General features: G+C 49.5%; 43 protein-coding genes and 14 pseudogenes (2 of these 57 cut by a window edge). 39 read left to right on the top strand and 18 right to left on the bottom strand.

Annotation, left to right across the window (positions count from 1 at the left end):
* From ACQ86O_RS05125 to ACQ86O_RS05105, 5 genes and pseudogenes are all read right to left on the bottom strand, one after another.
* A pseudogene (locus ACQ86O_RS05125) lies at positions 1–930 on the bottom strand (6-phospho-beta-glucosidase); it reaches 506 nt to the left of the window's first position.
* A gap of 27 nt (positions 931–957) precedes the next feature.
* Positions 958–2,466 (bottom strand): PTS transporter subunit EIIC, encoded by a 1,509-nt coding sequence (locus ACQ86O_RS05120; protein WP_431224379.1) that lies wholly within the window; start codon positions 2,464–2,466, stop codon positions 958–960.
* Positions 2,467–2,642: 176 nt separating this feature from the next.
* A complete protein-coding gene (locus ACQ86O_RS05115) occupies positions 2,643–3,374 on the bottom strand; it encodes a MurR/RpiR family transcriptional regulator (protein ID WP_431224378.1) in 732 nt (243 codons plus the stop codon).
* Between the two features lie 68 nt (positions 3,375–3,442).
* Positions 3,443–3,925: an N-acetyltransferase gene (locus ACQ86O_RS05110; RefSeq protein ID WP_431224377.1), complete on the bottom strand. Its 483-nt coding sequence runs from the start codon at positions 3,923–3,925 to the stop codon at positions 3,443–3,445.
* Positions 3,901–4,464: a DNA-3-methyladenine glycosylase I gene (locus tag ACQ86O_RS05105; protein WP_431224376.1), complete on the bottom strand. Its 564-nt coding sequence runs from the start codon at positions 4,462–4,464 to the stop codon at positions 3,901–3,903. Before ACQ86O_RS05105 ends, ACQ86O_RS05110 begins: the two co-directional genes overlap by 25 nt.
* Before the next feature lie 233 nt (positions 4,465–4,697).
* On the opposite strand from ACQ86O_RS05105, the gene ACQ86O_RS05100 reads away from it, so the two are divergent.
* On the top strand, positions 4,698–6,650 hold the full coding sequence (locus ACQ86O_RS05100) for an autotransporter outer membrane beta-barrel domain-containing protein (protein WP_431225653.1): 1,953 nt from the start codon (positions 4,698–4,700) through the stop codon (positions 6,648–6,650).
* A gap of 361 nt (positions 6,651–7,011) precedes the next feature.
* Here ACQ86O_RS05100 and ACQ86O_RS05095 read toward each other — a convergent pair whose 3' ends face one another.
* Entirely contained in the window at positions 7,012–7,191 is a 180-nt protein-coding gene (locus ACQ86O_RS05095) for a hypothetical protein (protein WP_431224375.1), read from the bottom strand.
* Between the two features lie 221 nt (positions 7,192–7,412).
* On the opposite strand from ACQ86O_RS05095, the gene ACQ86O_RS05090 reads away from it, so the two are divergent.
* The 4 genes from ACQ86O_RS05090 (at position 7,413) to ACQ86O_RS05075 (ending at position 12,340) form a co-directional block, all read left to right on the top strand.
* Complete coding sequence (locus ACQ86O_RS05090; protein WP_431224374.1) at positions 7,413–8,156, top strand: helix-turn-helix transcriptional regulator; 744 nt, start codon at positions 7,413–7,415, stop codon at positions 8,154–8,156.
* Between the two features lie 144 nt (positions 8,157–8,300).
* On the top strand, positions 8,301–9,242 hold the full coding sequence (glyQ, locus tag ACQ86O_RS05085) for a glycine--tRNA ligase subunit alpha (protein WP_431224373.1): 942 nt from the start codon (positions 8,301–8,303) through the stop codon (positions 9,240–9,242).
* Positions 9,235–11,304, top strand: a complete 2,070-nt coding sequence (gene glyS, locus ACQ86O_RS05080; RefSeq protein ID WP_431224372.1) for a glycine--tRNA ligase subunit beta — start codon at positions 9,235–9,237, stop codon at positions 11,302–11,304. The genes glyQ and glyS overlap by 8 nt, the downstream gene beginning before the upstream one ends.
* 316 nt (positions 11,305–11,620) lie before the next feature.
* Positions 11,621–12,340, top strand: a complete 720-nt coding sequence (locus tag ACQ86O_RS05075) for a DUF3053 domain-containing protein (RefSeq protein WP_431224371.1) — start codon at positions 11,621–11,623, stop codon at positions 12,338–12,340.
* Between the two features lie 58 nt (positions 12,341–12,398).
* On the opposite strand, the pseudogene ACQ86O_RS05070 reads toward ACQ86O_RS05075, so the two are convergent.
* Positions 12,399–12,878 (bottom strand): annotated as a pseudogene (locus ACQ86O_RS05070) (Tn3 family transposase); the annotation flags it as partial.
* 306 nt (positions 12,879–13,184) lie between these two features.
* Between ACQ86O_RS05070 and ACQ86O_RS05065 the strand changes: the two are divergent.
* A pseudogene (locus ACQ86O_RS05065) lies at positions 13,185–13,621 on the top strand (recombinase family protein); the annotation flags it as partial.
* Positions 13,622–13,770: 149 nt separating this feature from the next.
* Here the strand turns inward: ACQ86O_RS05065 and ACQ86O_RS05060 are convergent.
* The 4 genes from ACQ86O_RS05060 to ACQ86O_RS05045 form a co-directional block, all read right to left on the bottom strand.
* Positions 13,771–15,225, bottom strand: coding sequence for a family 1 glycosylhydrolase (locus ACQ86O_RS05060; RefSeq protein WP_431224370.1), 1,455 nt, complete (start codon positions 15,223–15,225; stop codon positions 13,771–13,773).
* A 116-nt stretch (positions 15,226–15,341) separates the two neighbouring features.
* A complete protein-coding gene (rpe, locus tag ACQ86O_RS05055) occupies positions 15,342–16,040 on the bottom strand; it encodes a ribulose-phosphate 3-epimerase (RefSeq protein ID WP_431224369.1) in 699 nt (232 codons plus the stop codon).
* Positions 16,037–16,483 (bottom strand): ribose 5-phosphate isomerase B, encoded by a 447-nt coding sequence (rpiB, locus tag ACQ86O_RS05050; protein WP_431224368.1) that lies wholly within the window; start codon positions 16,481–16,483, stop codon positions 16,037–16,039. The genes rpe and rpiB overlap by 4 nt, the downstream gene beginning before the upstream one ends.
* 53 nt (positions 16,484–16,536) lie before the next feature.
* On the bottom strand, positions 16,537–18,147 hold the full coding sequence (locus ACQ86O_RS05045) for a PTS transporter subunit EIIC (protein WP_431224367.1): 1,611 nt from the start codon (positions 18,145–18,147) through the stop codon (positions 16,537–16,539).
* A gap of 377 nt (positions 18,148–18,524) precedes the next feature.
* Between ACQ86O_RS05045 and ACQ86O_RS05040 the strand changes: the two genes are divergently transcribed.
* The 13 genes and pseudogenes from ACQ86O_RS05040 to ACQ86O_RS04980 all read left to right on the top strand — a co-directional run bounded on the left by ACQ86O_RS05040 (position 18,525) and on the right by ACQ86O_RS04980 (position 30,902).
* A complete protein-coding gene (locus tag ACQ86O_RS05040) occupies positions 18,525–19,424 on the top strand; it encodes an SIS domain-containing protein (protein WP_431224366.1) in 900 nt (299 codons plus the stop codon).
* Between the two features lie 425 nt (positions 19,425–19,849).
* A complete protein-coding gene (locus tag ACQ86O_RS05035) occupies positions 19,850–20,758 on the top strand; it encodes an alpha/beta hydrolase (protein ID WP_431224365.1) in 909 nt (302 codons plus the stop codon).
* 42 nt (positions 20,759–20,800) lie between these two features.
* On the top strand, positions 20,801–21,841 hold the full coding sequence (locus ACQ86O_RS05030; RefSeq protein ID WP_431224364.1) for a helix-turn-helix domain-containing protein: 1,041 nt from the start codon (positions 20,801–20,803) through the stop codon (positions 21,839–21,841).
* Positions 21,842–22,018: 177 nt separating this feature from the next.
* Positions 22,019–22,426, top strand: a pseudogene (locus ACQ86O_RS05025) (ExeA family protein); the annotation flags it as partial.
* A 513-nt stretch (positions 22,427–22,939) separates the two neighbouring features.
* Positions 22,940–23,371: a hypothetical protein gene (locus tag ACQ86O_RS05020; RefSeq protein WP_431224363.1), complete on the top strand. Its 432-nt coding sequence runs from the start codon at positions 22,940–22,942 to the stop codon at positions 23,369–23,371.
* Positions 23,347–23,532 (top strand): LuxR C-terminal-related transcriptional regulator, encoded by a 186-nt coding sequence (locus tag ACQ86O_RS05015; protein ID WP_431224362.1) that lies wholly within the window; start codon positions 23,347–23,349, stop codon positions 23,530–23,532. Before ACQ86O_RS05020 ends, ACQ86O_RS05015 begins: the two co-directional genes overlap by 25 nt.
* A 161-nt stretch (positions 23,533–23,693) precedes the next feature.
* Entirely contained in the window at positions 23,694–24,452 is a 759-nt protein-coding gene (locus ACQ86O_RS05010) for a winged helix-turn-helix domain-containing protein (RefSeq protein ID WP_431224361.1), read from the top strand.
* Positions 24,453–24,570: 118 nt separating this feature from the next.
* Positions 24,571–25,221, top strand: a complete 651-nt coding sequence (locus tag ACQ86O_RS05005; protein ID WP_431225652.1) for an EAL domain-containing protein — start codon at positions 24,571–24,573, stop codon at positions 25,219–25,221.
* Between the two features lie 707 nt (positions 25,222–25,928).
* Positions 25,929–26,150, top strand: a pseudogene (locus ACQ86O_RS05000) (IS3 family transposase); the annotation flags it as partial.
* An 819-nt stretch (positions 26,151–26,969) separates the two neighbouring features.
* Positions 26,970–27,482, top strand: coding sequence for a fimbrial protein (locus ACQ86O_RS04995; protein WP_431224360.1), 513 nt, complete (start codon positions 26,970–26,972; stop codon positions 27,480–27,482).
* A 100-nt stretch (positions 27,483–27,582) separates the two neighbouring features.
* The gene (locus tag ACQ86O_RS04990) at positions 27,583–28,254 is read left to right on the top strand and encodes a fimbrial biogenesis chaperone (protein WP_431224359.1); all 672 of its coding nucleotides are present in this window, start codon (positions 27,583–27,585) and stop codon (positions 28,252–28,254) included.
* 155 nt (positions 28,255–28,409) lie between these two features.
* Positions 28,410–30,560 (top strand): annotated as a pseudogene (locus tag ACQ86O_RS04985) (fimbria/pilus outer membrane usher protein); the annotation flags it as partial.
* Between the two features lie 12 nt (positions 30,561–30,572).
* Entirely contained in the window at positions 30,573–30,902 is a 330-nt protein-coding gene (locus tag ACQ86O_RS04980) for a FimD/PapC C-terminal domain-containing protein (RefSeq protein ID WP_431225651.1), read from the top strand.
* A gap of 93 nt (positions 30,903–30,995) precedes the next feature.
* Here the strand turns inward: ACQ86O_RS04980 and ACQ86O_RS04975 are convergent.
* A pseudogene (locus ACQ86O_RS04975) lies at positions 30,996–31,142 on the bottom strand (IS1 family transposase); the annotation flags it as partial.
* Positions 31,143–31,207: 65 nt separating this feature from the next.
* A pseudogene (locus ACQ86O_RS04970) lies at positions 31,208–31,372 on the bottom strand (IS1 family transposase); the annotation flags it as partial.
* A gap of 96 nt (positions 31,373–31,468) precedes the next feature.
* Between ACQ86O_RS04970 and ACQ86O_RS04965 the strand changes: the two are divergent.
* The 12 genes and pseudogenes from ACQ86O_RS04965 to ACQ86O_RS04910 all read left to right on the top strand — a co-directional run bounded on the left by ACQ86O_RS04965 (position 31,469) and on the right by ACQ86O_RS04910 (position 43,230).
* Positions 31,469–32,458 (top strand): fimbrial protein, encoded by a 990-nt coding sequence (locus ACQ86O_RS04965; protein WP_431224358.1) that lies wholly within the window; start codon positions 31,469–31,471, stop codon positions 32,456–32,458.
* Positions 32,459–32,618: 160 nt separating this feature from the next.
* Positions 32,619–32,750, top strand: a pseudogene (locus ACQ86O_RS04960) (IS3 family transposase); the annotation flags it as partial.
* Positions 32,751–32,754: 4 nt separating this feature from the next.
* Positions 32,755–32,969, top strand: a pseudogene (locus ACQ86O_RS04955) (Tn3 family transposase); the annotation flags it as partial.
* 400 nt (positions 32,970–33,369) lie between these two features.
* The gene (locus ACQ86O_RS04950; protein ID WP_431224357.1) at positions 33,370–33,597 is read left to right on the top strand and encodes a hypothetical protein; all 228 of its coding nucleotides are present in this window, start codon (positions 33,370–33,372) and stop codon (positions 33,595–33,597) included.
* Between the two features lie 315 nt (positions 33,598–33,912).
* Positions 33,913–35,627 (top strand): annotated as a pseudogene (locus tag ACQ86O_RS04945) (lysophospholipid acyltransferase family protein).
* 16 nt (positions 35,628–35,643) lie between these two features.
* Positions 35,644–35,922: a hypothetical protein gene (locus ACQ86O_RS04940; protein WP_431224356.1), complete on the top strand. Its 279-nt coding sequence runs from the start codon at positions 35,644–35,646 to the stop codon at positions 35,920–35,922.
* 32 nt (positions 35,923–35,954) lie between these two features.
* Positions 35,955–36,608 (top strand): HlyD family secretion protein, encoded by a 654-nt coding sequence (locus tag ACQ86O_RS04935; protein ID WP_431224355.1) that lies wholly within the window; start codon positions 35,955–35,957, stop codon positions 36,606–36,608.
* Positions 36,601–37,524, top strand: coding sequence for an ABC transporter ATP-binding protein (locus tag ACQ86O_RS04930; protein WP_431224354.1), 924 nt, complete (start codon positions 36,601–36,603; stop codon positions 37,522–37,524). Before ACQ86O_RS04935 ends, ACQ86O_RS04930 begins: the two co-directional genes overlap by 8 nt.
* Positions 37,505–38,641, top strand: a complete 1,137-nt coding sequence (locus ACQ86O_RS04925; protein WP_431224353.1) for an ABC transporter permease — start codon at positions 37,505–37,507, stop codon at positions 38,639–38,641. Before ACQ86O_RS04930 ends, ACQ86O_RS04925 begins: the two co-directional genes overlap by 20 nt.
* Before the next feature lie 776 nt (positions 38,642–39,417).
* A pseudogene (locus ACQ86O_RS04920) lies at positions 39,418–41,333 on the top strand (PTS mannitol transporter subunit IICBA).
* A 61-nt stretch (positions 41,334–41,394) separates the two neighbouring features.
* Positions 41,395–42,543: a mannitol-1-phosphate 5-dehydrogenase gene (locus ACQ86O_RS04915; protein ID WP_431224352.1), complete on the top strand. Its 1,149-nt coding sequence runs from the start codon at positions 41,395–41,397 to the stop codon at positions 42,541–42,543.
* A gap of 129 nt (positions 42,544–42,672) precedes the next feature.
* Entirely contained in the window at positions 42,673–43,230 is a 558-nt protein-coding gene (locus ACQ86O_RS04910; RefSeq protein WP_431224351.1) for an MltR family transcriptional regulator, read from the top strand.
* Here the strand turns inward: ACQ86O_RS04910 and ACQ86O_RS04905 are convergent.
* Positions 43,227–43,835 carry a LysE family translocator gene (locus tag ACQ86O_RS04905; protein WP_431224350.1) on the bottom strand — a complete coding sequence of 203 codons (609 nt, stop codon included), beginning with the start codon at positions 43,833–43,835 and terminating at the stop codon, positions 43,227–43,229. The two genes, ACQ86O_RS04910 and ACQ86O_RS04905, sit on opposite strands and share 4 nt — an antisense overlap.
* Before the next feature lie 371 nt (positions 43,836–44,206).
* Here ACQ86O_RS04905 and ACQ86O_RS04900 point away from each other — a divergent pair.
* A pseudogene (locus ACQ86O_RS04900) lies at positions 44,207–45,672 on the top strand (PLP-dependent aminotransferase family protein).
* Positions 45,673–45,738: 66 nt separating this feature from the next.
* A complete protein-coding gene (locus ACQ86O_RS04895; protein ID WP_431224349.1) occupies positions 45,739–46,101 on the top strand; it encodes a YibL family ribosome-associated protein in 363 nt (120 codons plus the stop codon).
* A 99-nt stretch (positions 46,102–46,200) separates the two neighbouring features.
* Here ACQ86O_RS04895 and yiiM read toward each other — a convergent pair whose 3' ends face one another.
* From yiiM to fdhD, 4 genes are all read right to left on the bottom strand, one after another.
* Complete coding sequence (gene yiiM, locus ACQ86O_RS04890) at positions 46,201–46,872, bottom strand: 6-hydroxyaminopurine reductase (RefSeq protein WP_431224348.1); 672 nt, start codon at positions 46,870–46,872, stop codon at positions 46,201–46,203.
* 129 nt (positions 46,873–47,001) lie between these two features.
* A complete protein-coding gene (locus ACQ86O_RS04885) occupies positions 47,002–48,927 on the bottom strand; it encodes a methyl-accepting chemotaxis protein (protein WP_431224347.1) in 1,926 nt (641 codons plus the stop codon).
* 121 nt (positions 48,928–49,048) lie between these two features.
* Positions 49,049–49,672 (bottom strand): superoxide dismutase [Mn], encoded by a 624-nt coding sequence (gene sodA / locus ACQ86O_RS04880; RefSeq protein WP_431224346.1) that lies wholly within the window; start codon positions 49,670–49,672, stop codon positions 49,049–49,051.
* A gap of 128 nt (positions 49,673–49,800) precedes the next feature.
* Complete coding sequence (gene fdhD, locus ACQ86O_RS04875; RefSeq protein WP_431224345.1) at positions 49,801–50,628, bottom strand: formate dehydrogenase accessory sulfurtransferase FdhD; 828 nt, start codon at positions 50,626–50,628, stop codon at positions 49,801–49,803.
* Positions 50,629–50,797: 169 nt separating this feature from the next.
* Between fdhD and fdnG the strand changes: the two are divergent.
* From fdnG to ACQ86O_RS04845, 6 genes and pseudogenes are all read left to right on the top strand, one after another.
* A pseudogene (fdnG, locus tag ACQ86O_RS04870) lies at positions 50,798–53,844 on the top strand (formate dehydrogenase-N subunit alpha).
* 12 nt (positions 53,845–53,856) lie between these two features.
* Positions 53,857–54,756, top strand: a complete 900-nt coding sequence (gene fdxH / locus ACQ86O_RS04865; RefSeq protein WP_431224344.1) for a formate dehydrogenase subunit beta — start codon at positions 53,857–53,859, stop codon at positions 54,754–54,756.
* Complete coding sequence (gene fdoI, locus ACQ86O_RS04860; protein WP_431224343.1) at positions 54,753–55,388, top strand: formate dehydrogenase cytochrome b556 subunit; 636 nt, start codon at positions 54,753–54,755, stop codon at positions 55,386–55,388. The genes fdxH and fdoI overlap by 4 nt, the downstream gene beginning before the upstream one ends.
* Positions 55,388–56,317 carry a formate dehydrogenase accessory protein FdhE gene (gene fdhE / locus ACQ86O_RS04855; RefSeq protein WP_431224342.1) on the top strand — a complete coding sequence of 310 codons (930 nt, stop codon included), beginning with the start codon at positions 55,388–55,390 and terminating at the stop codon, positions 56,315–56,317. Before fdoI ends, fdhE begins: the two co-directional genes overlap by 1 nt.
* Positions 56,318–56,465: 148 nt before the next feature.
* Positions 56,466–57,131 carry a DcrB-related protein gene (locus tag ACQ86O_RS04850; RefSeq protein WP_431225650.1) on the top strand — a complete coding sequence of 222 codons (666 nt, stop codon included), beginning with the start codon at positions 56,466–56,468 and terminating at the stop codon, positions 57,129–57,131.
* A gap of 97 nt (positions 57,132–57,228) precedes the next feature.
* Positions 57,229–57,671 carry the 5' portion of a glutathione S-transferase gene (locus ACQ86O_RS04845; protein WP_431224341.1) on the top strand. The gene runs 163 nt beyond the window's last position, so 443 of the gene's 606 nt are visible here — the first part of the coding sequence; the start codon lies at positions 57,229–57,231; its stop codon lies off the right edge, out of view.

The following is a 57,671-nucleotide window of genomic DNA, read 5'->3' as shown; positions in this document are numbered from 1 at the left end:
GGCCGATATAGTCGGCACAGCCTTCGCGCAGCACCTGCTCATCTTCCGGCTCCATCTGGATGTGATACCCCTTGCGTTGCCACTCGTTAACAATGTACGAAGGGTAATAGCCCCGCATATGCACATCGCCAAACAGGAAGCGTTCACGCATGGCTTCCTGCGCGCGCATCACATCGTCCGGGTTACAAGAGAACGGATACAGCGGCACCATGGCAATCATGCAACCGATCTGCAGTGCCGGGTTGATGGCATGCCCCAACTTCACCACCTGAGCGCTGGCGACAAACTGGTGATGCAGCACCTGATACATACACTCTTCCGGATTGGGCTCTTGTGTGAAGATCACTCCTGAGCAGCAATAGCCGAACAGCGGGGTTTTCCAGTTACGCTGGTTGTTAATTTCGTTGAAGGTCATCCAGTACTTCACTTTGTGCTGGTAGCGTTTGAGCACTACCTCGCTGAAGCGCACAAAGCAATCCACCACTTTTCGGTTCTTCCAGCCGCCGTACTCTTTCACCAAATGCCACGGCATCTCGAAGTGTGAAAGCGTGATCACCGGCTCGATGCCGTATTTCAGCAACTCGTCAAACAGGCTATCGTAGAACGCCAGCCCAGCCTCGTTTGGCTCAAGCTCATCCCCCGCGGGAAAATGCGCGACCAGGCAATCGAGGTACGAAAACATTTGAAACCCATTTCGGCAAACAGCGCGATATCGCCTTTATAGCGATGATAGAAATCCACCGCGTCGTGGTTGGCATAGAGATAACCCGGCTCAATACCGTCGGTGATGGTCCGATCTACACCGTGAGCACCGCTGGCAAGTACGTCAACAATGCTTGGGCCTTTGCCGCCCTGATCCCAGCCGCCTTCAACCTGATGCGCCGCCACTGCGCCGCCCCACAGGAAATCTTCCGGTAACTGTTTCTTCATAACTCTGCTTCTCTTGTGTCGATGAATTTATGCCATTTCAGGCTTGGTGAGCGGTGTCGCTTTGGCCGGTAAGTCTTCTTTGAAACCAGCCAAATAGGTAAACACGGCCCCCAGAACAAAGGCCACGCTGATCGACAGCAACAGCCCAAGGAACTGTGGCATGTGCCCCTCTTTAAAGAATACCGGTAGCACGGCAATGCCCGGCAGGCAGTAACTCCAGGACACTGCATTGAAAGCCCCGGCAATCGAACCGCCTATTGCCCCGGCCAGGCAGCCGCAAATCATGGGCCGTTTGAGGCGCAGGGCCACGCCGTAAATCGCGGGCTCGGTGATGCCAAACAGACCGGTCATGCCCGCAGACAGCGCCACGCGCTTCATTTCCGGGTCTTTGGATTTCAGATAAACGCCGAGCACGGCACCGGCCATGGCAAATACCGGTGAGGCTTGCAGGCCGGTAAAGGTGTCATAACCCAGGGTGGCATAGTTGCCCACGGTGACCGGGGTGATCCCCCAATGAACGCCTAGCGTCACCAACGGCATCCACATTGCACCAACCACAAAACCGGCAATGGATGGGCTCAGGTGATACAGAGTGTTGTAGACGCCCCCGATCGCGCCGCCAATCATGTTGCCGATCGGGCCAAAGGCCAGCAGCGTCAGCGGCACCATAATTGCGATACAGAACATCGGTGTGAACAGGTTACGGATCACCAGCGGCAGAATACGTTCAAAAAAACGCTGCACGTAGGACATGATCCAGACCATCAGGATGATGGGGATCACCGAAGCGGTATAGCTGAGATATTGTATCGGCATGCCCAGGAAGGTGAGCGGATCGGCGTTAATCGGAATACCCGCGACTTCTGCCAGCACCCGGGCAATCTGCGGGTTATTAACGGCCTCCTGCATCAGCGCCTGCATGGCCGGATCGGCCGAGTTCACCAACAGGATTTTATTGGCGGTGAGCATGTTCATATAGTCTGGTGAGACCAACGCACAGGCGGCAATGACCGCGGTGAAAGGGTTGACGTTGAATTTTTTTGCCGCTGTAAAAGCCACCATTACCGGCAGGAAGGTGAAACCGGTCCAAGAAACAAAGTTCAGGATACGATAAGTACCACTGGCCGGATCCATCCAACCCAGGGCGGCAAACAGCGAGATTAACCCCTGCAATACCCCGCAGGCGGCCAAGGGATAGAGGAAAGGGGCAAAGATGCTGGAGATGATATCCATCAAGCGGCTGACGATACCGACATTCGGTGCGCGGGTGTCCGTATTTTCATCCACGTTGATAAGCTTGAGCACTTCCTGATAGGCATCACCGACGTGGTTACCGATCACTACCTGCAATTGGCCACCGGATTCGATGACGGTAATAACGCCTTTAACGCGTTTAAGAGTGTCTTTATCTGCCTGGCTATTATCTTTTAATACAAACCGCAATCGAGTAGCGCAATGTGTGATATTAATCACATTATTATCACCGCCAATCAGGCGCACGATCTCTTTTGCTGAATCAGCATAATTAATTGCCATCAACGTAACTCCATCTGTGGGGGGACAGAAAAAAGGCTTTTTATAAGACATCCGGTGAGTTCAATTCAGGATAGTAGCAAAGTGGAAAGGATTGTCACTATATAACAAAATAGCACCAAAGTGATTTGTCACAATTAAAAAACAGCATGTTATTTTGGTGTTTTTTAAATATACAATTAGTGCCCGAGATTTTTGGCCAGCTTTTTTCCAATAGCTTCCAGCATGTAAATTACCGGTACCTGAGTGGTAATATCATACTCGCTGGCAATCCGGATCTGCGGCATATGATAAGAGAGATTGAAATCCGCCATGCGTGCCAGTGAAGAGGTTTCGCTATTGGTGAGGCTGACTATTTTACAGTTATGCAGGCTGAACTGGCTGGCCAGTTTGAGGATCTCCGGCGTTTCTCCGGAGACGGATAAAATAATCGCCACTGCGTTCTTATACATATCGGTGCTTATCGGGTAATAGGGATCATCAATATAATTGCTGAATTTGCCCACGTTAGAGAAGAAACGTGCACCATACTTACCCAAAGTACCAGACGTGCCCGCCCCGACAAAAATTATACGGTCTGCTGCGGTGATATGTTCAGCGGCACGAGTAATTAACTGCTCAAACTCTTCGTTATTAATACTTTTGAAAAAGCTGACAATTTCGCTGACGCCGGAGGTTGGCAACAATTTATCCTCTTGCTCCAGATATAATTTAAAGCGAATACGGAATTCTGAATAACCGCTGCAGTTCATTTTTTTACAAAAACGCAATACCGTGGTGGTGGATACCTTGGCGCCATCCGCCAGTTCACGGATGGTCATATACATTACCTGGTCTTTATTTTTGATGACGTAGTTATACACCATCAATTCGAGTCCGTTGAGCGTGGATAAGGCGATATGGGTAAACATGCGGGATCCCGTTGACAAGGTAAGCCGCCAAAGTACCAGAAGCGGGCAGGGATGACAAAGCCTGCCCGTTACGGCTCGGGGGGTTGCAGTTCGGCACTGGCCCAGTTCATGATCAGCGTATAGGCCTGGGTCTCCTGGTTGAACTGGCGCTGCATTACACGAAAGCCGTGCTTGTGATAGAAACCGCAGGCCCGCAGATTCTGCTCGTACACTTCCAGACTCAACCAGGCGTGGGATTGCTGCACGTACGCCATCAGCGCTGCTCCCACTCCCTTGCCGTGGAATAGGTGCTCTACAAACAGTGCGCCAACAAAACGCTCATCCAGCACGCTGATAAAACCGACAATCTGCCCGTTATGCAGGTAAACCCAGGTTCTGGCGCGTGGCAGATAGCTTTCACGCACCACCTGGGCACTTTGTTGCCAGTAATCTGCTGCCACATACGGATGGGCGCGGGTGGTGCTTGCCAACCACAATGCCATCAGCGGCTCAAGGTCTGCCGGGCAGGCAATGCGGATCTCGTCTTTCACTGTTTTGGATAGCACAGGCAATTGGTAACGTGATCGTTCACCAACCCACTGGCCTGCATAAAGGCATAGCAGATGGTCGAGCCGATAAATTTGAAACCGCGCTTTTTCAGCGCTTTGGACATGGCATCGGAAAGTTCCGTTTTGGCAGGCACTTCGCTCAGCGCCTGCCATTTATTCAGCAGCGGTTTGCCTTCGACAAATTGCCAGATAAAGGTAACAAAGTTATCGCCCGCCGCTTCCATGGCCAGATAGGCTCTGGCGTTGGTGATGATGGCTTCAATCTTGCCGCGATGGCGGATGATCCCGCTATCTTGCAGCAGGGTTTCGACGTCCTGTTCGGTCATCGCCGCGACGCGCTGTGGGTCGAAGTTATGGAAGGCGCGGCGGTAGTTTTCACGCTTTTTCAACACAGTGATCCAGGAAAGGCCAGCCTGCTGGCCTTCCAGGCACAGCATTTCGAATAGTTCGCGCGAGTCGGTGGTTGGTGTACCCCATTCCTTGTCGTGATACTCAAGATACAACGGATCGGTGGTCACCCAACCGCAACGTTCACTGTTCATATTGCTGTTCCTTATGCTGTGTTTATTTACAGCTAATATCACCTGAAGCTGCCAGCTTGGCAAGTCTATGGAGGGTTTTCTCATCAGTTGGCTTGACGTTGTGTGAAAGCCCGCAATATTTACTAGATGGCTGCGGTGATAACGGCCAACGATAAGAAAGGTGCTTCTTTTATTTTCTGGCTCTCAGGAGTCTATTAATGCCTCTGATAAAACGATGCGTGCCTCGCCCGGCGATGCTTACCGTAGTGTTAGCTTTTTGCCTCAGTGCTCCGGCGCAGGCTTACGATCAACTTTACGTGTTTGGTGACAGCTTGAGTGATACCGGCAACAATGGCCGATTCACTTATGACAGCAATCAACATCTGTTGTATGACGAAATCCTGGGCCAGCGGATTGGTGCCGCGCTGATTGCGTCGGACAACGAAGGCTATAACTATGCTGCTGGCGGCGGTGTGGCCGTACCGGGGCTTAACCCGGCGGACAATACCCAGGATCAGGTGCAAAATTATCTTGCGCGGGTCAATGGCCAGGCCGGGGCGGAAGGGCTGTATATTCATTGGATTGGCGGCAACGATCTGGCTGCTGCTGCCATGAACCCGGACACCGCACCGGAAATGGCTTATACCAGCGCTGCTGCGGCGGCTAGCCAGGTTCGTTCTTTACTGAATGCCGGTGCCGGGACGGTGATAGTCCCCACGGTGCCAAATATCGGCTCGACTCCCCAACTGATGGAACTGATTATCCAGCAGGCGCTTGGCCCGGTGCAGGGGGCGGCGATCCAGGCGGCTTACGCCAGGCTCAATGCCCTGGCGACGCCGGATACTGCTTCGCGCCAGGAAGCGATTCACCAGGCGCTGAGTGCCGCTGCGCAATTCGGCAGCATCAATCCGCTGGAACAACAGGCGATTGCTGCGCAACTGATCGCCGCTTTTGACACTTTCAGCGCTCAGGCAGGCCAGCTTACCGATTTCTATAACCAGAACGAGGATCGCCTGCTGGCAAAGGGCGGCGGCAATATCGTGCGGGTAGATATCAATAAACTGTTCAGTGAGGTGATCGCCAACCCTGGGCAGTTTGGTTTTACCAATACCGCCGGTATGGCCTGCCCGGCCGGTGTTTCTTCGGCGGTGTGCAGCTCAGCGATGCCTGGTTTTAACACCGAACAGTCTTATCTGTTCGCCGATCATTTCCACCCCAGCCCGCAGGCCCACCAGTTGATTGCCGACTATATGCAGGCGGTTCTTGATGGCCCGGCACAGGCGGTGGCGCTTAATCAGGCGACAGCGGCCTTCGCACGTGACAGCCGCGCCACTCTCGACAGCCGTTTTCAGCAGTTGCGATCCGGCGGTAACCCGCCAGGGTCTCTGGGAGTATTCGGCGGTTATGCCGGGCAACATTATGACTACTCTGCCAATAAGGTGGCAGGGGATGGTAATGCCACCACGCATAATCTAACGGTAGGCGTGGACTATCAACTGAGCGATGAATGGTTGATTGGCGCGTTGGTGTCCGGCTCCAATGACGATCAGCAACCTTCCAGTCGTTACGAATACCAGGCGCGCGGCCTGATGTTCTCCGCGTTCAGCGCCCTGACGTTGTTTGAGCAAGGATGGGTAAATGCCGATTTGCACTATGCCAGCGTGAACTACGATGATATTCGCCGCAGTATGCAGCTTGGCTCACTGACGCGAACGGAAACCGGTGACACAAATGGTAAACAGTGGGGCGCGCGCGTTACTGCTGGCTATGATTTCCCGCTCACGTCATACCTGACGACCGGACCGATGGCCCAGTTCGCCTGGGATTACAGCAATGTCTCAGGATATAGCGAAAATGGTGATGACAGCACCGCGATGCGTTTTAACGATCAAACTTACCATTCGCAGATTATGGCCTTGGGATGGCGGCTGGATACCCAGCTTGGCAGAGTTAACCCGTATGCCGAGGTGAGCTATCAGCACCAGTTTGGTGATGATGTCTACCGGGCCGGTGGTGGTTTGAAGTCGACACAAACGTCATTTACCCGCGATAGCGCAGGCCAGGATAACAATTGGGTGGATGTGACTTTAGGGGCGAATATGCCACTGACCGAGCAGGTGGCGGCCTTTGCAACCGTTTCGCAGACCGGCGGTTTGAGCAGCGGTGAACAGTTTATGTATAACGTTGGGGTCAGTGCCCGGTTCTGATGCTCTTTTCCAGCGGGTCTGAAGCACCAGGCCTGGTGGATAGGGTTTTGTTAAGCCTGTTTAATCCTTTGTCTACGTGACGGGAATCACAAAACAGCCAAAAAAATACGGCGCTGCAGCAGACGGAGCAAGCCCAGGCGCGACCAAAAAATAAACCATTTCATTTCAATTGAGTAAGGTAATTTTCAGGTGTATATCTGTACTGGACATTTCGCCTGTTTTTGGCTGAAATTGCAGATTTTTCTTAGGAATCAAAGGTTATAAGCAAAAGCTTACTCTTATGGTTATTTACATGCCCTAGGAAAAAGTATAGTGTTCGACTGTACTTTAGTAGGGGGATTTACGGGGGCTAAACCAGATGTTAAAGAAAAATAAAGCCGCCGCGTGATTTATTTGCCAACACCAGGGAATCCAGTTTAATCAATACGATAGGCTTACCATAACCCCCGCCCCCCGCTCTTTCCAACAAAAACGTTTGCCGTGAAGCGCTCGCTTTTTCTTGGTAAGCCTGTACTTTCCAGCCAAGTAAAATCGTATTCATCTTTCTTTCTCGGGTCCAATGAATCAACTTATCTGTTACCTGAATGGGTTGCTCAATGTGACTATATTATTTCCTGCTTTATAGCAATTATATGGATGGTTATATCGAGTTATTGCCAATGTAATTAAAATCCCTCCCTCAGGGCAGGTTGACAATTAGTCGCCGTTACATTCGGCAAGCAGGCTATGTTATACTTCTCCTTTCTTTCAAGGAGATGTATCGTGTCCAGCCCATTTTTCGATAATGAATATATCAATGAAATTGTAAAGGAAAAATTAAGGAGCAGACTCGTTAAGTTTAACGGTGTAAAATACGCTTATGCGATAATGAATAAAAGAAATCCGGCCAACTTTTCAATTATCTCCGATGGAATTAGCTGGTTCGAAATCTACAAAAAGAATAACTTCCAGTTTATCGACCCAGTACTGATCACCGCAGCGAATCGAGTCACTCCCTTTCCTTGGGACGAAAATATCAAGGTCAAGTCGGGGGTTAAATTTTCGAAACTCTTTGAGGCTGCCAAAGAGCATGATGTGGTTAATGGCTATACGTTCATTCTTCATGATGCTCATAATAACCTGGTGGTATTGTCTTTCCTGTTGGATAACCCAAGTGCCGACAAGATAGAAGAAATAGAAAAAAACAAAGACAAGCTGCAAATGTTATTGATGACGACGCATGAAGAATTAACCACCCTTTATCAGGAACTGAACAGCCCCGCCTATTTTGACAAAATAAACGACAAGGAAATTTTCTCCGCTCGTGAGAACGAAGTGCTCTACTTGGCAAGTATGGGGAAATCCTATCAGGAAATTGCGCAGATATTAGGCGTGAAGCTGACGACAATAAAATACCATATGGGTAATGCAGTGCAAAAACTGGGTGTCACCAACGCCAAACATGCCATCAGGCTAGGGGTAGAGTTGCAGCTTATCCGCCCTACCCTCAGTGAGGCATCACAATGAGGCTGTTTGCTGCAAACCACCGGCGCCAACTGGCCATTTCTGCCGAAGATTACACTTGTTGCGGGATTCTGGCTGTATATCTTACGGTCAACGGGTATACTGGCCCATTCTATTAAATCCACTTGTATCGCGTGCGAATTCAACATGCAAAAGTTTGATACCAAGACCTTTCAGGGTCTGATCCTGACACTGCAGGACTATTGGGCGCGCCAAGGCTGCACCATCGTTCAACCCTTGGACATGGAAGTTGGCGCGGGGACCTCTCATCCTATGACGTGCCTGCGTGCACTGGGCCCAGAGCCAATGGCTACTGCCTACGTGCAACCTTCACGTCGCCCGACCGACGGTCGTTACGGGGAAAACCCGAACCGGCTGCAACATTATTATCAATTCCAGGTGGTGATTAAGCCATCGCCAGAGAATATTCAGGAACTGTACCTGGGTTCGTTGAAAGAGCTGGGCCTGGATCCGACCATTCACGATATCCGCTTCGTAGAAGACAACTGGGAAAACCCGACGCTCGGCGCATGGGGTCTGGGTTGGGAAGTGTGGCTGAACGGGATGGAAGTCACCCAGTTCACCTATTTCCAACAGGTTGGTGGAATGGAGTGCAAACCGGTCACCGGTGAAATCACCTACGGCCTGGAACGTCTGGCGATGTACATCCAGGGCGTGGACAGTGTCTACGATCTGGTATGGAGCAACGGCCCATTAGGGGTGACCACTTACGGCGATGTGTTCCATCAGAATGAAGTAGAGCAGTCTACCTATAATTTCGAATACGCCGATGTCGACTTCCTGTTCACCTGCTTCGAGCAGTATGAGAAGGAAGCGCAAACCCTGCTGGCCTTGGAGAAACCACTGCCGTTGCCTGCTTACGAACGTATCCTCAAGGCTGCCCATACCTTCAACCTGCTGGATGCGCGCAAGGCGATCTCGGTTACCGAGCGTCAGCGTTATATCCTGCGTATTCGCACATTGACCAAAGCCGTTGCCGAGGCCTACTACGCTTCTCGCGAAGCGCTGGGCTTCCCGATGTGTAATAAGCCAGTTTTAGAAACAAAGAGCAGAGGTAGCCATGACTGAACAGACTTTTCTGGTGGAAATCGGCACCGAAGAGCTGCCACCGAAGGCTCTTCGCTCACTGGCTGAAGCCTTTGCCGCGAATTTTACCGCTGAACTGGATAACGCTGGCCTGCAACATGGCGAAGTGAACTGGTTTGCCGCTCCACGCCGTTTGGCGCTGAAGGTGGCTCATCTGAGCGCTGCGCAGGCTGATCGCGAAGTCGAAAAACGCGGCCCGGCGATTGCCCAGGCGTTCGATGCTGAAGGCAAACCGAGCAAAGCGGCCGAGGGGTGGGCACGTGGTTGCGGTATCACGGTCGATCAGGCCGAGCGTCTGGTGACCGATAAAGGCGAATGGTTACTGTACCGCGCCCATGTGAAAGGCTTATCTGCACAGCAACTGCTGGCCGGTATGGTCGGCACGGCACTGTCCAGGCTACCGATCCCGAAACTGATGCGCTGGGGCGATAAAGAAACCCAGCTCGTCCGTCCGGTGCATACCGTGACAATGCTGCTGGGCGAAGAACTGATCCCAGGCACCGTTCTGGGTATTGATTCAGCCCGTACCCTCCGTGGCCACCGTTTTATGGGCGAGCCAGAATTCACTATTGATAGCGCCGATCAGTATCCGCAACTCCTGCTGGAGCGTGGCAAAGTGGTCGCCGATTACCAGGCGCGCAAGGCCTTGATCAAGCGTGATGCCGAATTGGCCGCACAGCAGATGGGCGGTAAAGCCGATCTGAGCGAGAGCCTGCTGGAAGAAGTGGCTTCATTGGTTGAATGGCCCGTGGTGCTGACCGCGAAGTTCGAAGAGAAATTCCTGGCGGTACCGGCGGAAGCGCTGGTGTACACCATGAAGGGCGACCAGAAGTATTTCCCGGTGTACGACGCCGCGGGTAAGCTGCTGCCGAACTTTATCTTCGTGGCCAATATCGAATCAAAAGACCCGCAGCAAATCATCTCCGGTAACGAGAAGGTGGTGCGCCCGCGCTTGGCCGATGCTGAGTTCTTCTTCAATACCGACCGCAAGAAACGCCTGGAAGACAACCTGCCGCGTCTGGAAACCGTGCTGTTCCAACAGCAACTGGGGACCTTGCGCGACAAGACAGACCGCATTCAGGCGATGGCAGGCTGGATCGCTGGCCAGATTGGTGCCGATGTCACCCACGCCACCCGTGCTGGGTTGCTGTCGAAGTGCGATCTGATGACCAATATGGTGTTCGAATTCACCGACACCCAAGGCGTGATGGGGATGCACTACGCGCGTCACGATGGTGAAGCTGAAGACGTCGCTGTTGCGCTCAACGAGCAGTATCAGCCACGCTTTGCCGGGGACGAACTGCCGCAGTCGCTGGTGGCTTGCTCACTGGCTATTGCCGACAAGATGGACACCCTGGCTGGTATCTTCGGCATCGGGCAACATCCGAAAGGCGATAAAGATCCGTTTGCTCTGCGCCGTGCCGCACTGGGTGTGCTGCGCATTATCGTTGAGAAGAACCTGCCGTTGGATCTGCAAACCCTGACCGAAGAGGCCGCGCGCCTGTACGGCAGCAAGTTGACCAACACCAATGTGGTGAATGATGTCATCGACTTTATGCTGGGCCGTTTCCGTGCCTGGTATCAGGAAGAAGGCCATGCGGTGGATACTATCCAGGCCGTATTGGCGCGCCGCCCAACCAAACCGGCAGACTTTGATGCGCGGGTGAAAGCCGTTACTCACTTCCGTACTCTCGAAGAAGCGGCTGCGTTGGCTGCTGCCAATAAGCGTGTTTCCAACATCCTGGCTAAATCCAGCGATGTGCTGCTGGATCATGTTCACGCTTCGGTATTGAAAGAACCGGCGGAATTGAAGCTGGCAACCCATCTGGTGGTGTTGCGCGATAAGCTGGAGCCTTTCTTTGCAGAAGGCCGTTATCAGGAAGCATTGGTTGAGCTGGCTGCCCTGCGCGAAACCGTAGATGCGTTCTTCGACAGCGTAATGGTCATGGCAGAAGACGAAGCGGTGCGGGTGAACCGCCTGACGCTGCTGAGCAAGTTACGTGAGTTGTTCTTGCAGGTTGCGGATATTTCCGTGCTGCAGTAAGGCTGAGAAGCTTAGAAAAAAGCGCCTGCGGGCGCTTTTTATCTATGGCGATACCCGCGAAACGCTCTGCCTTTCTGGGGCCGAAAGTGGAATCGCGTATCGTATCGCAGGCAGTTGATCTATTCTTATATACCTTATGGATTTCAAGTTGCAGTCAGGCGCCCAACTTACTCATTCCCTGGAGCCGACTGACGTCAGTGATTGCGGGATGTGTGAGTGCCGCTGTAGCTTGAAGGACGATGGGTAGAGTCGCACGGAGTGCAGCAGGGGGCATGGAGCCTGATAAAAAGTACGTTTATAACAGGAGTTATGTCACATGGCGGTAGGGATCCAGAGCAGAGGCTTCGCGCGTTGGTTGGCACCGATATTGGCATTGTTGGTGGTTATGCAATTGACCGCCTGCGGCGATAAAGAGCCGGAACAGCGCAAGGCATTCGTAGATTACTTACAGAATACGGTCATGCGTAGCGGCGTACATATTCCGACGCTGAGCGAAGATCAAAAGCAGAAATTTGGTGCCTATGCGGGTGATTACGCCATTCTGGTGGGCTTTTCCCAGCAGTTGACGAAATCGGTCGAGGCCAGCCTGATCCCGGCGCTGGATCAGATTAATCAGATCCGTACTGCGCAAGACTACATGAGCAAGCGCGATACCTTGCAGCAGTCAGTGGGAGCATTGAACCTGTTGGGGCAGCAGATCCAGTCGGCGAAGTCACAGGCGGATACCGCTCGTACAGCGTTGAAACAGCCGGACGATCTGAAGGCAGTGTATAACCAGGCGTATGACAAGATTGTCACAGCACCGGCCAATGCATTGATGCCAACCATCCCCACCACCGCAGGGTTCGTGCAAGAACTGGTGCAGGTAGGGGATTACCTGCAGGCTCAGGGTAATCAGGTGAGCTTCAACAACGGCGGCGTACAGTTCCGTACGCAGCAGCAGGCGGTGCAGTACAACACCATGATGTCTAATCTGGTGGCCAAACAGCAGGATTTGTTGAACGCACAGAAAACCGTGCAAAATGTGATGCAGTAACCTTGCGTTTAGACGGGTGCAGTTAATTGCGCCCGTCTGTTTAATTAATTGCCAAATAGCCAAATCTACCTATTTTTTCGTTTCTTCCTAATGCGGTATCAATGCGGGCCTCACCTTTATTCAACCCTGCCTGTACGCGTCGACGCAGGGAAGGATCCCGGAAACAGTCCAGCATAAACAATGCATCTTTCGATGAGTCCAATCTCTCTCTGCGCCTTTGCCAGACCATTTTGTTTCGGATAGCTGGCCAGCTTTTTCATCATCAGTGATGCTGTTACCGTTCCCTGCTTTATAGAACTTGCCAGACGCAGCACCTCATGCCAGTGGGTTTCAATTTCCTTTAGATTCAGGCTGGTTGTGGAGATAATTGACTGAAGCCTCGGATACAACTCAGTTTTCCATGAATAAACAGCCGCTTGTCATGAAGATCACGGATCCTTGGCGCAAAAGCGAATCCGAGCAGATGCATTAGCGCGAAAACATGCTCAGTGAAACCTGCGGTATCAGTGTAATGCTCTTTAATTTCCACGCCTTTATCCGATATATCAACATCGGGCAAATCACCGGACAGCGCCATCGCATTCACTTCCTCCAGGCGCAATGACAGAAGCGCCATACGGTTCTCGATGTATTCATGGCAATCGGCCGCAATAGCAAGGGGAGCTGGTTATCCCGGAGTGATTTTTCAAAATCGCCAGATGAGATCAGATAATCATCGAAGTTTCTGTAGCGGCGTGATCCCTATACCCAGATGTCTCCTGAACATAAGGCTCCCTTCAGTTCATTCAGCACGCAAAATTCGTAATATTTCCGGTCAATGCCGGTAGGGTGATTACAACCTTTCTCCAGCTTTCCTGGATTAACCCGACTGCTTGATCGCCTGGAAAATGGCGATGTACTGATTGTCACTAAACTTGACCGGCTCGGACGCAACGCGATGGATATCAGAAAGACGGTTGAGCTGCTGGCTGATTCTGACATACGGGTTCATTGCCTGGCTCTGGGTGGTGTTGATCTCACCAGTCCCGCAGGAAAGATGACGATGCAGGTGATTTCAGCTGTGGCAGAATTTGAGCGGGATCTGCTGCTTGAGCGCCCCCTTCGGGTATTGCGAGAGCAAAAGCAGCAGGTAAGCGGTTCGGGCGTCCTTCCACACTAAACGAAGAACAGCAACTTACTGTGATTGCGCGTATTGATGCCGGAATTACTATCAGTGTCATTGTGCAGGAATTTAACACCACCCGGAAAACCATACTCCGGATAAAGGCAAGACAGCAATAATAATACTGGGTGGCAATACAGCGACAAAGCTCCCTGGCTAATAGAATGGATAAGCCATCGAATTAGTAAAATTTCAAATAGAAAAACCTCCGGTTATACCGGAGGACACTTACTTAAATTAATCGATTTCAGAATGGCCATGTTCAAAATTAATCTAAATCCTTTCCATCTGATTCAATACATTTTTTGTACCAGTAGAATGAATCTTTCTTCACTCGGTGAAGATCCCCTTCACCTGCGTCATTCATATCTACATAGATGAAGCCATATCGCTTATCCATTTGACCAGTGGTAAACGAGACTAAATCAATAGGTGCCCAGGAGGTATAGCCAAAAATATCAATTCCTTCCTCCCGGGCCTTCATCAGGCTCTTGATGTGGCTTCTGTGATAATCAATTCGATAAGTATCATGGATTTTTCCATCAGCATCAATTTTATCATGGGCCCCTAATCCATTTTCTACGTCAAATAATGGAATCTGATAACGGTCATAGATGAAATGCAGGAAATATTCATAACCCGTTGGATCAATTTGCCAGCCCCAGTCACTTGCTTTTAAGTAGGGATTTACAATTGAATGCTGTACACCCGCACCGCCTAATGCATCCCCTTCATCTTTATGTGTGGTGAACACATTAGACATATAATAGGAGTAAGCAAGGAAATCTGATTTACCTTCTGATAAATTCTTCTTGTCTTGCTCACTTATAGTTAAACTGACCCCATTCTCCTTCCAAATGCGTGAGGCATATGAAGGATAATATCCTCTGACCATTGTGTCTGCACAATACCCAAATAAATTCTGGAATATCTTGTAATTGGCAATTACATCTTCGGGATCACAAGTATAAGGATATGAGCAGTATCCAGCAATCATACATCCTACTTTGATATTCGGATCTATTTCATGGGCGACAATTGTTGCTCTGGCAGATGCAACCATTTGATTATGTAGTTCTGTATAAGCAACTTGTTTCCCTTCTTTCACATCGAAGTGTAGAAGGATATTAATTTCATTAAATGTTAACCATTTATTTACAAGGCCTTTGTATTCAGTAAAGCAAACTCTCGCAAACTCGACAAACTGATTGATCATCTCCCTGTTTGTCCAGTCTTTATACGTTTTCTCTAAATAAACAGGCTCGTCATATTTGTATAATGTAATAACTGGGTCCATGCCATACTTACGACATTCTTTAAAGAGATTGCGATAGAACTCCACACCGGATTTATTCACTCCTCCCTCAACGCCCTTGGGGAAAATTCTCGCCCAGGAAACGGTAGTATTAAAGGTTGTAAATCCCATCTCGGCTAATAATGCAATATCTTCTTTATATCTGTGATAGAAATCGATACCAGTATGATTTGTATATCTGATGTCATCAAATAATTGATACTTAGCGCCTTCTGGCAAATGATCAAACTGCCTCATTTTTCCCCGGGATCCATCTTTATTAAGATAATGGATGTAACGTCTGTCGTTTGTTGACCCTGGATCACCAAAATCGACTTGTACCGGGCTTTTACCATCTTCATCCCAGGCACCTTCACACTGAGCAGCTGATAAAGAGCCACCCCACAAAAACTTTTCTGATAAACTCATTTCTTTCTCCTGCAGGCAGGCAACATCAGAATAGAAACAGCATGTTACCTGAAGGGGGTTTAATAGTGCACCAACATTACCTGTGACTGCCACTCAACGTGAAGCAGATCAAAACCTCAGATATTCTCTGCAGCTTCTGCTGTTGCCTGACCCGATAAATTAACCTGTTCGCGCAGAACGGTCATCGCCTGTGAGTAAGACATATCTTTGCGGAATAACCCCGCGGTGCCTAAAATAAACATGTCGACATCAGTGCCCAGCGTTCTGACCACTTCAGGCGAGATAGCCCCATCAATAGCAATCTGAGTTCTGCTCTGATGTTGCTCTAGCATTGCTTTCAACCGCCGAATTTTGCTCACCGAAGCAGCAATAAAAGGCTGGCCGGCAAACCCCGGGTTAACGGACATAATCATCACCACATCCACTACATCCAGCACTTCTTCAAGCATGTTCAGCGACGTTCCGGGGTTGATCGCAACACCCGCTTTAATCCCTTTGCTGCGAATATTAGTCAATGTACGGTGCAAATGAATCGGTGCTTCGGCGTGAACATAGATGATGCTACAGCCCAGTTCAGCAAAGCGATCGATATAAGGATCCGGATTTGTCACCATCAAATGAACGTCGTAAGGGATTGTCGCCAGTTTTGATACGGCTTTAATATCTTCCGGACCAAGAGCAAAATTGGGTGCAAAATGACCATCCATGACATCGATATGGAACAAAGCTGCGCCAGCTGATTCAAGATTTGCCAGTTCCTCGCCAAGGCGAGAGAAGTCGACACACATTAGCGACGGGCAAAATTTAGGGCTCATTGCTGCTCCTTTTCAACTTCAGCGATCATTTCTAGACGAGTCTGATGGCGCTCACCTTCAAAGCTTGCACCCAGCCAGGCATCGACGATCATTTTTGCCAGCTCAGCGCCAATCACGCGGGATCCGAAAGCAAGTACATTGGTATTGTTGTGAGAACGGGATAATTTTGCAGAGTAGGGCTCACTACACACCACCGCCCGGATCCCATTGACCTTGTTGGCGGTAATTGAGATACCAATGCCTGAGCCGCAAATTAAAATTCCCAGGTCGGCTTCGCCAGAAACGACGGCTTCAGCAACGGCTTTACCGTAGAGGGGATAGTCGGTACGTGTGTCGCTGTGTGCGCCTTTATCAATAACAGTAATGCCGCGTTGTTTCAGATGTTCTGTAATGGCAGGCTTTAAAATAATTCCGACGTGATCACAGCCAATTGCAATTTTCATATCATTTCTCTCACTTTAAAAAAGGATTATCAGGAGACATTCTCCACATTGATTTATGCGGTACCGCCGAGACAGTCTTCGAGGCTGGACTTAATCAGAGTTACGTATGGCCCATAAATGACCTGAACACCTTTACCTTTACGTACCACTCCTTTGGCACCAGATGATTTCAGTAGCGAGTCATCAACAAGGCTTTCATCCAGCACAGTGATACGCAAGCGGGTTGCACAACAGTCCAGGTCGGAAATATTGTCAGCACCGCCAAGCCCGGAGATAATTAAGGCCGACACGTCATCGCGAGATTGACTCTTTTCGCTCTCACCACTGTTCTGTTTTCTCGCATCAAGATCTTTACGGGTATAAAGCTTGGTTTCGTCCGTATCGTCTTCCCGGCCAGGTGTTTTGAAATTAAAGCGGTTGATACAGAAACGGAAACTGAAGTAATAAACAGGAAACAAGGGGATCCCAATTAAAATCGCATTTATCCAGTGCGTTTTTGCATTGCCCTGCATCACACCAAACAACACGAAATCAATCAGACTGCCGGAAAATGTTTGCCCTACGCCCACGTTAAAAATATGGCAGAGCATGAAAGAAATACCCGCTAGGACACAGTGAATCCCATAGAGCAGCGGTGCAGCAAACAGGAAAGAGAACTCAATAGGTTCAGTGATGCCCGTAAGTACGGCAGTGAGCGTAGCCGACAGCAACAGACCCAGAACCAGTTTACGTTTCTCTGGCCGCGCGGTGTGGTAAATAGCCAGTGCAGCGCCAGGGATGCCAAACAGGAAAAATGGAAATTTACCGGCCATAAATCGGGTCGCTTCAACAGAAAACTGCTGGGTGTCCGGGCTGGCCAGCTCGGCAAAGAAAATATTCGTTGCGCCGGATACCGCCACTCCATTTATCAGTTGCGTTCCTCCCAGACCGGTTTGCAGGAAGGGCATCGCAAAAACATGGTGCAGGCCGAAAGGGATCAGCGCACGCTCTGTAAAACCATAAATGAAGGTTCCTGCATAGCCCGCGTTATTGACCAGGTCGCCTAAGTGCAGAATGGCATTCTGTACAGCAGGCCAGATGAAGAACATCAGGATACCTACGCCGGTAAAGACGATGGCTGAAATGATGGGGATAAATCGTGTTCCGCCAAAAAATGCGAACGTCGTAGGCAGTTCGATACGATAATAACGGTTATGGAGTGCCGCAACGCCTAACCCGGCAATCACCCCACCGAAGACACCCATTTGCAGGGAGTTGATGCCGAGCGTCATCCCCAGAGCCCCATCAGGAAGAGCGCCAGGCGCCAGCAGCCCGTGAATATCGAGCATCGCACTGATGGTGGAGTGCATAATCAGAAATCCGATAGCACCCGAAATTGCGGCCACTTCTTTTTCTTTTTTAGCCATTCCCAGCGCGACACCAATAGCAAAGATGAGCGGTAAATTGGCAAACACCACGCTGCCGGCACTTTTCATTACAGTCAGCAAGGTGTGAAGTACTGTTCCATCCCCCAGAAGAGACTGGATTCCATAGGAATCAATGGTGGTCTGGTTGGTAAATGACGCGCCAAATCCCAGCAGCAATCCTGCTACAGGCAGTAGTGCTATAGGTAGCATGAACGAGCGCCCTGTGCGTTGAAGAATTCCGAATATCGTTGTTTTCATAATGTTTTCGACCATGTCAGGGGACAATGAGAAATTTAAAGTGAACAACTAATCGAAGTTTTGCATGTCCGCTCCCTGCATCAACTTCACGAAATAAATTATTACCGTGAAGTTTTTGTTTGGTCAATCTGATGTTTGAGTGAAAATCACAATACATCACAAAAATGTGAAGTTGCTAGCATTCTTGATGTGTCGAGGGGGAAGGGTATTGCGGTAATCAGCCGAGTCTTAGATGGGTAATCTGAATTGCTATTATGAATTATTCACGGTTAGGGATCATGATGTGAAAATTTTTAGCTGTGTGCTGAACGTGTGCGGGATAGTGTGCTACTCTATGAGTACTTTTTCCGACACAGAAACGATAGATATCTTATAAAATGACAGATAATCACTTTGCAGTTCAGGACGCAGACAGCCCGCTGGCAATTGGTGCACGGATAAAAATGTCCCTGTCACAGTTGAACCCGACTGAACGCAAAATTGTTGAGTGGCTTATCGCTAAAGGAAACATTTCGGAGAAAACAAGCCTGCGTGAAGTTGCTTGTGCGCTGAATGTCTCTGAACCTCTGCTCGTGAAGGTTGCAAAAAAGATTGGGTTCTCGGGTTTTAGAGAGTTACGCAGCTCTCTTATTAGCTATTTTGATTCGCTGCCGTTTGAAAAGGAGGAGGAGGTCACTGAGCATGACAGCCTTGATACTGTTCTGGATAAAGTTTTTTCAAGCAGCATTCAGGCACTGAAAGAAGCGCGTTCGGTAGCAGAGTCCAGAACAATCGGTAATGCCGCAAAGCTGATATTTAGCGCCAGAAGGGTCATCATTTTTGGCGTCGGTGGATCCGCGTCGGTAGGCGAGGATTTCGAACATAAGCTTCTGCGTCTCGGCATAATCAGTCATTCCTACAGTGATTTTCACTTAATGCTAATGGCTGCAAGCCAGCTCAATGAACATGACGTGGTAATTGCGATTTCGCAGACTGGTGTTACCCAGGAAATACTCAATGCAGTAAATACGGCCCGGGCTCATAAAGCGAAAATAATCTGCATTACCAACAATGATGGTTCCCCACTTTCTCAATGCTCAGACATGTCAATTTTCAGTCCGGCAATGAGCGGTCCTCTGCTTGGACAAAATGCCGTAGCGCGTATAGTCCAGTTAAATCTTCTTGATAGCCTGTTTATCGCCATCCTCCTGGTGGATTATCAGGGTAACAAAGAAAAGTTAGCTAATGGAATAAATATTGTTGGCCCGTTGCATGGTCGCAAAGGCTTTCTAGAATAGCGCAAAGCAGAAGTAGCACTTATGATCAACAGTGGTTTGCATCAACCAGCATCAGGCCTAAGTTTCGGACGAGCTCTGCAAGAGCTTTTCATCGTTGCCATGAGCACGGTCTAAATAAGAACATGTTACGGCCGCCTGAGCTTTACCGCCCGTAAGGCAGCATCAATAGTTGAATCGTCACCACCTCAGTAGCAGTCTTTTTGTGTTGGCAGCACCTGCCAGCTAACCTCAACCAGCAGAAAAAGCAGGCTTAGTGTCGGACAATTTCCAGACCCCTCATTGAAGTCATCCATACAGATGCTGGCGTGTTTTGCATGTTAAATGGCGCCATTCGCATATCCTCAGGTTGAAGCAGGCAGATATACTGTTGGTATGTTGGGCATCACCGTTGATGCTTGCGATTTCAACCCGAACAGGTAAACCTCATGAAAACCAATGTGTATTTCAAAAGTAATGGTTTGAACATCGCCGCGCATCTGTACACGCCAGAGAGTCTTAACACAGAAAAATATCCGGCAATTATCGTCGGGCATCCCGGTAGTGGTGTGAAAGAGCAGACGTCAGGGTTGTATGCGGCGCGCCTGGCACAGGCAGGATTTGTCACATTAGCGTTTGATGCCGCATATCAGGGAGAGAGTGAGGGCGAGCCGCGCGGCCTCGAAGAGCCTGCTCAGCGTGTTGAAGACTTTAAAGCCGCCGTGTCGTTTCTCAGCACAATAGAATGTGTGGCGATCGATCGTATTGGCGCATTGGGGATTTGCGCCTCCGGTGGCTATGTCGTGACCGCCGCCGTAGGCGATCACCGCATTAAAGCGACCGCGACGGTGAGCGGCGTTGATTTGGGGAGTATTTACCGTGAAGGGCCAGATGGAAAGCAGGATCCTGCTGTTTTTCAGAGTATGCTCGACGCGGCGGCGGCGGCACGAACTGCCGAGGCACAGGGTGAAGCCGTACAGTATTTTCCGCTGTTTCCCCGCTCGAAAGAAGAAGCGGCCCAATCTGGAGTATTTATGTCCGAAGGGTATGATTACTATTGCACGCCTCGTGCGCAGCACCCACGTTCAGCTAAAGAGTTGACCTGGAGTAGTGTGGATCGCATCGCAAGTTTTGATGGTTTCCAGTTCGCTCATTTACTCGCGTCACGCCCATTGCTGGTCATTATCGGACAAAACGCGATCACAACCGCAAACAGTTCACGCGCCTTCGACAATGCACAGGAACCTAAAGAGATATTTTGGGTAGAAGGTGCCAGCCATCAAGATCTGTACGATAGAGAACCTTTTATATCGACCGCGGCTACGCGATTGACTGATTTCTTCTCATCCTGTTTATGAAGCGAAATGAGAATAGGATATTGAAACGCATTGGAAGTCGTCATGACAGATAGTCTTCTTGAAAGCATCAGTGCCCTCATTCCAGACAGGATCAAATTGCCTGATGTTGTCTGGAAAAGCATCGCTCAACAAGGCCTCACACAGATAGATATCCTGCATAAGGCAAATATCAATCCTGTGGAAATTGTTCGCAAAGGGTATTATTCCACGGCAGAATTTTTTGCCCTGTGGAATTCGGTGCAGCACCTTGCTGGCGAACCTACAGTTGGGTTGCGTATTGCGCAAGGCATTGAGGGAACGGCGATGCCACCTTCATTCATGGTGGCTTATCATGCTTGTGATTTTTACGATGCCCTGCAACGTATTTCGCGCTTTAAGCGGCTCTGCTCGCCCGAAACGGTGAAGATAGATGCGTTCGACGACTATTGTGACGTTTACGTCAACTGGGCATATGCAAACAGCATGAGAACGCCGCCTGCACTGGTAGACATCACCCTGGCTTCTTTTCTGGAACTGGGCCGTAAAGGCACCCATCAACCACTGAGTGCACTCCGGGTAGAGTTGATCCGTCCAGCAGACAAGGCACTAAAAATAGCCTTCGAGGATTATTTTGGCTGTCCGGTACATTTTGGCGCGGGGCGGGATTGCCTGCGTCTCCATCGAGACACGCTCCACACGACATTTGTGGCTTACAATGCTGAGCTGCTGAACATTTTGCTTCCGGCATTGGATAATCAGCTTGAGCAACAAAGACAGGAAACGAGTCTAAAAGAGAAAGTTTGTTGCTTGATAAAGCACCGGCTTACGCTGGGGCGGCCCGATATCCGAACGATTGCCACCGAATTAGCCATGAGTGAGCGCTCTTTGCAACGTAAGCTGGCAGGGCTTGGAATGACATTTCAGGGTTTGCTCAATGAAACCCGACATTCTCTGGCGCTCAATTACTTAACCGACCCGAAACTAACCCTGACCGAAATAGCCTTCATGTTGGGTTATGAAGATCAAAACTCCTATTTCCGTGCTTTTCATCACTGGGAAAATTTAACGCCTAGCGAGTGGCGATCACGGCAGTTTAATCCATAAGTCCATCACGGTGAGCCGAAAAAGATTCACCATTTGTCAGGTTTTAGTCCGGATCGATACCACGATCTTTACGAGCCAGCAGGATACGTTCGCAGGCCACGATATACGCGGCGGTGCGTGGGGAACTGGATTTCTCTGCCGCTTTTTCCCTGACGTGAACCATCGTGTCGGCATGACCTTGATGGTATCGCAGGTAGTCAGCGGGAATACATTCAGTGGCTGCTTGCGAGTTGTTCAGAGCAACAGAATAGCGACAACGCCATACTGACGCAGGAAGCCATCGATCTCCCGGCAACAAAATTACGTACGCCATTGCAGGTACAGCAATATATAACTCTCGCTCTGGAAGTCGGTTATCTCACCGGAGTGCGCCCTATTACCGAAGAACTGGTTGACAGCGTATTGTCTCGAAAACTCGATGATCTGGAACCCATGCTCACTCGTCATGATTACCGCCTGAAGTGTATGGTTGAACAGTTTGATGCCAAACCTGCGGAAATCTGGGAACTGTTCAATCACCAGTTAGATACGACGCGTAATGCGGAATTACGGGATCAAATTCTGGCTGCCAGCTTACTGATTTAACCTTTATTTCTTAATACCATCAGCCATTCTGAATGGAGGCTGATGGCGCATTTTTCATTTTCGGCTAATTGAATGGGATTACGTCCGCCGAACTAATCATAAGCTGGGCTCAGGGATGTGCCGTTCGTTACGCTCTGTGGATAGTGGTCTGAACAAAAAACAGGCTTAGTGTAGGATATTTTACTTTTCCAAGCGGACCCCATTACGACTCTTCCTATACAGATAGGGGATTAACAAGGTAGAGCTAGTCATCTTGTGATCGCTTTTTGAGCAGGATGAGCGACGTTTATTTCTAATAAAAACTTAATTAATAAAAACGTTGCGTGTATAAAAACTAATTATTTCTAATATATTATTTAAATTTAATAAAAAAATAATATTAGGGTGTTTTTTTGCCTGAGCATGAAAAAAACATTTCTTTCCCCGAAAGGAGAATATATAAATGTATTTCTAGAATTGAATACACAAAAACACCACTCATCAAAGCTTCTAATGTTTATGTAAGGATTAAAAATGTATAAAGGAGAAAAAACAGTAACGATTTTTCTGAAGGATAAAAATTTTTTCTTTGTACATGGTGTAAAATGCATATTAACAGAGTTCTTGTCGAAAGAAGGTATGCATGTAGTTTTTGAGGACACTCTAGACAACATTAAAAAATGTCAAGTGGCAATTATAGGAATGTCATTCTTCCTTAATTACAAGCTTGGAATGGTGAGTGATTATAATCTGCCCACTATCTTTTGGATGGAAACAGCAGATGAGAAAAGCATAGGGTATGTAAGGGGGTATACTCTAAGTTTTCAGGTGCCGGTTAACGATTTTTTAAGTCAAGTTAAGAATATAAATGCCAATAAAAACCCTGGCTCAAAAAAAGAGTTAAAGACAAAAGAAAACTTACTCAAATTGAAAGCAAAGTTATGCGTTATTATGTGGAAGGTGTAAACAATAAAGTATCTGCTGAGAAACTAGGTATCAACGGTAAAACACTAAGCCGATATAAAAGGAATGCGATGGTAAAGTTGAATATTAATAATAATAGAGATTTTTTTCGTTGGCTTCCTAAGTCATATGACTACGGAAATAATGGAGATTGTTTTATATAAGTATTAATACGAATCATTTTCAACAAAAAGCTTTTTTCATGTGTATAGTGTAAACATTGTGTTTATTTATGATTCGTTTATAGTCCGTGATGGATTATTCATTATTATGTGTACTATTGCATTAAAAATATCATATCTTACTATAGTCGAGTTGCATGAAGATGAAATTCATTATTGATAAAAAGCTAGTATTAAATACTGATGAAAATGTCATTTATCATTTTGAAGATAATGAAAAAGCATTATACATCAGTGCAATAGCGACTCGTCTCTTTACCGAGATTTTAATTAATCCTTCTGGTGTCACCCGGGTTTACCTGCTGGAAAAAGTATGGTCAGAGCATGGATTAACACCTTCTAGTAACAACCTTAATAATCATATAAGCATGTTAAGAAAGGCCGTCTTTAATGTTACAGGGGATAGGGATTACATTACAACCTTGCCGAAGAAGGGATTTATATTTAACAGAAAGTACGTCATTGAGTTAGCAAACCCCGATGAAATAAAGAGTAAATCTTCAGTTGGAGTTGCTGCAACCGAAAAAAAGACATACTCAAGAGTCTTAGTCATGTTGCCTTACGCAATGACCTTGATGCTTGCCTGTTTGTTTATGCTATCTTCTGATAAAACCCATTATGATCTTATTGGTGAATCTGTTTTTTTTAAGTATAAGCGGTGTGATTTAAAACCATTAAAAGACATTTCTTTCAATAAAAAAAGTGAAGCTATTAGTATGGTTGAAAATGCTATAAACAAAAACAATATTAATTGTGACACTGATAATTATGACATTTACTTTTATCTAAAAAATAAAAGTGAGAATACCACGGAAATTATAGATAATTATAACATATTCTACTTTTGCAAAAGAGAAAGCAATGGTGATTACTCATATTGTCGTAATGTAAAGTCTGTCTAGGATTAATAATCTCCAACAATAGCTTTCAGATCGAATGGAGATAAATTTTCTATGACCAAGGAAATAAAATGACTCAGGAAGTGTATAAAAACGACCACGCCACGCCTTTTTTCAGCCGATCATTAACTATTCAACAGGTGAGATTATTGCTTACGAAGTGCTTGCAAGATGGCTGAACGAAGATAAATGGCACAGCCCGCCAAAAGATTTCAATTTACAAAATAATCCTAATAGCGAAATGCAGCATCTTTCTAACATGATGGAAAAAGTAAAAGACAATATCACGTTGCACCCCCAGATTTTCAATGACATACACTATCTCAGTTTCAATCTTAATGCTAATAATACAGATTCGAGAGTGTTAGCTTTATGCCTGGATCTCATGGCATCCGGATATAAAGGAAAAATAGTGCTTGAGATAAATGAATCTCAAAAAATATCGAAAAATGCGGCGCTATCACGTTTATTTAGTGAGTTAAACGCAGTGGGTGTAATGCTGGCTTTAGATGATTTTGGCCACGGTTATTTATCCTTTTCAGCCTTGATAGAATTTAATGTGAGCATTATTAAATTAGACAAGTCACTCACGTCTAACGTACTGGATTGCAAAGGGAAAACGATCATCACTCACATCAATAAGATGGCAAAACAGCTGGGGCTGACCCTAATTGCCGAAGGTGTCGAGACATATGAGGTCGCAGAAGCACTCAGCGCTATCAACATTTCTCATATGCAAGGTTTCTTCTTCGCTAGAGCCGGTCAGTTTTGAGGGCGAGTTGACCGTCAACGTATCCCCTACTTCCGGCATTTAAGTAATGCGTGAATGCCTCATATAAATCCATCAATCTCTCCTTATAAGTCAAATTTTTGCTTTTTTAAGGTGGTTATTGAGTACACAGTTGCGCAGACGTGGCGGTTCCCTGACAGAATGTTCATCAAAACAGAGTATTTGTCGTAATTATGGCGCTCCAGAGGTGACTAGCAATATAAAACTTCGATTTTTATAAAGTAATAGTTATGGGATTTACGCCGGAATCCCACATTTTTTTCGGCGGCTAAAACTATACCGAGGTTTTAAATTCCGCTTGTGTAACAAATTCACAAATTTAACTGATGATAACAGGTTCAGACCTGAGCATTGCGCTTACTTGATTTCCCATTGCCGAAATGAACGAAAATTTGTTCGCTTCGGCCCAGTAATTCAGTGGTTGGTAGTAAACATCTTCCAGTCAAGCCCAAAATAATTTACGAGTGTTGATCTGAGTAAGCTGTATCGAATCATAAAAACCATCGTGCGTACTGAGCGCATTGAAATATACACGTATTGCTGAGTCTGTATCAGAGGTTATCCATTCAGTTAATTCGGCAGCAGTACTTTTTGCGTACGCAAAAAAATTGATCAAAAAACAATTTCCCATTTGGTTGAACTGCTCCGGTAATGCGGAGGCTAAACTCTTTGAGCAAGAGGTACACAGGATGACTAAAAATACGCGTTTTTCCCTGAAGTTCGTTAGTGGGCCGTGCGCATGGTGCTGGATAGTCAGAACGAATACGACTCACAGTAGGCGGCCCTCAGCTCCATTGCCCGAAGATTAGCTGCACCCCGAAGACCTTACGCATCTGGATTCGCCAGCATGAGCGAAATGCCCGTGACGTTGAGGGTGGTCTACCGCCGAACGCCAGCGTCTGAGGGATCTGGCGGCCAGAGCTCCCTACTAAAATACTCTTCAGGAAAATTGGGGCGATTCACCCCTAATTATTGGGAATGTCGCGCTTGTCCATCACCGTGGCCGGTTCGTCAAAGCAAAAAATTATGCTCTTCTGTGAGTCATTCTGCGCTGCAAGTTTTTTATCCTGCGTTTTTTTGCTGATATCGGTACATCAACTAAATGGATTTCATTTGTTTGCCGGAGGCGGCGATCTGCGGCCCGTTGATTGATACGTGTAGCGACGTCAACGCTCACAGATCGACCTCATCCGGGAGATTTCAGCGTTAATTCAACTTAATCAAGCTGAGACTGGTCAATGGTTATGGTTGCCAGCTTTACTGCCAGTAGGTTGCTTTTTTGCTGTTTATTTCAGTATTTGTCGTACATAGGGCGCTACCGAACCAGCAACCTTCTGACAGAATGCTCATCAAAACTGAGCGTTTACGAGGCCATGTTTCGCTCGAGATATAGAACGATATAAAATATCGTTATATATAAATAAATAGTCATTTACTTTGGTTGTGAAAAATAAACGTATGATAATACTAACCTGATATCAGATAACGTGCTGAGTTAAGTTTTTTTAGAATTGCCCCCCATTTTGTTAATCTAAAATAATTAATCAGTATTTTTTTATTTATTTATTTAAGTTTATGATGATAAAAAATGGTGTTTAAAATTGGTGATGAATAAGTAAAAAAATTGACCTTTCATTTTTTTAAATAAAGTTAAATAGCGGTAACGCTCGTTGAAGATGAATCGCCGTTTTAGACGGATATTTAATTTATACATAAATATGGAAATTATCGTGAATAAAAAACTGCTTGTATTAACATTATGCACAGGTACATTCTTATCTAATATTTCTTATGCTATTGATGGTACTGTAAATTTTACCGGGAATATTATAGCTACGACTTGTTCAGTGGATCCAGCCGAACAAAACCAAACTAAATTACTAGGTAACTATGATGCCAGTAGTTTCAAAAATACCGGGGATGTAGCCGGCAGCGTGGCTTTTAGCATCCACTTAATGGATTGTGATACTTCCATTACTCAGGCTGGGGTTCGCTTTGATGGCGCACGTGCCAACGGTAATAATGATATTCTGGCCGTTACCGGTGGTGCTGCCGGTATTGGTGTTGCTCTGTATGAAAAGGATTCATCGACTTTTCTTCCTTTAAGTAAGACATCTACTCCTATTACTATTTCAAACTCTGTTGGGGAGTTGAGTTTCGTTGCTAAATATATGGCAACAAATACAACTGTCACTCCTGGTCAGGCAAACGCTGTTACCCAGTTTAGTATTGATTACAATTAATTTTCACACTCTGCTCTGGTTACCAGAGCAGAGTATATCATTACTTTTTTGTATCTTCTATTACCGTTATCCGAATGTATTATATCTATATAGGAGCTTTATGCATTTTATAAATTTCATTATTTTTTGCATGCTGACAATTATTAGTGGGGCAACTTATGCAGGCGTTATTGTCGGTGCTACACGTGTCATCTATGACGGTAATAAAAAAGAAGTTTCTTTGTCAGTAAGAAACCCGGAAAAAAACACTAATTACCTTATTCAAAGTTGGTTGGACAATTATTCTGACACTGATAACAAAAAGGTACCTTTTACTGTCACTCCACCATTGTTTCTATTGAATAGCAATCGGGAGAATTTATTACGCATTATTAAAATCGCAGATAATTCGCCCACGGATCGTGAATCTGTTTATTGGTTGAGTGTTAAATCAGTGGCTGCTGTACCCAATACTACGGCTAATCGTTTACAGATTGCTGTTCGTACCCGTATTAAACTTTTTTACCGCCCAGAAAATCTGACAGGTAAACCAGAGGAAGCTTATAAGTTTTTGCAGTTTTCGCAGAGTGGCTCTCAATTAAAAGTGACAAATCCCACGCCATATCATGTGTCGTTCTTCAATCTGAGCGTTGGTGGATACTCGATCAAAGAACCAGGAATGGTAGCTCCAATGGGTTCCCAAATATTATCCTTGCCTTTAGGGGTAAAAGGCGCAGTGGAGTGGCAAGCAATTAATGATTATGGCGGGCATAGTGATATATACCGTCAATAAATATTATCTTTTAATTTTATGGACTGCCATTATACAGGATGTATTATGTATTTTGTTTTTTCTCGAAAAAGGTCGGGTGATTTCCTCAAGGTTCTGTTCTCGCCACTGAGGTTGTTGCTTGATACGCAATTACCTTATTCTGTTTTTTTGGTCACGTGCTCTTTGTGCCAGCATTACAGGCGGAGGAGTTTTTTGATCCCTATGCGATAGAACTTAAAAACACGGGCCAGGAAATGATAGATTTAAGTGCTTTTGCGCGAGGGGAGCAACTACCTGGGATTTATGTTGTTGATATTTATTTAAACAATGACTTCATTGAAACTCGAAGAGTGAAATTTGTTCAGAATGCACAGGCATTAGTCCCTGAAATCACTGTCAAACAATTGCAAGACTTTGGTGTTAATACCCCGGCGTTTCCAAAAATGAATATAATGCAGCCAGATGCGATAGTAGATTTGCTGGAGGATTATATCCCGGAAGCATTTACGCATTTTGATTTTAACAGCCAGCGCTTAGATATCAGCATTCCTCAAGCTGCATTACGTTTTCACGCGCGCAATTCAGTAGACCCTGCATTGTGGGATCAAGGAATAATGGCGGTGTTGATGAATTACTCGGTTAGTGCAAGTAATTCGTGGCAACGTGAAAACGGTGGGGATACCGATAACCTATTCTTGAATCTAGGGTCAGGTGCGAATATCGGTGCCTGGCGTATACGAAATTACTCCACTTATTCACGCTCCAACACAAATATAAGGACGAGTGGAGATACAACGGTTGTCAGCAATCAAACGCAGCAAAACCGTTGGCAAAGTATTAACACTTATGTACAGCGTGACATACAATCCCTTGGAGGACAGCTAACGATCGGGGAGAACTCCACCCCGGGTGACACTTTCGTCAGCGTCCCATTCCTTGGTATTCAATTATCCAGCGATGATAACATGTTACCAGACAGCCAGCAGGGTTTCGCGCCGGTTGTGCGTGGAATAGCGAACTCTAATGCCCAGGTCACAATTCGTCAAAATGGGGTGATTATCACCCAAACTTATGTGCCACCAGGAGCGTTTGCCATCAAAGATTTATACCCTACGGCGAGCAGTGGCAACCTTGATGTAACTATACGTGAATCTGATGGCAGAGAGCGCAGTTTTGTCCTGCCATTCTCTGCGGTTCCCGGTATGCAACGTGAAGGCAGTTTCCGTTATGCACTGACCGGGGGGCAGTATCGTTCACAAAATGAGCATGCTGCCCAAACGCCAGGTTTTGTGCAAAGTAGTCTGCAATATGGGGTCAGCAATACACTGACCACTTACGGGGCGGGATCGTCGCAGAGAATTATCTTTCAGCTCTGCTGGGGATTGGGCAGGGGCTGGGGTATTTGGGTTCGATATCTCTGGACGTTACTCAAGCTAACGCGACGCTGAAGGGCGGCAGCAAACACTCTGGGCGATCGTATCGTGTTCAGTATGCCAAGGATGTTTTTCAGAGTGGTACGACCTTTACATTGGCGGGATATAGGTATTCCACACGTAATTTTTATGACTTTAATGAAGTCAATGAAATTAATTTGAATGACACTGAAAATTGGCTGAATCGTTATAACAAGCGTTCACGTCTGCAAATTCAAGTGAATCAGAATTTGGGTGATTATGGCAACCTTAATTTGACAGGCTATCAGCAAGATTATTGGCAAAATAATGGTAAGGAACGTACTGTCTCGGCGGGATACACCCTGAATATTGCGAGTATCAATTATAATCTGAACTATGCGCAAACTAAAGTGGCGGGTTTGGCTTCAGACCAGCAATTTTCTTTTAATGTGCAGATACCATTAAGTCGCTGGATGCCGAACAGTTATGCTAGTTACAACGTTACGACCGATAACCAGCATAGAACAAGTAACGAAGTAGGCGTGTCAGGTATGCTATTAGAAAATAACAGCATAAATTATAGTGTGAGAGAAAGTTACGCTACTGGTGGTGTGGGTAATGGGGGGGGCGACTTTAGATTACCGTGGTTCACAGGGACGAGTGAGTGGCGGGTATAACTACACGCAGGAAAACCAACAGGTCAACATCGAATTGAGTGGCGGTATTGTCGCGCATGCTAACGGAATAACTCTGTCTCAACCGCTCGGGGATGCAGTCACGCTCATTAAGGCAACTGGTGCAAGTAATACTTCAGTACAGAATCAGGTAGGTATACATACTGATGCAAGGGGTTATGCCGTGGTGCCAAATATTTTGACATATCGGATGAACCGGATTGCGCTGGAACCTGGCAGCCTTAAGGATGATGTTGAACTGGATTCTGCAGTGCAGACCGTAGTGCCGACGAAAGGAGCGGTTGTTTTGGCGGAATTCCAAACACGTATCGGAGCTCGCGCCCTTTTATCACTGCGACACAAGGGGAGACCCGTGCCATTTGGCGCTACAGCTATTGTGAGTTATCAGGGAGCAACCGTCAGCACAGGGATTGTAAGCGCTAACGGTGAGGTCTATCTGAGCGGTATTCCTGCTAAAGGGCGTTTGCATGCCATATGGGGGAATGAATCATCGCAGCAGTGTCTGGCTGATATCAATATGCCCCCAGCCGGAAATACGACATCGTCAACTGTGTTATCACTGAATGTTTTATGCGATTGAGGTTGTTATCATCTTACTGCAATTTTTGTCTTCCTCTGTGCAGTATGAACTCTGAAAGCGAGATATACACTCTCAATTGGGTAATACCTCCAATTAATATAACATCAATTTTTCAATGAATGCACCGATGACTTTTTCTTGCAACTCAACAGAGCGTGAGAAAAAGTGGGTTTTGCTGGTGAGCCCTTTGATGTGTATCCGTAATGTCGGGTTGTTACGCTTAATCCGCTGAGTGAATACTATCAGGTTAGTTACTTAACAGTTGGCACATCTCTAGCTCAGCAATATGTTCTTTAATTATCGATTTTGCGAGCTTGGTCGGTGTATGTGAGCTGGAATATCCGATACCAGTCACGACAGTGAAACCTGTCATGGCCTTTGGTGTTCTGACCATGATGATAAACCAAAGAAGAAATACAAAGGAGGCAATGAATATTATTGGGCAGGGGCAAAACGTCAAGAGCCTGCATTGTACACCAGATTCAGCAAGTTGAAGGTATTACCCTCAACGGTTAGAAACAGTTCGCATCCTCTAAAAGGATTAACAAGATAAGGCGGTGCATGGAATGAAAAAATACGGCAAACATCTTCTCGTTGGGGCAATACTACTATTGGTTAGCCAGAGCGTGGTGGCACTCTGTACTGCACCTAATGCCACAATAAGCCTCCCTAGTAATATTATTGTTCAGCGTGATGCTGTTGTTGGAAGCACGATAGCCAGTGGTCAGGTAATCATTAATATTGTTTGTACTTCTCAGGGGGCGAATCAACATTATGATGGTTCATGGTCCGTTTTCCCTGGGCCCAATAATATTGATGCCGGCGCAACATCAATAGGTGATGTAAGGGCAACTGGAACGCCAGGGATTGGTATCCGCTGGAAAAACCTTAGCAGTGCTACCGGCACAGCAGCAACCTGGACCTCAGCCGCGCTCAATTCGTTCTCAAAAAATAGTGGTCGTGGTATTAACTTTAACGGCACTACAAGGTTTACAGATACCTTTGAACTGGTAAAAACAGGGAATATCACTAGTACGGTACTCCCTTCAAGGGCATTCAATTATTATTTTGGGACACCGATATCAAATTATATACCGGGATCCCCTTTAAATGCCCTCACTATGCCGTCAATCACTGTGACAGCAGTTGCTTGTTCAGTGACTAAGCCGGTTATTAATGTGGTATTGGGGAATGTTTTCGCCAATAGCTTTAGGAGTATAGGTTCTACAAGTGTGCCAGCATACTTTACTATCCCGCTCGACTGTGATGCCAATGCCCGCGTCAATATGGAACTAAATGCGACAGCTGTTTCTGATTTTAAAGGGGTCATTAGTGTGAATCGCGTTACGGGAGCAGCCACCGGGGTAGGTATTCAACTGCTAAGTGGGCCGACCTCGGGTGCACAGACACCCGTGACGTTCGGTTCCCCACAATTTATGACTACCGTTGCAAAAGATGGGCCGCTGAATTTTAATTTTTCAGCCCGCTATTATCAGATCGCAAACAAAGTAACGGGGGGTAGCGAATGGAACCGCTACCTTCACCATGACTTATAGGTGATTCATACCAATGATATTATCTGATTTTTTAGCTAAGCAACCGGGCGTGGACTGACTCCGCGTCCATAGACAAATCTGGCCTATAGTTTGAGCCTAAGAGGCGTTTATGGGCACTCCACGATTTACCCCGGAATTTAAGGAATAAGCTGTTCATCAGATCACCGAGCGCGGCTATTCCGTTACCGACGTTTCAGAACGCTTCGGCTATAAATGGGTTCGGGCGATAAAACCTGACAAGAGCGAGCACCAGACGCAGGATTTACTGGATGCAAGAACGGAAATTCTCAAACCATAATGGTTTTGCAAAGGCATTGAGAGAAATCGGACGCATCGAACGGGCATTGTTTATTCTGGGCTGGTTCCGCGATCCGATTCTGCGCCGACGGGGCAGGCGGGATTAAATAAAGGTGGGGTCTGCAATGCCCTTGCGCGAGCGGTCTTCATGCATCGGTTAGGCGAAATCAGAGACCGTGGACTGGAGAATCAGAGCTACCGTGCGCGTGGGCTCAGGGAAATACCGTTCGTTACGCTCATTGGATAGTGACCTGAACAAAAAACAGGCTTAACGTAGGATATTTCCTTTTTCCAAACGGACCCCATTTACCCCATTATTTCAATGTTGTTTTTTTGTGTTTAAAATTTCGCTTCATTATGTTTCTGACTGTTTCGATAAAATTGAAATATAAAAAGCGATATATAAATAAGATGTTTTTAAGCCCTTTCTAAGGATGATCGTAAAAGTATGCGATTTGTCTGTTTTTGCATTGAATTATCTCATTACTCCGTTAAAGTAATTAATGAAAGAGAAAGGCGGTATCATGTTTTGATACATATCAAGACTGTTCGCTTATTTTCTTTTTTTCTGGGGTAACCCATTAATTTGTTAATCAATATAAATAGAGGGAATTATGAGAGAATTAAATACAAACGAAATGGTAGCTGTTTCTGGTGCAGGCCGCGTAGCAGACGCAGCCAAGGCTCTGGGTGAAGGTATTGGTGCGCTGATCGAGAACTTTGGCGTTACTGGTGCTAAAAACGCAGCGGGTAGCCTGGGTAATGGTATCGGCTTAGTCGTAGAAGCTGGCATTGATTTTGTCAGCTCAATCTTTGGCGGTATTTTTGGCCGTAAAAAATAAGTTGGTATTTTAGTCGTAACATAGGCCTTGGTATTTTGGGCCTATGTTTTTTATTTCTTATAAAATATATATACCCTATGGATTTCAAATTGTCGTCAGGCTCAATCATCCCCAGTCCCTGATGTAAGTCAGTGGTAGGGGTGTGTGTAAATCTGCCGGGACAAATCGGTCAGAAACCGATTCGAATGCCGCCCGCGGCAGCCCGTATTAGAAATCACAAGCACGTGGTTTCTCACAAATTTGAACCCTGCGGCTTGAAAAACGACGGGTATAAAAGGCTTTTGACTTTATAGTATAAAAATAAGGCGATATCACATGAACTCTATAGATAGAGTCATCAGTGAATTTTTCCCGGACAGAGACGTTCCTGGTTGGCAACGTCGCTTAATAGAATGGGTTTTTGGGGAAAATAAAATTTCTCCGCTTTTACAGGCAGCGTCGGGCCAGCAAGGGGTTGAATGGGTTGAAGCCATCGTTGATGCCCTGCAGCTGCGTTGTGAAGTCCACTGTAGCGATTATGACAATATTCCCAGCCAGGGCCCGGCTATCATCATTTCAAACCATCCGACCGTCGTTGATGGTCTGGCATTGATGAACACGGTTGCGAGGGTAAGAAAAGACGTCAAGATCATTGCCAACCATGTCTTGACCAGCATTTTTCCACAGATAGAAGGCATTTCTATCGGCATTAGAAATATGCATGGAAAAATGAGCCATAGGCAGTTTAAAGAAATGAACGACCACCTGAAAAACGGTGGGGTATTGATCATTTGCCCGGCAGGCCGCCTCGCCAGCGTGACCTTGACGGGGTTACGTGAGTCACGCTGGAATCCAGGGTTTATCCAACTGGCGGCTAGAAACAACGCTGCGTTGGTCCCCGTTCATATTTCTGGCTCAAACAGCCTATGGTATTATTTCGCTGCAACAATATGGCGCCCGCTATCTAATCTGATGATTTTCCGCGAAATTGCCAGACATCAAAGCAATACATTACGTATGAAAATCTGCCAGCAGATTAACTTGTCCAGTTTGAACAGGCAGAACTCAAATAACGATCAGATTGCAGCAGACTCCCGTAAACACCTGTTACTGCTTGGGAACGGGAAGCCCGGCTTTATTCCAACGCAACCGCCTTTGGCAAAGCCGGAAAAAAGACGTCTGCTGGTAAAAGCGCTTAATCAATGTAAAATTTTAAAAACGCTCAACGATGGTAAAATTCTTTTTCTCTACCGCCCTCAAGATGACTCTTACTCGCCAATCCTGCAGGAACTGGGGCGGTTAAGGGAGATCTCATTTCGGGCGATAGGCGCCGGCACGGGAAAAAACGGGATAATGATTGTTATGATCATGAATATCACCATGTGATCCTTTGGGAACCATACGATCTGGAAATAGTAGGGGCATATCGGATTACGCCAGCAGGAGAGCAGATCGATAAAAAAGGGATTGAAGGGCTTTATAGCTATAATTTATTCAAGTATCGCGAAGATTGTCTTAAAACGATAAAAACCAGCTTTGAAATAGGGCGGGGTTTTATTCAGGAGCAGTATCAGAAAACCAATGCGCTCGATACCCTATGGAAGGGGATATTTTGCTTTATGGGTAAATATCCAGAGTATAAAAACCTGCTGGGAGTGTTAACTATTCCCCGGTCGTTTTCGGCTTATGCACAGGGATTGATTATCAGTTTTTATCAACTGTATTTTTCCGGGCTGCCTCAACTCCGCACTTCGTCGGAACCTTACAGGTTAGGGTGCGATAAAATTATTGATTTTTACGACGGTAGCGACTTTGAGCAAGACTGGAAAAAACTGAACAAAACGCTGCGTGAATTGGGGTATGAACTGCCATGGCCTTACAAACAGATGGCGCGTTGGTTTAACCCTGGCGGCTCAACCTTGGTCGATTTTATAGAAGACAGAGGGTTTAATTCCATTGCTGGCCTGAGTATCTGTGAAATAGCCAGTTTGAAAAAAGCGTATTTTTCGCACTACATATCTAAATCGGCTGGGATAGGCTCTGTTAGCTGAATAGAAGGTTTTTGTAATGAACATTGTCAATAACAAGCTTCTTTCCCTTGCTTGCTTTCTATGTTTGAGTGGGTGCGATAATTCAGAAAAAAGTGAATTCTCTGGCTATATCCAAGGGGAGTTTATTTATCTCTCGTACAATACCACGGAAAAAATCGAGAATATCCTGGTTCATAAAGGGGATAAGGTAACCAAAGGGCAGAGCCTGGTAAGAATGGACTCTTTTACCGCTGAAAATGCCCTCAATATTGCAGAAAAAACTACCATGCCGAGAGTGCGTTACTTCAGGATTTAGAATCCGGAGAGCGCCTTGAGGAGTTGAATATTGTGCGTTCCCAACTTGAACGTGCCCGATCTGCCGCCAAACTGGCCGAAAGCCAACTGGGCAGATACCAGCAACTGTATGCGAGCCTGGCAATCTCGGCAGCCGAATGGGAGAAGTTCAAGCAGGATCACGTTCAAAAAGTGGCTCAGGTTAAAGAGCTGACGCATCAATTGGCCGCCAAGGAGCTACCCGCTCGCCAGGCACAAATCAATAACCAGACACTGCGTGCCGAATCTTCAAGATTTAAATGGGACAAGGCACGTTGGGATCTTCAGCAAAGCCTGATTGTCGCCCCCCAGGACGGGCGGGTTTATGATGTTATCTACCGTCCGGGTGAAAGGCCTTTGGCGGGCAAACCCATTATTAGCTTACTTCCTCCAGGCAACATCAAAATCCGCTTTTTCGTGGCGCAAAAGAATCTGGGTGCGCTGCATATTGGCCAGACCATCAAAGCGTCTTGTGATGGCTGCCAGCAACCTATTGTTGGCACAATCAACTACATCAGCCCCCAGGCTGAATACACACCTCCGGTAATTTACAGCACCGCACGCCGTGAAAAATTGGTTTTCATGGTGGAAGCCGTTCCGATGACAGAACAGGCCGACATGATCAAGATTGGGCAGCCTGTCGAAGTTGGGGTGATGGCGGATGAGTGAGCTGTGTATTGATGTCCGGGGGCTAAACAAGCACTTCGGTGAAAAGCACGTGGTGAAAGATTTTTCGCTGCAGATTGGTAAAGGTGAGATCCAGGGTTTTCTTGGGCCGAACGGCAGTGGGAAAACGACGTCGATCCGCATGATGTGCGGTTTGATAACGCCAGACTCTGGAAGCGGGCACTGTCTGGGGATGGATATTTTTACCCAGCGTGAGTTAATCAAACAACGCATTGGCTATATGACCCAACATTTCACCCTGTGGGAGAATTTAACCATTCGGGAAAACTTGCTGTTCCTGGCGCGGCTTCACAATATTAAACAGCGGCAACAGCGGGTTGAAACAATGCTGGCGGAACTTGGCTTAACGTCACGGCAAAATCAACTGGCCAAATTTCTTTCTGGTGGCTGGAAGCAGCGGGTCGCATTAGCCGCCTGTATGTTACATCAGCCCGCGCTGCTTTTTCTTGATGAGCCAACAGCTGGCGTGGATCCCAAGGCGCGCCGGGAATTCTGGCAAACGTTGCACCGGTTGTCAGATGAAGGCATTTCGATTCTGGTAAGCACTCACTATATGGATGAGGCGCAGCGCTGTCATAAAGTCGCTTACCTTTCTTATGGCAACCTGCTGGCTAGCGGGACGATTGAGTCAATCATCAAGGCTCAGAACCTGACCACGATGAGCATCCGTGGCAATGGATTAACTGAACTAGAGAATAAATTGCAGCGTTTCTCTGCCATCGAACAGACGGTCATTTTCGGCAATACGCTTTATGTCACCGCTCGGGATAAACAAGGATTAGCTGGCATCTTGGCCCAGGCGGTTCCCTCCGGGCATCAAGTCTGCAAGGTGGAAACCAATCTTGAAGATGCCTTTACCTATTTGATGAAAAGCCACGATGATAAGAATAACAGCTAACTTCTCCCTGACACGCTGGCTCGGCGTAGTGATTAAAGAGATACATGAGCTGCGGCGGGATAAGATCAGTATTGTTATGGTGTTTCTGACCCCGTTGTTTCAGCTGATTATTTTGGGTTATGCGGTGAATATGGATCCGCGAAATGTCCCAACCGCACTGTTGAATTATGACACTGGGCGATTGAGCCAGGTCTTTATTACGGCTGCGCAAAATACCGGTTACTTTGCCATGTATAAAGCCGAGTCAGAGGCCGAAGCGGAAAAAGACTTTATGCGTGGAGAGGCGATTTTCATCGTCACCATACCTGATGGCTTTACCCAGGGCATGTTACGTGGTGAGAAACCAAAGATTTTACTTCAGGGTGATGCCATCGATCCGCTGACTACCGGTAATGCGATAAGTGCGCTCGCATCCGCATCAAAAACCATGTTCCAGAATAACCTGCCTCAGGCAGTGGAAACGAGCGGGGAGGATAGTTTTGAGTTGGTGATCCATCGTAAATTCAACCCTGAAGGTATCACTCAATACAATACTATCCCGGGGATCATTGGCTCAATACTGAGCACCACACTGATTTTGATGACGGCACTGGCGATCACCAGAGAGCGTGAAAAGGGAGCGATAGAGAATCTGCTGGTTTCTCCGGTGACCGGGCTTGAGGTCATTCTCGGCAAAATCAGCCCTTATATCGTCATTGGATTATTCCAGGCCATTACTATTATTCTGTGTGCGGTCTATTTGTTCAATGTGCCGCTGATGGGCAGTGCATTTTTGTTATTAATGGTGTTGGCGGTCTATATTTTCCTCTGTTTATCAATAGGTATTACCATCTCAAGCGTTGCTCAAAACCAGCTCCAGGCACTGCAGATGTCCTCATTTTATTTTATCCCCTCCGTCATGCTGTCGGGTTTTATCAGCCCGTTTATTAGTATGCCGCTATGGGCAAAGGTGATTGGCTCTTGTTTACCACTGACCTATTTTATCCGGTTGATAAAAGGAATTATGCTGAAAGGGTACTCGGTAATGGATTTGCTACCTGACCTGTTGCCACTCATCGGGTTGGCCTTCCTGGTGATATTTATTGGTTTGAGTTCTTATCGCAAGACGCTGGACTAAAGGTCTGTGTGGCTTATACCCGGTGTCTTCCAGGCGCCAGCGGATGCGCTTGAGCAGGCAACTTGAAATTCATAGGGTATCGTTAGAAAAACTAACGGGCTATGGCCAGCAGATCGCTTCCGCTTGCGCGCCTGGTTCGCTTTCTTCGGGGAGGGGATCAGGCGTATTTACGCATTCAACTGCCACACTTCTCCTACCGGCTTCTGTACTACACTTCTATTAATCATCCCCTTTTTGCTTGAAGTTGCAGCGTTGTTGAGGACGAGAGTGAGCTCCAGTCACTGACCTCAGTCAGCTCCTGCGCATTAACTCTCTTGGTGTCTGGCGGCAACGCCAATTACGTTGGGTATATCATTTTTATTAATGTAATTTTCTTTCATCCACTCCCTGTTATTTCCCGTCGGAATGGATGCTCACAGGGAAGATCCGATGAAAGGCCACGGCCCGGTGGACGTAGGTAAAATAAATTGTGATTTAAATCACAATTTGAAAACAAATCGACCGGTGTTTTATGTGACAAATGTCACGTTTAGTCGCCGTTTTGCCGATTTATCTGGCCATTGTATTTTTTACACTGAATATTTGTGATCTGAATCACTATAATCACCGGGTTTTAGGGTTGTTATTGGTGATGTGTGTCACAAAATTTATGCGAAGTTCGCGTAGTAAAAAGAGCGTGGTAGAGTCCATTTAGCAAACAGCAACAACACGGCTGGAACGTTACAACAATAATCACGCGCTCTTATTGTCAGCGCGTAACAATAGGGGTGTGTTTTATGTTCTCACCAGATATGAAGGTTAAAGTGCAAAACTTTGGCCGCTTCCTGAGTAATATGGTGATGCCCAACATTGGCGCCTTCATCGCCTGGGGTATTATCACTGCGTTATTTATTCCTACCGGTTGGTTGCCAAATGAGACGCTAGCCAAACTTGTTGGCCCAATGATCACCTATCTGCTGCCACTGTTGATCGGTTATACCGGCGGTAAATTAGTGGGTGGCGAACGCGGTGGCGTGGTGGGTGCAATCACCACCATGGGCGTGATTGTCGGTGCAGATATGCCGATGTTCCTCGGCGCGATGATTGTTGGCCCGTTGGGCGGTTGGGCGATCAAGCATTTTGACCGTTGGGTCGATGGCAAGATCAAGAGCGGCTTTGAGATGTTGGTGAACAACTTCTCCGCCGGCATCATCGGTATGCTGTTGGCACTGCTGGCCTTTATGGGCATCGGGCCGTTGGTCGAAGCGCTGTCCAAGATCCTGGCGGCTGGCGTGCATATCATGGTGGTCAACAACCTGCTGCCACTGACCTCAATCTTCGTTGAACCGGCGAAAATCCTGTTCCTGAACAACGCCATCAACCACGGTATCTTCTCGCCGCTGGGTATTCAGCAGGCCACCGAAACCGGTAAGTCGATCTTCTTCCTGATCGAAGCCAACCCTGGCCCAGGCTTGGGCGTGCTGATGGCCTACATGTTCTTTGGCCGTGGCAGTGCCAAGCAGTCTGCCGGTGGTGCGGCAATCATCCACTTCCTGGGGGTATCCACGAAATTTACTTCCCGTATGTGCTGATGAACCCGCGTCTGATACTGGCGGTTATTCTGGGCGGTATGACCGGTGTCTTCACCCTGACCCTGCTGAACGGCGGCCTGGTGTCTCCTGCTTCTCCAGGTTCTATCCTGGCGGTATTGGCGATGACGCCGAAAGGCGCCTACTTCGCCAACCTGGCGGCGGTCTTTGCGGCCTTCCTGGTTTCATTCCTGGTTTCTGCTTTCCTGCTGAAAACCTCGAAAGTGAAAGAAGAAGACGATCTGGAAGAAGCCACTCGCCGTATTCAGGACATGAAAGCGCAGTCCAAAGGCGGTAAAGCGACTAACGCAGCGGTAGATGGCGATCTGAGCACCGTGCGTAAAATCATCGTGGCTTGTGATGCCGGTATGGGGTCCAGCGCCATGGGGGCCGGTGTGTTACGTAAAAAAGTGGCTGACGCGGGGCTGAAACATATCTCGGTGACCAACACCGCGATCAACAACCTGCCGGAAGATGTGGACCTGGTGATTACGCATCGCGATCTGACTGAGCGTGCGATGCGCCATGCTCCGCAGGCCCAGCATATTTCTCTGACCAACTTCCTCGACAGCCAACTGTACAACGATTTGACCGCACGCCTGGTCGCCGCCAACAAGACCAGCGAAATCGAGCAAAAGGTTATCACCACGCTGGACGACAGCTTTGAAGCCAGCGAACAGAATCTGTTCAAACTGGGTGAAAATAACGTATTCCTCGGCTTGCAGGCCATCGACAAAGAGCAGGCTATTCGCTTTGCCGGTGAGCAACTGGTAAAGGGCGGTTACGTAGAGCCTGAGTATGTGCCGGCGATGCTGGAGCGTGAGAAGCTGACCTCCACTTATCTGGGCGAGTCGATTGCCGTGCCGCATGGCACCATCGAAGCTAAAGACCGCGTGCTGCGCACCGGCGTGGTGTTCTGCCAATATCCGCAGGGCGTACGTTTCGGTGAGGAAGAGGACGAGGTTGCGCGTCTGGTTATTGGTATTGCCGCACGCAACAATGAGCATATCCAGGTGATCACCAGCCTGACCAATGCGTTGGATGATGAGAACGTCATCGAACGGCTGGCCAATACTACCAGCGTGCAGGAAGTGCTGGAGTTGCTTGGCGGCAAGAAAGCCTGATAGCAGGCCATTTTAAAGGGTGCAGCTTGCTGCACCCTTCGACATTAAGAAAGGTAGAAATATGAAAGCATTACACTTCGGAGCCGGGAATATCGGCCGTGGCTTTATCGGCAAACTGCTTGCTGATGCACATGCCGAACTGACTTTTGCTGACGTTAACCAGACGGTGCTGGATGAGCTGAACCAACGCAGAGGCTACCAGGTACACGTGGTGGGTGAGCAAGCACGCGTTGAACAGGTGAAAAACGTCAGTGCTGTTAATAGCGGCAGCGAAGACGCGGTGGCCCTGATTGCCCAAGCCGATATCGTGACCACGGCTGTTGGCCCGCAGATCCTCGGTAAAATCGCCGGGACTATCGCCAAAGGCCTGATCAAGCGCCACCAGCAAGGCAATTCCCAGCCACTGAACATCATCGCCTGTGAAAACATGGTACGGGGGACCAGCCAGCTTAAGCAGCACGTTTTCGACCTGTTGCCACAGGATGAGCAGGCTTGGGTTGAGCAGCATGTCGGCTTTGTAGACTCTGCCGTAGACCGTATCGTGCCACCAGCAGAGGCTGGCAGTAGCGATCCGCTGGAAGTGACAGTGGAAACCTTCAGTGAGTGGATTGTTGATCAGACCCAGTTCAAGGGCCAGCCTCCGGCGATTGCCGGTATGGAACTGACAGACAACCTGATGGCGTTTGTTGAACGCAAACTGTTCACCCTCAATACCGGCCATGCGATCACCGCCTATCTGGGCCAACGCGCCAAGCTGTTGACCATTCGTGATGCGATTCTCGATTCGGCCATCCGCAGCGTGGTGAAAGGCGCAATGGAAGAGAGCGGTGCGGTATTGATCAGGCGCTATGGCTTTGATGCCGACAAGCATGCGGCCTATATCAACAAAATTCTGTCACGCTTTGAAAACCCCTATCTGCATGATGATGTCGAACGTGTGGGCCGTCAGCCACTGCGTAAGCTGAGCGCTGGCGATCGTCTGATCAAACCGCTGTTGGGAACGCTGGAGTACGGCTTGCCACATGCCAACCTGCTCAAAGGGATTGCTGCCGCCATGCGTTACCGCAGCGAGCAGGACCCACAGGCGAAAGAGCTGGTAGAACTGCTGGAAAAACTGGGGCCAAAAGCCGCGCTGGCGCAAATTTCCGGTTTACCGGCTGACAGCGAGGTTGTGGAAGAGGCGGTAGCTGTGTATAACGCCATGCAGTAAACACTGTGATATCAAATCAGTGCAGGCAAAACAGTTCCCTTTCTCCTCGGATAAGGGGTAGGGTGAGGGGCAAGGCATCTTTGCCCCCGCTCAGGTGAAAGCACCTCCCACGCCATTCGAAAAGCGACGATGGAAGAAGCACAGGCATTTGAAAACAAGGTTCTGGAAAAGCTGAACGCAGGCAAGACGGTGCGCAGCTTTCTGATTGCAGCGGTCGAGCTGTTGGCAGAAGCGCTCAACGTATTGGTGGTTCAGGTTTTTCGTAAAGACGACTACGCGGTGAAATATGCCGTCGAACCCCTTTTGTCTGGCGAAGGGCCGTTGGGTGAACTTTCGGTACGCCTGAAGCTGATGTATGGGCTGGGCGTGATTTCACGCCATGAATATGAAGATGCCGAGCTGCTGATGGCGATGCGTGAAGAGCTGAATCACGATGGTTCGGAATATCGCTTTATTGATGATGAAATACTGGGGCCATTCGGTGAACTGCATTGCGTAAGCGCGTTGCCGCCGGTACCTACGTTTTTACAACCTGGTGAAGCCGATGAATCGCTGATCGCCATGCAACATCAGCGCTACCAGCAGATGGTTCGCTCCACCATGGTGTTGTCGATTACCGAGCTGCTGGCCGGTATCGGCGCAAAACAGCCCTCCCGGCTCTCTCCGCTCGGTGCCCAAAAACCTTAGGCAAATGCCGCCCGCCATTCATCAAACAGCAGCCATAAGGCGGTTGCCGCCATCGATCCCGCCATCACACCGTTAAATAGCCGCAATTTCCAGGTCACACGCAGGGCATGACGCAGCCAATCACCCACCAGCGCCCAGACTAAAATGCAGGGAATATTCACCGCGCTGAAAGCCGCGATGGTCAGCAGGGTCTGGCTAAGTGTCACCCCCGTATGTGGAGTGAACAGGATCGCCACGTTAATCGTCATCAACCAGGCTTTCGGGTTCACCACCTGGAACAGGGCACCCCCGATAAGGCGCATGGGGCGTGTCTGCTGTTTGGCATCTGGTGAGGCCGCTTTAAACAGCTTCCATGACAGCCACAGCAAGTACGTGCAGCCCATTGCCGCCAACGGAAAACGAATGGCGCTTACCCAGCTAAGGATCAGCGCCAGCAGCACGGTGGTTAGCGCCAATTGCGCCGCGCAGCCCAGGCTGATACCAAATATCATCGGCAGGGTGCGCCGCAGGCCGAAGTTGACGCCCGATGAGGCCAGCAGCAAATTGTTGGGGCCGGGGGTGATAGACATCACGGTGACGTAACTGACAAAGGCTGAATCCAGCATAAAAAGATCCTTGCATACCCGCCGTCTTTCAAGCTGGTGCGTTGTTACCTGCACTCAATGACCAGGCCCTGTAAGAGCCACTGCAAGCGGCATTCAAATCGGTTTCTGGCCGATTTATCCCGCCCCGTCACTGACTTACGTCAACCCCAGGGGATGAGATAGCTGGTGCTTAGCTGTGCTGTACAGGGAGGTACACATGTCGCGGGCGTAGGGAAGCGCTTGAGCGACCAACTAGAAATCCATAGGGTATAAATTAATGGTGTCCATCAGCATAAAGGGCATCGGTGGATGGTGACAGAACCAGAAATCAGCTATTGTCATGGTTACAGTTGGCTTTATTTTAAACTGTACCCATTGCCTGGAGAGAAACTGTGACCCTGCTTGATCAGATCCCCGAAACCCGTTACCTGCAGCTGGCGGAGACTCTGGCGGCGGCTATCCGCCAGGGTACTTTGCTGCCCGCCAGCCGCTTACCTTCGGTACGCCACAGTGCGCAGGCTCATGGGGTCAGCATCAACACCGTGGTGGCGGCCTATCGCCAATTGGAAGACCGGGGGCTGATTGAGGCGCGCCCGCAATCCGGGTTCTATGTGCGCGCCACCTTGCCTGCGCTGAAGACGGCATCAGCGCCCAGTAGCCGGGTAGCGAAACCGGCGGATGATGTATTGGCATTGATCGACACGGTGTTTGCTGCCCAGCAAAATCCAATCTTCACAAATCTGTCTCTTGCCTGCCCGCAAACCGTGGATTTTTACCCTGGCGGTAAACTGGGCCGAATGCTCTCTTCACAGTTGCGCCGCCAACCCCAGCTTATTGGGCAATATGCATTGCCACCGGGCAGTCTGCGCCTGCGCCAACAGATTGCCAGGCGTTCGCTGACGCTGGGGATGCTGCTGGAGCCGTGTGATATCACTTTGACCCACGGCTGCATGGAGGCTTTACAGCTGGCTCTGCGTGTTACCACCAAGCCGGGCGACTGCGTTGGTCTGGAATCCCCCACATATTTCTATCTGCTGCCGCTGCTCGCCAGTCTGGGATTGAAAGCGTTGGAAATTCCAACCGATCCGCAACATGGCTTGTCGCTGGATGCGCTGGAGCTGTTGTTGCAGGAAAAACGGCTCAATGTGGTCATCGCCATGCCGACGGTACAAAACCCGCTGGGATGCACCATGCCGCTGGCGTCGAAAAAGCGTCTGGCCCGCCTGATGAACGATCATCAGGTGCCGTTGATCGAAGATGGGCTGTATGCCGAACTGCAATTCGGCCCTGCGTTGAGCCCGGCGGTGAAGGCGTTTGATCGTGAAGGTTGGGTGTTATTCTGCTCCAGCTTCACCAAGACTCTGGCACCGGATTTCCGTATTGGTTGGGTGGCCGGAGGGCGCTTTAATGAGGCACTACGCAAACTGAAGGCGGTATCTTCGATGGCGGAATCGCACCTGCTGTCGGAAACGCTGGCTATGTTTCTGGAAGCGGGGGTTACGACCATCATCTGCGGAACTTGCGCAAACGCTATGCATCGCAGGTAGAAGAAGCTCGGGCACTGATTGCCCGCCATTTCCCTCGCGGGACGCTGGCGACGCAACCGGCTGGTGGGTTTGTGTTCTGGGTTGAGTTTCCACCGGCGGTGGACACGGTGGTTTTGTTCCATCAGTTGCTTGATGAGCAGATCTGCCTGACCCCTGGCACGCTATATTCTCCCAGCGGGCGTTACCGCAACGGGTTAAGGCTTTCTTGCTGTTATCCGTTTAATGCGCGTTACACCCAGGCGTTGGTCCGCGTGGGGGCAAAGGCCTGCGAGATGAGCGGCCTGCCGCCGGGCTTTGCGCAAGTTGAGTAACCTGATGTGCATTTTGATATACTGGATAAAATTTCTTAAGCAATTGAGCAAAACAGGCCAAAGACAATGAAAGAGAAAGAAAAGGCAGAGATTAAGCGCCTGAGCGACCTGCTGGACGCACTGAACCATAAAGATGCTGTCGTGATCCAACAGGGCAACCCCGACCTGATTGCGCAACACATGAAAGAAAAAGAGAAGCTGGCCGCCGAAATTGAGCGTCTGAAAAACGTGCGAGTGGAGAAACTGAGTACGGAAGCGCAGAAGTTGAGCCAACTGCCGTTCAGCCGTGAGATCACCAAGAAAGAGCAGGCAGATATGGGAGCGCTGAAGAAAAGCGCCCGCGGCCTGATCGTGGTGCATCCAATGACGGCCTTGGGGCGCGAAATGGGCCTGAAAGTGGTGACTGGCTACGCAAAAAAAGCGTTCTGATTACCGTTTACGGTTCCCTTTCATCGGTGCGTTGAGGGGAACCTTTCAGCCCCAGCCGAGCGGTGCATTCTGCACCCGTTTTCACTCCAGCAAGCTACCTCAGCGGCCAAGCAGACGGCGATTAAAGTCTTCTACTTTGCCGGTGGTCAGGCGTGCCAGCATGGTCTTACTCCAACTGGCGGAAAGCCCCGCGACCGCTAACAGACGGCGATACTGCTCTTCATCGAACGGCATATGCCAGGCAATCCCGATCGCCTCGGCAACGGAAACATCGCTATTTCTGGCTACCAACTCAAGCGGCTGAGCACGACTGACGGCTCCGGCAGAAACCACGCGATAGAGCCAACCGCAGCGGCCTGTCTGTTGCATCAGAACTGACATATCCACGATATCAAAATGGTAGTTGAGCTTGTAGCAGGGGGAGCGCGGTTGCGTGACCTGGATCAGCGCTTCACCCCAACGGAAGATATCCCCCATAAATACGTTGTGCTCAGTGAGCCCTAGAGTCGAAATATTTTCGCCAAACGCCGGGGAGTAGAACTGTTCTGCCTGAACCGGGAACTGTTGGCGCCAATGGTCATAATGCTCACGCGGATAGTGGCACAAGGCGCGATCCGGCCCACCGTGATAGCTTTTTTCGGCCTGTTCATCCCCTGCCAGACCCAGCGGGGTGAGATGCACTGCACCTTCCACCAGATGTTTGGCGATGGCGCTTGGCCGCCCACCCTCATAGGGCCGGATTGAACCGAGATATACGTCTGGGTAATGCATGCTAGCCTCCTGTACCTGCCGTCTAGCGATATCTGGCCCTGTTAGCGGGCGCGGTGGTCCTTAGAATAGCCTGAGTTGGTTGGCAGGAACAGAATAACCCACCCGGAAAGTACCGGGCGGGTGAGGGGGTCAGAAGGTGGTCCAGTTGTCTTCGTCGGCGTTGGTGCTTGGCTTGGCTGGGGTAGCGGTTTTGAGTGGGGCAGCCTTCACCTCAACCGGCGAGCTGTTTTCTGCCAGGCGGAATACCGCCACGCTTTGCAGCAACATTTCAGCCTGCTCTTCCAGTGAATCGGCGGCGGCTGCGGATTCTTCCACCAGCGCCGCGTTTTGCTGGGTCGTGTGATCCATTTCCACGATTGCCTGGCCGACCTGTGCGATACCCTTGGTCTGTTCGTCCGAGGCGGCGGCAATTTCGGTCATGATATCGCGTACATGAGTGACGGCGCGGACGATCTGTTCCATCGTGTTACCCGTGTCTTCCACCAGCGCGGTGCCGGTCTGCACCCGGTTGACGGATTCGGCGATCAGCCCTTCAATCTCTTTAGCTGCCTGAGCGCTTCGTTGCGCCAGGTTTCTTACCTCACTGGCTACTACTGAGAAGCCACGCCCTTGCTCACCGGCACGGGCGGCCTCGACGGCGGCATTCAAGGCCAGAATGTTGGTCTGGAAGGCAATCCCATTGATCAAGGTGGTAATTTCGGCAATCCGCTGTGAACTGCTGGAAATATCACGCATGGTGCTGACCACGCTACTGACCAGTTTACCGCCCTGTTGTGCCGTCTGTGAGGCATCAGTTGCCAGTTGGTTGGCATGGTGGGCGTTGTCGGCGTTCTGTTTCACCGTGGCAGTGAGCTGCTCCATGCTGGCGGCGGTTTCTTCTACCGCTGCGGCCTGCTGTTCGGTTCGCGAGGAGAGATCGGTGTTACCCGCAGCGATTTCACCCGCGGCAGTGGAAACCTGGGTCACCCCCATCTGGATTTTCTCAATCATATCGCGCAGGTTCTGGCTCATCGCTGCCACAGCATTGAGCAACTGCCCCAGTTCGTCGCGGCGGGTGCTGGTTTGCGCCTGACGCAGGTCGCCGGTGGCAATGCGTTCCGCCAGCTCCAGCGTGCTATGTAATGGGCGGGTGATCTGCAACGTGATACGCCATGAAACCAGCAAACCGGCAATAATCGCAATCAGGGTGGTGATGGTCATCTGCAGTTGCGCAGTATTGATATTGTTGTGGGTCTGATCCAGCTCATCTTTCATAAAGGTGGTGACCAGGGTGCCGATCTCCTGGGCACGGCTGCCTAACTGCCGGCTGATTTTCAGCTCTTTTTCATAGGCTGGCAGATAAGCGGCAATACGCTCTTCATAAGTTTCCAAGGCACTTATCAGGGGTTGTAACAGCGGTTTCTGGCTTTCACCCAGGCGCTGGTTCAGTTCGTTGGCCAGGCTTTGGGCGTCGGCGATGGCGTTCATCAGGGGAGCTTGTGCTTCACTGTTCAGGCTCAGCAGCAGGCCGCGTGCGCCATAACGGATCAGGGTGAGTTTCTGGTTCAACTGGATAAAGGCCAGTTGCAGATCGCTATTGGTCAACTGGCGTTCAACCTGGCTGAGGGTATCCTGTACTTCGGACATATTCCAACTCGCCCGTACCGCATCTTTCTCTGCTACGGCTTTTTCGAACTGTCGCTGCTGTTGCTGGTATTCCCCTATCAGGGTAACCAGGCGCTCAAGATCCTTGCGGCTCTGCCGGTCCCAATCCATATTCTGAGCGTGGGTGATCAGTTTCACCGCATTCTCGATATGGGTACGGTTGCTATTGATATGCTCGGCCTGGTAAGTCTGGCCATACATGGCGCGGCTATATTTGGCCTGGTTGATTTCTTCATTCAGCTGATAGCTGAAATCGATACGGTTGGTGCGTGATTCGATAAGATTAAGGTAGTAGATCCCGGTGCCAGCGATAACGATCGCCAGTAACAACATCAGAAAAAATCCGAGACCGAGTTTTTTACCCACGGTGAGATGAACGAATTTTCCTGCCAATGCCTTCAGTGCCGCCATGATATTTTCCTTCTTTAGGCGATGGTCAATTGAACAAACCATCGGCAAAAATTGGTTAAACTTTAGCGGTGAATAGGCAAAAAAATGCCCGCATCAGCGGGCATCATCAGGGAGAAGCGAATTACTTTTTGGCTTCGGTGAAGCGTTTTGCTGCTTCGTCCCAATTGACCACGTTCCAGAATGCCTTGATGTAGTCTGGGCGGCGGTTCTGGAATTTCAGGTAGTAAGCGTGTTCCCACACGTCCAAGCCAACGATCGGGAAGCCTGAAGCGCCAGAAACGGCTTCGCCCATCAGCGGGCTATCCTGGTTGGCGGTAGAAACTACGGCCAGTTTGTCGCCTTTCAGTACCAGCCAGGCCCAACCGGAACCAAAACGGGTGGCTGCGGCTTTCTCGAACTCTTCCTGGAATTTCTCAACGCTGCCGAAATCGCGCTCGATAGCTGCTTTCAGATCGCCACCCAGCGTGGTGCCGGTTTTCAGGCCTTTCCAGAACAGGCTGTGGTTAGCGTGGCCGCCTGCGTTGTTACGCATAAAGGTGCGTTTGTCAGCAGGAACTTTATCCAGATCCTGGATCAGCTCTTCTACGCTCAGCGAAGCCAGCTCAGGGTAAGCTTCCAGCACGGTGTTAGCGTTGTTGACGTAGGTCTGGTGGTGTTTGGTGTGATGGATTTCCATCGTCTGCTTGTCGAAATGCGGTTCCAGTGCGTCGTATGCGTAAGGCAGGGATGGCAGTGAATAACTCATAATCATCATCTCCAGTGGTTTTGGGCGGCGCAAAGTGTGAGCACCGCGTAAGCAGTATGATGCATTATAATTAATTAAATGATATTGAAAATGATTATCAATGCCCTACTCATTGTGAGGTTTATACGTTAATCGGTAATGCGCTGCGGATGAGTAAACACCGTTGCCCGGCCAGGTTTACTGAATCCCACCAGTGTCAGGTTGCTGCGTTCGGCTATTTCCACTGCCAGCGAGGTGGCAGCAGAAACCACAAACAGGATCTCGGCGCCGCACATGGCGGATTTTTGCACCATCTCGTAGCTGGCGCGGCTGGAAACCAGAATAGCCCCTTGCTGCCAACCCTGTTCGGCGCGCATGCCGAGCATTTTGTCCAGAGCCACATGGCGGCCAACGTCTTCACATCCCCCCATCAGTTCACCTTGCGGCGAGATCCAGCTTGCCGCGTGGGTACATCCGGTAAGTTGGCCAACGTTTTGGATCTGGCGCAATTGGCCGAGGGCATGGTCGAGATTGCTCAGCGAGAAGTTCTGGGTGAAGGGTAAAGGCGTCACCGGGCGGAAGATGTCTGCCAATTGCTCAATGCCACAAACGCCGCAGCCAGTGCGGCCTGCCATAGCGCGTCGGCGCTCTTTCAGGCCGGTAAAACGGCGGCTGGAAAGCTCAATCTGCACCTCCAGACCGTTACAGGTCGGATTAGTCTCTATACTGTAAATATCTTGTGGTGATTCGATAATGCCTTCTGACAGGGAGAAACCCAGGGCGAACGCCTCCAGATCCTTTGGCGTACACATCATCACCACGTGGGAAATACCGTTATAGACCAGAGCGACGGGCACCTCTTGTGCCAGCCAATCGTGCTGCGCGGTGTCCAATTGCCCGCGTTGGTATACCGGGGCCTTGATCAAGCCTGTGAGCTCGGTCTCATTCAGGGTCTGTTCTTGGTTAAATTTGTTCACTAAAATGGCACCTGTTTGTAACAACCACACGTATGTTATGGTAATATTGCAGCGTCGTTACGGCCTTTTGGCCAAACCAAATAAGAATTTTAGTGATATTAGCGCTTCCCGCTTTGAGGGGAAAGCGCCATTTGAAACAATGTGACAACCAGAGTGAAAGGAGACCTCCATGCAGGTCAGCAGAAGGCAGTTCTTTAAGATCTGCGCTGGCGGTATGGCAGGGACGACGGTAGCCGCGCTGGGTTTTAACCCGGCGGTGGCGTTAGCGGAAACCCGGCAGTACAAACTGCTGCGCGCCCGTGAAACCCGTAATACCTGTACATATTGTTCCGTCGGCTGTGGGCTGTTGATGTACAGCCTTGGTGATGGCGCTAAAAACGCCAAAGAAAGTATTTTCCACATCGAAGGGGATCCGGATCATCCGGTAAACCGTGGTGCACTTTGCCCGAAAGGTGCTGGCCTGGTGGACTTCATCCACAGCGAAAGCCGCCTCCAATACCCAGAATATCGCGCTCCCGGCTCCGACAAATGGCAACGGATCAGTTGGGACGACGCCTTCACCCGTATCGCTAAACTCATGAAAGAAGACCGTGATGCCAACTTCGTTAAAACCAACGAACAAGGCGTTACCGTCAACCGTTGGCTGACGACCGGCATGCTATGTGCTTCAGCCTCCAGCAACGAAACCGGATACCTGACCCAAAAATTTAGTCGCGCTCTCGGCATGCTTGCCGTAGATAACCAGGCGCGTGTCTGACACGGACCAACGGTAGCAAGTCTTGCTCCAACATTTGGTCGCGGTGCGATGACCAACCACTGGGTTGATATCAAAAACGCCGATTTGGTTGTTGTTATGGGCGGTAATGCGGCAGAAGCGCATCCAGTGGGATTCCGCTGGGCGATGGAAGCCAAAATCCATAATAAAGCCAAGTTGATCGTGATCGATCCGCGCTTTACCCGTACCGCGTCGGTGGCGGATTTCTATGCGCCGATTCGTTCCGGTACCGACATTGCTTTCCTGTCGGGCGTCTTGCTGTACCTGATCACCAACAACAAGATCAACGCCGAATACGTCAACGCCTATACCAACGCCAGCCTGCTGGTGCGGGAAGATTTTGCCTTTGACGATGGCCTGTTCAGCGGTTACGACGCAGATACCCGCAAGTACGATAAAACCACCTGGAACTACCAACTGGATGAGAATGGCTTTGCCAAGCGCGATCTCACGCTCCAGGATCCCCGCTGCGTATGGAATATGCTGAAACAGCATGTCAGCCGTTATACGCCAGAGGTGGTGACCAACATCTGCGGCACGCCAACCGAAGATTTCCTCAAGGTTTGCGAATATATCGCAGAAACCAGCGCCCACAACAAGACGGCGTCGTTCCTGTATGCCCTGGGTTGGACACAGCACTCGGTGGGTTCGCAGAACATCCGTACCATGGCGATGATCCAGCTGCTGCTCGGTAACATGGGCATGGCGGGCGGCGGTGTGAACGCACTGCGTGGCCACTCCAATATCCAGGGGTTGACCGATCTCGGCCTGCTGTCGCAAAGCCTGCCGGGCTATCTGACGCTGCCCTCCGAGAAACAGGCCGATCTGGACACCTACCTGAAAGCCAATACGCCGAAGGCGACGCTGCCAGACCAGGTTAACTACTGGGGCAACTACCCGAAATTCTTCGTCAGCCTGATGAAGAGCTTCTACGGTGATAAGGCACAGAAGGAAAACAGCTGGGGCTTTGACTGGTTGCCGAAGTGGGACAAAGGCTACGACGTCCTGCAGTATTTCGAGATGATGTCGCAAGGTAAGGTCAACGGCTATATCTGCCAGGGCTTTAACCCGGTTGCTTCGTTCCCGAACAAGAACAAAGTGGTGGCCTCGCTGGCCAAACTGAAGTTCCTGGTGACCATCGATCCACTGAACACCGAAACCGCCAACTTCTGGCAGAACCACGGTGAGTTCAATGAAGTCGATCCTTCGAAAATCCAAACCGAAGTGTTCCGCCTGCCATCCACCTGCTTTGCTGAGGAAAACGGTTCGATCGTCAACTCTGGCCGTTGGCTGCAATGGCACTGGAAAGGGGCCGATGCCCCGGGTGAAGCGCTGAATGACGGTGAAATCCTGGCAGGGTTGCTGATGCGCCTGCGCGCGATGTATACCCAAGACGGCGGTGCGGTGCCTGAGCAAGTGCTGAACATGAGTTGGAATTACCAGACGCCAGACAACCCGGCACCGGAAGAAGTGGCGATGGAGAGCAATGGCCGTGCGTTGGCCGATGTTCTGGATCCTGAAGGCAAAGTGCTGGCGAAGAAAGGCGAGCAGCTCAGCACCTTCGCACACCTGCGCGATGACGGCACCACCTCAAGTGGCTGCTGGATCTTTGCCGGTAGCTGGACGCCTGCGGGCAACCAGATGGCACGCCGCGACAATGCCGATCCTTCTGGCCTGGGCAATACGCTGGGCTGGGCCTGGGCATGGCCGCTCAACCGCCGCATTCTGTATAACCGTGCCTCTGCCGATCCTTCAGGCAAGCCGTGGGATGCCAAACGCCAGTTGCTGGCGTGGGATGGGGCCAAGTGGAGCGGGGCGGATATCCCGGACTACAGCGCTGCCGCACCGGACAGCGACGTTGGGCCGTTCATCATGCAGCCTGAAGGGATGGGCCGCCTGTTCGCCATCGACAAAATGGCCGAAGGGCCGTTCCCGGAACACTACGAGCCATTTGAAACACCGCTCGGCACCAACCCGCTGCATCCGAACGTGGTGTCTAACCCGGCGGCGCGCGTGTTCAAAGACGATCTGGCCGAGATGGGTAAATCCGACAAGTTCCCGTATGTCGGCACCACTTATCGTCTGACCGAGCATTTCCACTACTGGACCAAGCATGCGTTGCTCAATGCGATCACCCAGCCGGAACAGTTTGTGGAAATTGGCGAAAAGCTGGCAGAGAAAAAGGCATCAAACACGGCGATACGGTAAAAGTCAGCTCCAACCGTGGCTTTATCAAAGCCAAGGCGGTAGTGACCAAGCGTATTCGCACGCTGCAGGTGCACGGTCAGGATGTAGACACCATCGGTATCCCAATCCACTGGGGTTACGAAGGGGTGGCGAAGAAAGGCTTTCTTGCCAATACGCTGACGCCGTTCGTTGGCGACGCCAATACGCAAACGCCGGAGTTCAAGGCGTTCCTGGTTAACGTGGAAAAGGTGTAACGGAGACGAATTATGGCAATGCAATCTCAAGACATCATTCGTAAATCCGCGACTAACGGCTTCACACCGGCACCGCGTGCGCGCGACCACCAGGAAGAAGTGGCCAAGCTGATTGATGTCACTACCTGTATCGGCTGCAAGGCCTGCCAGGTAGCCTGTTCCGAATGGAACGATATCCGCGATGAAGTGGGCTACAACGTCGGGGTTTATGACAACCCCGCCGATCTGACCGCCAAGTCGTGGACGGTGATGCGTTTCTCTGAAGTCGAGGAACACGGCAAGCTGGAGTGGCTGATCCGCAAGGATGGCTGCATGCACTGTGCCGATCCGGGCTGCCTGAAGGCCTGCCCGGCGGAAGGGGCGATCATCCAGTACGCCAACGGCATCGTGGATTTCCAGTCTGAACACTGTATCGGCTGTGGTTACTGCATCGCAGGTTGCCCGTTCGACGTGCCGCGCATGAACCCGGAAGACAATCGGGTGTACAAATGCACCCTGTGCGTTGACCGTGTGGGCGTTGGCCAGGAACCGGCCTGTGTGAAAACCTGCCCGACCGGAGCGATTCACTTCGGCACCAAAGAGGCGATGAAAAATATCGCGGCTGAGCGTGTCGGCGAATTGCAAACCCGTGGCTTCCAGAATGCGGGTCTGTACGATCCTGAGGGCGTGGGCGGTACTCACGTGATGTATGTCTTGCATCACGCGGATAAACCGCAGTTGTATCACGGCCTGCCGGAAAACCCGACCATCAGCCCGGCGGTCACCTTCTGGAAAGGCATATGGAAACCGCTGGCCGCGATCGGCTTTGCGGCCACTTTTGCAGCCAGTATCTTCCACTACGTCGGCGTGGGGCCAAACCGCGTCGAAGAGGAAGAGAAGGAAGACTTGCATGATGAGGAGACGCGCAAATGAGGAAGGAAAAGCCAATTCAGCGCTACAGTGCGCCGGAGCGGATTAACCACTGGATTGTGGCGTTCTGCTTCATTTTTGTCGCCATCAGCGGGTTGGGGTTCCTGTTCCCTTCCTTCAACTGGTTGCTGAATATCTTCGGTACGCCGCAACTGGCACGCATTCTTCACCCCTTCACCGGGGTGATCATGTTCGTGGCGTTCCTGCTGATGTTCCTGCGCTACTGGAAGCATAATCTGATCAACCGGGAAGACATCGTCTGGGCCAAAAACATTCATAAAATAGCTATGAATGAAGAAGTGGGCGATACTGGGCGCTATAATTTCGGTCAGAAATGCGTATTCTGGGCGGCGATTATCAGTCTGGTGCTGTTATTGGCCAGTGGTGTCGTTATCTGGCGGCCATACTTTGCCCCGTCATTCCCTATCCCGCTGATCCGCATTGCGCTGTTAGTGCATTCGCTGGCTGCAGTGGGGTTGATCATCGTGATTATGGTGCACATTTACGCCGCTCTGTGGGTAAAAGGCACCATTACCGCGATGGTGGAAGGTTGGGTGCCGGCTGCCTGGGCCAAGAAGCATCATCCGCGCTGGTACCGTGAGGTCCGCGAGAAACAACAGGAAGATAAACCCTGATGAGTATCCGCATCGTTCCTAAAGAAGAGTTAGGGGCACAGCGCGAGAAGTCCACAACGGCGGAAACCATTCCGCCGTTACTTTTCGCCAATTTGAAGAGCCTTTATACCCGCCGAGCCGAGCGTCTGCGCCAACTGGCGACAGATCACCCGCTGGGCGATTATCTTAACTTTGCCGCCAGCATTGCGCAGGCTCAGCACAACGCCTGCCACGATAACCCGTTGGTGCTGGATCTCAGCGAAACGCTGGCCCAAAGTGCCGCCAGCGGCAAGCCTCCGCTGGATGCGAGCGTCTATCCACGCACTGAACACTGGCATAAGCTGCTGGTTTCGTTGATCGCAGAATTGCGCCCACAGGCACCGGAACACGTGCTGGCGGTGCTGGATAACCTGGAGAAATCCTCAGCCCATGAGCTGGAACTGTTGGCCAGCGCCTTGCTGAAAGGCGAGTTTGCGAAAGTGGGCAGCGATAAAGCCCCGTTCCTCTGGGCTGCACTGTCGCTGTATTGGGCACAGATGGCCAGCCAGATCCCTGGCAAGGCGCGTGCCGAATACGGCGAACACCGCCAGTTCTGCCCGGTCTGCGGTAGCATTCCGGTCTCAAGCGTGGTGCACATTGGCACAGTAAATGGCCTGCGTTATCTGCACTGCAACCTGTGCGACAGCGAATGGCATGTGGTGCGGGTGAAATGCAGTAACTGCGAGCAAACGCGCGATCTCAACTACTGGTCACTGGAAAGTGAGCAGGCAGCGGTGAAAGCGGAGAGCTGTGGTGACTGCGGCACTTACCTGAAGATCCTCTATCAGGAAAAAGACCCGCAGGTTGAAGCGGTGGCTGACGATCTGGCTTCGCTTATCCTGGATGCCAAGATGGAAGACGAAGGTTTTGCCCGTAGCAGCATCAACCCGTTCCTGTTCCCAGGGGAGTAACATCTTCCTCCCACCCTCACCCTGACCCTCTCCCACGGGGAGAGTTGGAGTGAGGGGCATAGCGTTAATTTCGGATTACACATCTGGCAAACCCCGGGACGAGTTGCTACGGTTACGCCATAACGAGCAACGTGAAAGGAACGGGATGATGTTGAAGACCTTTGCCAAATGTACGGTGCTGGCTGTTTTGCTTGCCGGGCTGGTGGCCTGTGATAACCAGGACAGCAAAAAACCGGAACTACCCAAGCCAGAGCCCAAGCCGGTGGTTACGCAACCGGTAGCGCCAGCTCCTCCACCGCCTCCAGCGCCTGTGGAACCCCCTAAACCCGTCCCCGCACCCGGCCTTAGCGTCTCGCTGCAAAAAGGCCTCATTACCTTTGAATTGCCACCGGGTTTTAGCGATCAAACCAAGCTAAGCGGGATTATCAACGACAACAAATCGACCATTCAGCTGTACCTGGACGGTAAAGCGCGCCAGCGTACCGTGACTTCGGAAGTGATCCCGCCGGAAGGCATGAAGCTCAATACCAGCGATGCGATGCTGAAAGAGCTGACGCAAAGCATTATTACCGAGTTGTCAGACCGCTATCAAAACATCAAGAAAACCAAAGAAGAGAATTTCACCGTCGGTAAGCAGAAGTTCCACCGGCTGGATACTGAGCAGAGCGTAAGCGGGCAGAAAGTGATTTCCACCATTCTGCTGACGGTGTTCAATAAACGGGTTGTGACACTGCAGATGCTATCGCCAGCGAAAACACCGGAGTTACATCAAGCTTTGGTAGGGCGGATAATTGATACCATGCAGGTAAAATAGCGTAGCGCCCCTCTCCCCGAGGAGAGGGAACAGATCAGCGTCAGTGTTCGAGTTGCAGCCCTGCAGCTTGAAGTGGAATACATCGGGGGACGGATTGATGAAGCTTATTGGCAGTTATACCAGCCCTTTTGTACGCAAGATTTCGGTCATGCTGTTAGAGAAGGGGATCGTCTTTGAGTTTGTTAACGATCCGCCCTATGAACCGGGCAGCCGGGTGGTGGAATATAATCCGCTGGGCAAAGTCCCGGCGTTGGTCGCCGACGATGGCGAGGTGTTTTACGATTCACGCGTGATCGCCGAATATCTTGAACTGCTGGCCTGCGCTCCGGCCTTTCTGCCAATCGATCGCCATGCCGCGTTACCTGTCCGCCAGGTTGAAGCCCTGGCAGATGGCGTAACCGAAGCGGCGAGTGCGCTGTTCCGTGAAAGCCAGCGCCCGGCAGAAAAGCAGGATGAGAGTTGGGTATTACGCCAGCGTGAAAAGGTCCTACACGGCCTGGACGCGCTGGAAGCGTTGGCGCAGGAGAAAAAATTACTTAA

Origin of the sequence: Serratia sp. L9 (assembly GCF_050632285.1) — a bacterium.
Classification (GTDB): Bacteria; Pseudomonadota; Gammaproteobacteria; order Enterobacterales; family Enterobacteriaceae; genus Chania.
The sequence above is the reverse complement of the archived record's forward strand: the minus strand, read 5'-3'. Positions and strand labels throughout refer to the sequence as shown.

Bases quoted from the DNA above. Each gene is read 5' to 3' on its own strand.
- ACQ86O_RS05120 (WP_431224379.1), bottom strand. From the start codon at position 2,466: ATGGCAATTAATTATGCTGATTCAGCAAAAGAGATCGTGCGCCTGATT.
- ACQ86O_RS05115 (WP_431224378.1), bottom strand. From the start codon at position 3,374: ATGTTTACCCATATCGCCTTATCCACGCTCAACGGACTCGAATTGATG.
- ACQ86O_RS05105 (WP_431224376.1), bottom strand. From the start codon at position 4,464: ATGAACAGTGAACGTTGCGGTTGGGTGACCACCGATCCGTTGTATCTT.
- ACQ86O_RS05100 (WP_431225653.1), top strand. From the start codon at position 4,698: ATGCTTACCGTAGTGTTAGCTTTTTGCCTCAGTGCTCCGGCGCAGGCT.
- ACQ86O_RS05095 (WP_431224375.1), bottom strand. From the start codon at position 7,191: ATGAATACGATTTTACTTGGCTGGAAAGTACAGGCTTACCAAGAAAAA.
- glyQ (WP_431224373.1), top strand. From the start codon at position 8,301: ATGCAAAAGTTTGATACCAAGACCTTTCAGGGTCTGATCCTGACACTG.
- glyS (WP_431224372.1), top strand. From the start codon at position 9,235: ATGACTGAACAGACTTTTCTGGTGGAAATCGGCACCGAAGAGCTGCCA.
- ACQ86O_RS05075 (WP_431224371.1), top strand. From the start codon at position 11,621: ATGGCGGTAGGGATCCAGAGCAGAGGCTTCGCGCGTTGGTTGGCACCG.
- ACQ86O_RS05060 (WP_431224370.1), bottom strand. From the start codon at position 15,225: ATGAGTTTATCAGAAAAGTTTTTGTGGGGTGGCTCTTTATCAGCTGCT.
- rpe (WP_431224369.1), bottom strand. From the start codon at position 16,040: ATGAGCCCTAAATTTTGCCCGTCGCTAATGTGTGTCGACTTCTCTCGC.
- rpiB (WP_431224368.1), bottom strand. From the start codon at position 16,483: ATGAAAATTGCAATTGGCTGTGATCACGTCGGAATTATTTTAAAGCCT.
- ACQ86O_RS05045 (WP_431224367.1), bottom strand. From the start codon at position 18,147: ATGAAAACAACGATATTCGGAATTCTTCAACGCACAGGGCGCTCGTTC.
- ACQ86O_RS05040 (WP_431224366.1), top strand. From the start codon at position 18,525: ATGACAGATAATCACTTTGCAGTTCAGGACGCAGACAGCCCGCTGGCA.
- ACQ86O_RS05035 (WP_431224365.1), top strand. From the start codon at position 19,850: ATGAAAACCAATGTGTATTTCAAAAGTAATGGTTTGAACATCGCCGCG.
- ACQ86O_RS05030 (WP_431224364.1), top strand. From the start codon at position 20,801: ATGACAGATAGTCTTCTTGAAAGCATCAGTGCCCTCATTCCAGACAGG.
- ACQ86O_RS05020 (WP_431224363.1), top strand. From the start codon at position 22,940: ATGTATAAAGGAGAAAAAACAGTAACGATTTTTCTGAAGGATAAAAAT.
- ACQ86O_RS05015 (WP_431224362.1), top strand. From the start codon at position 23,347: ATGCGTTATTATGTGGAAGGTGTAAACAATAAAGTATCTGCTGAGAAA.
- ACQ86O_RS05010 (WP_431224361.1), top strand. From the start codon at position 23,694: ATGAAATTCATTATTGATAAAAAGCTAGTATTAAATACTGATGAAAAT.
- ACQ86O_RS04990 (WP_431224359.1), top strand. From the start codon at position 27,583: ATGCATTTTATAAATTTCATTATTTTTTGCATGCTGACAATTATTAGT.
- ACQ86O_RS04965 (WP_431224358.1), top strand. From the start codon at position 31,469: ATGAAAAAATACGGCAAACATCTTCTCGTTGGGGCAATACTACTATTG.
- ACQ86O_RS04950 (WP_431224357.1), top strand. From the start codon at position 33,370: ATGAGAGAATTAAATACAAACGAAATGGTAGCTGTTTCTGGTGCAGGC.
- ACQ86O_RS04940 (WP_431224356.1), top strand. From the start codon at position 35,644: ATGAACATTGTCAATAACAAGCTTCTTTCCCTTGCTTGCTTTCTATGT.
- ACQ86O_RS04930 (WP_431224354.1), top strand. From the start codon at position 36,601: ATGAGTGAGCTGTGTATTGATGTCCGGGGGCTAAACAAGCACTTCGGT.
- ACQ86O_RS04925 (WP_431224353.1), top strand. From the start codon at position 37,505: ATGATAAGAATAACAGCTAACTTCTCCCTGACACGCTGGCTCGGCGTA.
- ACQ86O_RS04915 (WP_431224352.1), top strand. From the start codon at position 41,395: ATGAAAGCATTACACTTCGGAGCCGGGAATATCGGCCGTGGCTTTATC.
- ACQ86O_RS04910 (WP_431224351.1), top strand. From the start codon at position 42,673: ATGGAAGAAGCACAGGCATTTGAAAACAAGGTTCTGGAAAAGCTGAAC.
- ACQ86O_RS04905 (WP_431224350.1), bottom strand. From the start codon at position 43,835: ATGCTGGATTCAGCCTTTGTCAGTTACGTCACCGTGATGTCTATCACC.
- ACQ86O_RS04895 (WP_431224349.1), top strand. From the start codon at position 45,739: ATGAAAGAGAAAGAAAAGGCAGAGATTAAGCGCCTGAGCGACCTGCTG.
- yiiM (WP_431224348.1), bottom strand. From the start codon at position 46,872: ATGCATTACCCAGACGTATATCTCGGTTCAATCCGGCCCTATGAGGGT.
- ACQ86O_RS04885 (WP_431224347.1), bottom strand. From the start codon at position 48,927: ATGGCGGCACTGAAGGCATTGGCAGGAAAATTCGTTCATCTCACCGTG.
- sodA (WP_431224346.1), bottom strand. From the start codon at position 49,672: ATGAGTTATTCACTGCCATCCCTGCCTTACGCATACGACGCACTGGAA.
- fdxH (WP_431224344.1), top strand. From the start codon at position 53,857: ATGGCAATGCAATCTCAAGACATCATTCGTAAATCCGCGACTAACGGC.
- fdoI (WP_431224343.1), top strand. From the start codon at position 54,753: ATGAGGAAGGAAAAGCCAATTCAGCGCTACAGTGCGCCGGAGCGGATT.
- fdhE (WP_431224342.1), top strand. From the start codon at position 55,388: ATGAGTATCCGCATCGTTCCTAAAGAAGAGTTAGGGGCACAGCGCGAG.
- ACQ86O_RS04850 (WP_431225650.1), top strand. From the start codon at position 56,466: ATGTTGAAGACCTTTGCCAAATGTACGGTGCTGGCTGTTTTGCTTGCC.